Source organism: Amycolatopsis sp. cmx-8-4 (genome assembly GCF_046548675.1).
GTDB lineage: Bacteria > Actinomycetota > Actinomycetes > Mycobacteriales > Pseudonocardiaceae > Amycolatopsis.
Window position 1 is genome coordinate 56,349 of sequence record NZ_JAEBDZ010000018.1, and the last position, 57,671, is coordinate 114,019.

Below are 57,671 nucleotides of genomic sequence, written 5' to 3' on the forward strand. Positions count from 1 at the left end.
GCCGTCGCCCGCGACGGTGCTGAACCCGTGGCCGCCGAGCCTGCGCCGCTCGCACGCCGTGCGCCGGCGTCGGATGCGCACCGTGCCCTACGCCGGCCAGGCCCCGGGTGCCGGCCTGGGTGTGGCAGCCGAAGAAGCGGCCACGGATCTGCCTCACCCTGGGCACCGTGCTGCCCCGGCTCGGCCCCGGCGGGGTGGCGGAGACCGTCATCCCCCTGCTGCACGCGCTCGCCCGGCTCGACGTGGAGGTGGTGGTGGCGGCCGAGGACGAGGTCGTCGCCGGCCGGCCACCGCGGCCCGCCGTGGCGACCCACGTCGGCCGGTTGCCGCTGTCCCACGTGCTGAGGGCGTGTGACGTCGCCGTCCACCACGGCGGCCAGGGCACTTCCCTGACGGCTCTCGGGGTGGCACGCCCCAGCTGGTGCTGCCGTCGTTCGACGACCAGCTGGACAACGCCGCGGCCGTCGTGTCGGCGGGCGCCGGCCTGAGCCTGCCGCCGGGCGAGGCGGGCGGACGTGGTGGCCGACCGCTGCGCCGAACTGCTCGGGCAGCAGGCGTTCCGGCAGGCCGCGGCCGCGATCGCCACGGAGATCGCCGCGCAGCCGTCCCTGGCCGACGTGGCCGCCGACGTGGCGGCCCTGGCCGCTCCCGGGCGTCCCTTGAACGCCGCGTGACGCGCTTCCGGCGAAGAAAGCCCTTTCTCAGGTTTCGCAGCACGACCTGATCGGTTGTTTTCGTTTGCTGACAAGCGGAAAAGATGCGTCGACGGCGACCCGGGCGGGCCCGGCGCAAACGAGGAGATGCGCGACCGGGCTTCCCGAGTGCAGCCTGGAAGGGAAGTTTCCGGACGCCGGCCCGGTTTCGCGCGACTGGTGTTCTTTTTCGTCCGCTTCCTTTGGAGGATATCTTGGCCACCACGATCCCGACGCGCGAGGAAATCGTGCGCAAGGTGTCGGACCTGATCCCGTCGCTGCGCAGCCGCGCGGCGTCGGCCGAGGACAACCGGCGCCTGCCTGAGGAGACGATCGAGGCGCTGGCCGACGCCGGGGTCTTCAAGCTGCGGCGCCCCAAGCAGTTCGGCGGGTACGAAGCGGACACTCGGACGATCACCGAGGTCGCCACCGAGCTCGGCCGCGGCTGCGGTTCCACCGCCTGGGTCGCGTCGGTGTACTGGATCCCGACCTGGATGGCGAGCCAGTTCCCGGACGAGGTCCAGGAAGAGGTGTTCTCGACCCCGGACACACGTGTCTGCGGCACGCTGAGCCCGACCGCGATGGCGACGCCGGTCGACGGTGGCATCGTCGTGAACGGCAAGTGGGGCTTCATCAGCGGTGCCCACCACGCGCACTGGCAGGAGATCATCGCGATCCTCATCCCGGCGGACGGCGAGCCGTACCCGGTGACGGCGCTCGTGCCGATGTCGGACCTGCTGGTCCTGGACGACTGGGACACCGCGGGACTGCGGGGCACCGGCAGCGTCAGCACCTTCGCAAAGGACCTGTTCGTCCCGCAGGAGCGGGTGCTCCCGCTGCCGGTGGTGCTGTCCGGCCAGGGCGCGTCCAAGCGCAACGCCGACTCCCCGATCTACCGCCCCCCGCTGATGCCGGTCGCGGCGGCGACCTCGACGGGCGCGATCGTCGGCATGGCCAAGGGCGCCATGGACGTCTTCCTGGACCGCCTGCCCGAACGCAAGATCACGTACACGAACTACGACAGCCAGCGCGAGGCCCCGATCACCCACTTCCAGGTGGCCGAGGCGACGCTCAAGCTCGACCAGGCCGAGTTCCACGCCTGGCGCGCGGGCGAGCTCGTGGACCGCAAGGGCGAAGAGGGCACCGAGTGGAAGCTGGAGGAGCGGGCCCGCACGCGCGCCGACGTCGGCAGCGTGATCCAGCTGGCCAAGGAGTCCATCGGGATCCTCGCCAACGCGAGCGGCGGGTCGTCCATCTACAAGGGAATCCCGATCCAGCGCATCCACCGCGACATCCTCGCGGTCAACCAGCACGCGCTGATGCACCCGAACACGAACTTCGAGCTGTACGGCCGAGTTCTGTGCGGCCTGGAGCCCAACACGCTGTACATCTAGTCCCGGTCGAGACGGGGCCGCCGCCCGCACGTGTGGGTGGTGGCCCCGTTCCGCTTTCCTGGAGGTCCGATGTTGGTAGGCATCACGGGCGGCACGGGATACGTGGGCGCCCACTCGGCGGCGGCCGTGCTGCGGGCGGGCCACCGCGTCCGCCTCCTCGTCCGCGACGAGTTCGCAGTGGAGCGTGCGCTGACGCCCCTGGGCGTGGACGCGGGCGCGGTGGACGTCGTCACCGGCAACGTCCTGGACCGCTTCAGCGTGGACCGCCTGATCCGCGGAACGGACGCCGTGCTGCACGCGGCATCGGTGTACTCGTTCGACAGCCGCGCGCACCGCGAACTGGCCCGGACGAACGTGGCCGGCACCGAGCAGGTCCTGGAAACGGCGCGCCGGGCCGGAACCGGCCGGATCGTGTACGTGTCCAGCTTCGGAGCGCTGCTGCCGTCCCCGGACAGGGTCCTCGGCCCGGACTCCCCGGTCGGCCGTCCGCGCGAGCGGTACCTGGCGGCGAAGGCCGCGGCGGAATCGATGGCCCGCGCCTACCAGGCGGCGGGAGTCCCCGTGACGATCACCTACCCACCGGCGCTGCTGGGCCCCCACGACCCCAAGGTGGGTGACCAGGTGACGCGGCTGCGCAACACATTGCGCCACCTGATGCCGATCTGGCCGACGGGCGGTCTCCCGATGGGCGACGTCCGTGACACAGCGGCCCTCCATGCGGCCTTGATCACGGGCACCGCCCCGGCGGGCGGCCGCCACTTCGGTCCCGGGCGGTACGTGAGCACCCGTGAGTTCGTGGCCACGCTGCGGGAGGTGACGGGCCGGAAGCTGCCCGCGATCCATCTCCCGGCCCGGGCGATGCTGCCGCTGGGCGTGCTGACGGGCTGGCTCCAGCGGGCATGGCCCTGGCACATCCCGGCCGAGTACGGCGCGATCTACACGTGCGCCTGCGCGGCCCAGGTACCCGGCAGCCCGGGCCGGCCACTGGGGGAGACCCTCGTCGACACGATCCGCTGGCTGCACGGCGAGGGCCTGCTCCCAGGCCGAGCCGCAGGAGCCGCAGCGGCCGAGGGATTACGCGCGGCTTAGGGGACGTGGACCGCGCGGTCCACGCGCACCCGCACGCTCGCCTGCCGCGCCAGGGATAGCTGCTGGACTTGACCGTTTCGCGCTCGTCGGCTGCGCCAAGGGTGGCTGCTGGACTTGACCTTTTCGCGCTCGTCGGCTGCGCCAAGGGTGGCTGCTGGACTTGACCTTTTCGCGCTCGTCGGCCGCGCTGGGGAGGCCTGCTGGACTCGACCGCACCGCGCTCGCCTGGCGCACCGGGGAAGCCTGCTGGTGGACCGCACCGCGCTCACCCGCCGTGCTAGGGGGAGCGCTGCCGGACTTGACCGCTTCGCGCTCGCCTACCGCGTGCGGGAAGCCTGCCCGACTCGACTGTGCCGCCCTCGGCAGGCTCTGGCCGGTGCAAGCGGGAGACGTGACCACCGGCTCCGGTGGTCGAGTCCCCTATCCCGAACTGCCGGCCCGCGTGCCCGAAGCTGCCACCCCGGGGCGTGGCCATGGCAAGGTGCGTCCAGACGGGGCCAGTGGCCGCCGGGCACGCCTCAGGCGGCGTCCGATGTGGAGTGCGGGCCCTCTGTTGCCGGCCCGGGCGTTCGGGGGTCGGGTTCGGCGGTGGGCGGGGTGCGCTCGGCCAGGTACCGGAGCTTCGTCAGGTGGCGTCGGACCAAGCCTGCGCAGCGGGCTTCGTCGAAGGCCGTGCGGGTGATGGCGTTCTCCCTTCGCCGGCGGTGGCGGCCGCCTGGTGATTCCTGGTTCACCGTGAGCGTCTTCCTTTCTGCTTTCGCTCGATCGGTCGTCTTCGGCTTGCCCAGTGGGCGTCGGCCTGATCGCTCGGCGTGACGGTTCGGCTGCGGAAGGGCGCGAGCAACCACCGAGCCGGTCAGGTAACAAGGTTGTCTCGGATGGGTTCGGCCGGGGAGCGTTGGGCCACCTGGACGCACACGGGGTGCGACTTCCGGGCTCAGGCAACCGGGAACGAAAACGGTGACCGTCCACAGTGGGAGCACGGCCGAGAAGGGGCGGTGTGTGGCCGGTCACTTCGCGTGGTGGACGTCGTGCGCGCTCGCGCACGACGTCTTCCCTGGTGGCGCCCCCGGCAGGACTCGAACCTGCGACCTAGAGATTAGAAGGCTCTTGCTCTATCCAGCTGAGCTACGAGGGCCCGCGCCGACGGACCGCGCCGACCGTGCCGGTCGCCCGGCATCGGCAGCTTAGTCGTCGCCATCCTCTCGATCGTTCGACACCGGCGAATCGTTTCAGGTCTCGTTCGACGGAATTTCGGAGTTCGGCGGCGTCGAGGTCAAAGCGGTGCGGCGCTCCGAGGTCGCGGCCCGGTGCGTGAAGGTGGTGCGGACCTTTCCGCGCGGTGGTCGAGGATCCGCGGGTGCCACCCGGTCGGGTGAGGTCCCGACCGTGGGGCCGGGAGGGTGTGGCGGGGCATGGTTGTTCGACCCTTTCGAGGAGCGGCGCGCGAACTGCCGGTGACGCGCGGGAGTTGGCTGGTGGAGGTGCTTCGGACCGTCAGCTGGTGGTGCGGGCGATCGGCCTGGCGGGGACGGTGCGTGCCGTGAGTCGGGTGCGGTCACCGGCAGGGGATGGTTTCGGGCTTGCTCGCCCCTGGTGGCCGAGGCTTGTGGACGACTGGTGTTGCGGGTGTCTGCGGCGCCTGGGTGGTGGGCCCGTGGGCGCGCCCTGCCGCTGGGCGCGCCCACGGGTGGGGCCGCTTCGGGGCAAGCGGCCCCCCGGGGCTCGGCTGTCGCCTGGCGAGCCGGCTCGCTCCATGGAGCTGGCGGTCTGCCGGGCCCTGGTCGGGGGTTGCCGCTCCTGAGGTCGCGCGAGACGGCCGCAGGAGCGGTATGTGGTCGCGGAGGACCACGGTCGGGCGGGCGTTCGGTGGCTTCGCTTGGAAGCGCTGGTTCGTGGTCGGGCGGCCACGGCTGGACGGTTTGATGCGTCCAGGCCCTGGCCTGCGGTCGGCTTGGCCTTGGTCGCAGACCAGGGCGCCGGGGAGATCGCGCGGGGTGCGGTCCTGGGCGGGGGCTGGTGCTGCGGCCGGGTCACAGGTCACGCGCTGGGGCCCCAGGCCACGCGCCGGGGCTTTCCCCGATCGCGTGGAGTCAGGGCCTGGGGCCGGCTGGTCACAGGGGCGCGGTCGGGGGTCGCCGTCTCTGGTACTGAGCGCGGGCTGCTTGCCCGGCTCGGCGGTCGGCTGTGTGGACCGCAGCCCGTAGGGCGGTGCGGGCTACTCCCAGATCTTGATCGCGCGGACCACGAAAGGGGAGTTCGGGACGTACGTTCCCGCACCCGGATAGGTGATGAAGTCGCCCTCTGTTGTGCATTCCTCGCTTTGGTAGACCGTGACGTCGCGGCTCATCAGGTTGACGAACGACGATCCGTCGAATCCCTCGGGCAGGGGAATGCAGTCCTCCGGATTCGCGGTGCGCAGGTCGAAACGCTGGGCGTCACCCGAATAGTGGTCGGCCGACCAGATGCAAAATTCGCCCTTCTTGCAGACCGGGTCCGGCTGGGACGGGGCGGCCTGGGCGACTCCTGCGCTGGTCAGGAGGCCGATCGTGGCCAGGAGCAGCAGGTGCGGCAGGCGGGCGCGGAGGCGGCGTGAAGACATCGTGGATCCCCTCGGGAGTGCGGCCGGTGGGCCGCGGTGAATGTGTGATTCCAGGTTGACGGGTGCGCGGGGAGTTGTCAGCACGCACTTTCGAATCTGTGGACAACGAACGGAAACGAGAATGGTTGTCCACAGATCTGCGAATGGTCTTGATCAACAGCCGCGACAGTGCTAGGCGCGCACTGTGCTGATGCGGATTACCGGCTCCACCGGCACTTCGGCTCCCCTCGTCGGCCCCGGCGCAGTCCTCTTTGCCTCAGCGTGACCGAGGCGCTTCAGTCACGCTGAGGCGAGGAAGGAGGGTCCGATGCGGGATCGGGTCGCGGTGTTCACCGTGTTTGCGCTCAACGGGCTGGCCCTGGGTTCCTGGGCCTCACGCACGCCCGCGCTGTCCGCGCAGGTGCACGCCTCACCAGGGGTTTTCGGGCTCGCGCTGCTCGGCGCCAGCGTCGGCATGCTCGCCGCCGCGTCGGTCGCCGGGCGGCTCGTCGAACGGGCCGGGGCCCGGGCGGTCGTCGCCGGGAGCACCACGCTCGCCGCCGGCTCGCTGGTGCTGATCGGGTTCGCGCCGGACGTGCCGCTGCTGGCCGGCGCGCTGCTCGTGATCGGGGTCAGCGTCGGGCTGCTCGACGTCGCGATGAACGTCGCCGCGGTCGCCGTCGAACGCCGCGTCGGCAAGGCGATCATGCCGGTGTTCCACGCCGGGTTCAGCTTCGGCGCGCTCGCCGGTTCGCTGGCCGCGGGCCTCGCCGCCGGGCACGGCTGGTCGCCGGCGCGCCACCTGACCGTCGCCGCGATCGTGGCCGTCCTGGTGCTGCCGGCCGTGGTCCGTGCGGTTCCCGGCAGCCGGCCCGAGCACGCGAAAGAAGCCGCACCGGGCCGGGCGCCCATCCGCCGTCCGGTGCTGTGGCTGCTCGCCGCGGTCGCACTGTGCTCGGCCATCGCCGAGGGCGCTTCGTCGGACTGGTCCGCGCTGCTGATGACGGCCGAACGCGGGGTCGGCCAGGGGGCCGCGGCACTGGCGTTCGCCGGGTTCCAGCTTGTCATGGCCCTGTCCCGGCTCGCGGGGACGTGGGCGCAACGCCGCTTCGGCCCGACGCGCTGCCTCGTCGCGGGGTCCTCGCTCGCCGCGGTCGGGCTGCTCGCGACGGCCACCGTGCCCGTCGCCGCGGTCGGCTACCTCGGGTTCGCGCTCGCCGGGGCCGGGCTCGCCGCGTCGTTCCCGCTCGCGCTGAGCCTCGCGGGCGACGCCGGGAAGCGCGGGGACGGCACCGGCGGCGAGCGTGAGATCGGCTTCGTCACGGCCGTCGCCTACACCGGTTTCCTCGGCGGTCCGCCGGTCATCGGCGGCATCGCGCAGGGTGAGCGACTACAGCGTGGCCTTCGTGTTCGTCGCGCTCGTGGCGGCCCTGATCCTGCCCGCCGCGCTGGCCGCCCGCCGGTCGCGACGGCGCGAGGACGCGGCCGCGATCGTCGGCCGCTAGCCGTTCCCGATGCGAAATCCGTGCCGCCAACCGGGTTTCAGCCACGCCCCGGGCGTTGACAGGCTCGCGGTGCGAGAGGCAAGCTGAGCCCCGTCGGTAAACTGAAATGAATACGGCGACGTTTCCATTTCAGGTCGGCTGATCGGGGTAGGGGCCTCGGTCGCGGGAGGGACGTCGTGAGGGTTGTGCTGCTCGGCGGCGCGGGGGCGCTCGCCGGCGGGAGCGGGCGCTTCGGGCCCGGGCTCTCGCTGGTCCAGGGCGCCGTGCCGCGGCTCGTGCTGGTCCCGGTCGTGTTCCGGCTGGCGCTGTTCGTGCAGGCGGTGTGGGCGGCGGACACCGTCGCCACGCCCGTGCTCTGGTTCGGCCTGGCCGGCTACCTGGTGCCGAACCTCCTCGAGATCGCCTGGGTCTTCCGCCGCAGCACCGGCATCCGGCCGGTCCTGGCCGTCGACACGACGTACACGGTGGTCACGAGCTTGGCCGCGGCCTTGTTCGCGACGCACCCGTCCTTCGCCGACCTCCTGACCCTGACCTGGCCGAACATCATGGGCACGGTGATGATCTGGACGCTCCTGCGCGGCGCGCTCGCCGGTGGCGCCGCGATCGCCACGGCGGTGGTCCTGCGGTACGTGCTGGCCGCGCTGTCCGGCACGGCGGCGCCCGCGACGTGGATCCTGCTCGCGCTGGTCGCCGCGGCGGCGACGTCGCTGGCCATCGTGGTGCTGGTCGCCGGGTCGATGCGGTTCGCGCTCGGGCTGGGCGAGCAGCGTGGCCGGGCCGCCGAACGCGAACGGCACCGCCGCGACGTCCACGACACCGTGTTGCAGGTGATGGAGGCGCTCGCCCTGCCGTCGCCCGGCGACCTGCGCGACCCGGGCGCCAGCCTCGACCAGGTCCGCCGCACCGCCCGCGCGCACGCCCTGCGCCTGCGGCTGAGCCTCGAAGGCGACGCGCCGGCCGAGCCGGGCGGCCTGGAGCACCGGCTCGGCGCGCTGGCGGTCGAGATGACGGCCGAGGGGCTGCGGGTCGACCTCGTGGTGCTCGCGAAGGTCACCGACGTCCCCGAAAGCCTCGTGAACGCGCTTCACGACGCCGCCCGCGAAGCCCTGCGAAACACCTTGAAGCACGCGAAGACGCCTCGAGCCGTGTTGTGCCTCGAAGAGACCGGAGGCGTCGTGACGGTGTCCGTGCGCGACCACGGGACGGGCTTCGACGTCGGGGCCCGCCGCGCCGGGTTCGGCATCGAGAACTCGATCCACGCGCGGCTCGCGGAGATCGGCGGCGCGGCCCGGATCGACTCGGCGCCCGGCCACGGCACCCGCGTCGTGCTGAGCGCCCCGCTAGAGCTGCGTTTCCCCGTCGGGTGAGTCCCGCCACTGGCCGAACGGCCGGTCCAGCGTCCACTTCCCGTCGTGCTCCTCGAGCACGCGGTATTCGCAGGTCCCGGGGTTGGACAGCGATTCGAAGAGTTCGACGCTCCAGCCGAACAACCGGCGGCACAGCAGCCGCAGCGTGAGGCCGTGCGAGACGATCAGCACCGTCTCCGGGTGACGTTCGTCGCGCCGCTGCAGGTCCGAGAGGAACCCCGCGACGCGGTCGTCGACGTCGGCGCCGGACTCGCCGAAGGGCAGCCGGTAGAAGAAGTGCCCGAACTCGTCGCGCCGCGCCTTCTGGACCTCCTGGTCGGCCGGGTCCTGGAGGTTGCCCCAGTCCTGCTCGCGCAGCCGCGGCTCCTGCAGCAGCCGGTCGCACGAGGCCTCGATGTCCAGCAGCCGCAACGTCTCCCGCGTGCGCAGGTAGGGGCTGACGTACACCGCGGGCCGCGCGCCGCCGAGCAGCCGGGCGATCTCCGGCGCCACCGCGGCGGCCTGCTCCCGGCCCGCGTCGGTCAGCGGCAGGGCGTGGTCGGGGATCCGCGTGTAGGCGAGCTCGTCGACGTTGCCGAGCGACTCGGCGTGCCGCAGCAGGATCATCTTCACCCACTCCATCCTGCCCGTCACACGGACGTCACCGCGGCTGGGCATACCCTCTGGGACGTGTCCAGCGAGCCCGTGACGAAATCCGGCGTGCCCCCGCGTCGCCGGGCCAGTGTGCTGCCCCTGCTCTCGGTCGGCGTGCTGCTGGCGGCCGTCGTCGCCGTCGGGCTGATCGCGCTCACCGGCGGCGCCGGTTACGTCATCGCGGGCCTGCCCGATCCCGGGCTGGTCACCAAGTACGGCATCACCGTCGTGCGCGTGCTGTCCGAGGCCGCGTCCGTGATCTGCGTCGGTTCGCTGCTGCTGGCGGCGTTCCTGGTACCGCCGCAGAAGTCCGGCACGCTCGGTCCCGAGGGCTACGGCGCGCTGCGCGCCGCCGGGATCGCCGCCTGGGTGTGGTTCGCCGCGGCGCTGCTCTCGGTCGCCTTCACCGCCGCCGACACCGCCGGGAAGCCGTTCGGCGACGTCCTGGACCCGCAGACGCTGCTCGACCTCGTCGGCGCCATCGAGCAGCCCAAGGCGTGGCTGTGGACGGCGCTGATCGCCGTGCTGGTCGCGCTCGGCTGCCGGCTCGCGCTGTCCTGGGGCTGGACGGCGGTGCTGTTCTTCCTGGCCGTCGGCGGGCTGGTCCCGGTCGCCGTCACCGGCCACTCGGCCAGCGGCGGCTCGCACGACGTCGCCACCAACAGCCTGCTGTTCCACCTGGTCGCCGCGTCGCTGTGGGTCGGCGGGCTGATCGCGCTGCTGGCGCTGGGCTACCGGCGCGGGGCGCACCTGAGCCTGGCCGCGCAGCGGTTCTCGCGGCTGGCGCTGGTCTGCTGGATCGTGATGGCGATCTCCGGCGTGATCAACGCGCTGGTCCGGATCGGCCTGAACGACCTGTTCACCACCGACTACGGCCTCCTGGTCGTCGCCAAGACGGTCGCCCTGCTGCTGCTCGGCGTCTTCGGCCACCAGCAACGCCGCAAGGGCGTCGCGGACCTCGTCGACGGCAAGGGCGGCGGGCAGCTGCTGCGCCTGGCCGCGGTCGAGATCCTCATCATGTTCGTCACGCTCGGCATCGCCAGCGGGCTCGCCAGGACGCCACCCCCGGCCGACGCGGTCACCCAGCCGTCCACGACCGAGCTGCTGATCGGCTACAACCTCGACGGCGAGCCGACGCTGTGGCGGCTGCTCTTCGACACCCGCTTCGACCTCGTCTACGGCACCGCGGCCCTCGTCCTCGGCGTGCTGTACCTGGCCGGCGTCCGGCGGCTGCTGCGCCGCGGCGACACCTGGCCGGCCGGCCGCACGGTCGCCTGGATCGCCGGCTGCGTGGTGCTGCTGATCGCGACGTCCTCGGGCATCGGCCGCTACTCGCCCGCCATGTTCAGCGTCCACATGGGCAGCCACATGCTGCTCTCGATGGTGACGCCGGTGCTGTTCGTGCTGGGCGGCCCGGTGACGCTCGCGCTGCGCGCGCTGCCCGCCGTGGGGAAGGACGACCCGCCGGGGCCGCGCGAGTGGCTCGTGGCGTTCGTGCACTCCCCGGTGTCGCGGTTCCTGACCCACCCGGTGGTCGCGCTGGCGCTGTTCGTCGGCTCGTTCTACGCGCTGTACTTCTCGGGGCTGTTCGACAACGCCCTGAGCTACCACTGGGCGCACCTGGTGATGAACGCGCACTTCCTGCTCGCCGGGTACGTATTCTACTGGCCGGTGATCGGCGTCGACCCGGCGCCGCGGCGGCTCCCGTACCTCGTCCGGCTCGGGATGATGTTCGCCGCGATGCCGTTCCACGCGTTCTTCGGCGTGATCCTGATGAGCAAGCAGACCGTGATCGGGCAGGCGTTCTACAGCCAGCTGCACCTGCCGTGGGTCTCCGACCTGCTGACCGACCAGCGGCTCGGCGGCGGCATCGCGTGGGCGGCCGGCGAGATCCCGGTGCTGCTGGTGCTGATCGCGCTGCTGGTGCAGTGGGCGCGTCAGGACGAGCGCGAGGCGAAGCGGCGCGACCGGCGCGAAGCGGTGACCGGCGACGAGGAACTCAACGCCTACAACGCGATGCTGAAGAACATGGCCGACGGGAAGCGCGCCGAATAGTCTCGACTTCCGGTTGAGCTTGAGACTCCGGCGATCGGCCGTTCCGGTGATCTGCGGCTGACTTTCGGTAGCCCGACGGTGACCGGCGTCAGGTCGCGATCAGGTGCGCTCTACGATCGTGCGTATGGCCGAGTTCATCTACACCATGAAGAAGGTGCGCAAGACCGTCGGGGACAAGGTCATCCTCGACGACGTCAGCACCGCGTTCTACCCCGGCGCCAAGATCGGCGTGGTCGGGCCGAACGGTGCCGGTAAGTCCACCGTTCTCAAGATCATGGCGGGGATCGAGCAGGCCAGCAACGGCGAGGCGTTCATCCATCCCGGGTCGAGCGTCGGCATCCTGATGCAGGAGCCGGAGCTCAACGAGGAGAAGACGGTCCGCGGGAACGTCGAAGAGGGCCTCGGCGAGATCAAGGTCAAGCTCGACCGGTACAACGAGGTCCTCACGCTGATGGAGACCGAGTACACCGAAGAGCTGATGGAGGAGATGGGCCAGCTCCAGGAGGAGCTGGACCACGCCGACGCCTGGGAGCTCGACTCGACCGTCGAGCAGGCGATGGACGCGCTGCGCTGCCCGCCGCCCGAGGAGGCCGTCACCCACCTGTCCGGTGGTGAGCGCCGCCGCGTCGCGCTGTGCAAGCTGCTGCTCTCGGCGCCGGACCTGCTGCTGCTCGACGAGCCCACCAACCACCTGGACGCCGAAAGTGTCCTGTGGCTGGAGCAGTTCCTCTCCCGCTACGCCGGCGCCGTCCTCGCCGTCACCCACGACCGGTACTTCCTGGACAACGTGGCCGAGTGGATCATGGAGATCGACCGCGGCCGCGTCGTCGGGTACGAGGGCAACTACTCGACGTACCTGGAGAAGAAGCAGGAACGTCTCGCGGTCCAGGGCAAGAAGGACATGAAGCTCGCGAAGCGCCTGAAGACCGAGCTGGAGTGGGTCCGGTCGAACGCCAAGGCGCGCCAGACCAAGTCCCGGTCGCGGCTCGACCGCTACGAGGAGATGGCGGCGGAGGCGGACAAGCACCGCAAGCTCGACTTCGAAGAGATCCAGATCCCGCCGGGCCCCCGGCTCGGCAGCGTCGTGGTCGAGGTCGACAAGCTCAAGAAGGGCTTCGACGAGCGCGTCCTCATCGACGGCCTCTCGTTCGACCTGCCGCGCAACGGCATCGTCGGCGTGATCGGCCCGAACGGCGTCGGCAAGACCACGCTGTTCAAGACGATCGTCGGGCTCGAGGACCCGGACGACGGCATCGTCAAGATCGGCGAGACGGTCAAACTGTCCTATGTGGACCAGAACCGCGGCGGGATCGACCCGAAGAAGACCGTCTGGCAGGTCGTCTCCGACGAGCTGGACTACATCCACGTCGGCCAGACCGAAATGCCGTCGCGGGCGTACGTCTCGGCGTTCGGCTTCAAGGGCCCGGACCAGCAGAAGCCGGCGGGGGTGCTCTCCGGTGGTGAGCGCAACCGGCTCAACCTGGCGCTGACGCTCAAGCAGGGCGGGAACCTGATCCTGCTCGACGAGCCGACGAACGACCTGGACGTCGAGACCCTGGGCTCGCTGGAGAACGCGCTGGAGCAGTTCCCCGGCTGCGCCGTGGTGATCTCGCACGACCGGTGGTTCCTCGACCGGGTCGCGACGCACATCCTGGCCTGGGAAGGTACCGACGAGAACCCCGCGCAGTGGTTCTGGTTCGAGGGCAACTTCGAAGGGTACGAGAAGAACAAGGTGGAGCGGATGGGCGCCGAGGCGGCCCGCCCGCACCGTGTCACCCACCGCAAGCTGACCCGCGACTGAGGGGGCGGGTTTCCCCGTGGAAGCCAGCAAGCAGCACCGGACGGGCCCGCTCGCGCCGTCGACCGCCGCCTCCGCCGGAGGACGCGCGTCGACGGGCACCGAGAGCGGGCGCTCCGCCAATGCCGGGGGAACCCTCTCCGCCGTCGGGCGGCTCATCGAGCGGGCGGACGCGCTGCACCTGCGCGCGCCCGAGCTCGCCCTGGTCCTCGGCGAGCGCGCGGCCGCGTTGGCCGAGGCCGCCGGGGCCGACGAGCAGTGGATCCGGGCCGAGAGCCTGGTCGTGTCCGCGCGCGTCCGGCTCGGCGACCGGCCGGCCACGGTCGGGCGGGCGGTCGCGGCGTTGCGCGCGGCCGAGCACGCCGGGTACGGCGACATCGCCGCCCGGCTGCGCATCGACCTCGCCGTCTGTGCCCGCAGCCTGGGCGTGCCGCTGACCGGCCTGTCCGCGCTGCGCCCGGTGCTCACCGACCCGGTCGTCTCGCCGGTGCACCGCGCCGCCGCGCTGACGCACCTGGTCGGCTGCCTCGCGCAGATCGGCCGGAAGTCCGAGCTGGACCGGGTGCTCGTCGAAGCCGACAAGCTCGTGCTGGGCGACGACTCGCTGGGCGCCGACACCCAGCTGCTGGTGCGGGCGCTGCTGCGGGTCGGCACGGCCGCGCACCGGCGCCGGCACGGCGACCTGACCGCGGCGGCCGACGCCGCCCGCACCGGGCTGGGCTTCCTGGAGAAGCTCGACAACCCGTCCGACGACGGCGGGCTCGTCCGGATCCGCTTGGTGCTGCTGCTGGTCGGCACGCTGCTCGACCGCGGTGACGGCGAAATGGCGTACGAGATCGCCGAGCCGATGCTGGCCGAGCCCATGCGCGCCGCCGGCGTCGCGCCCGCGAGCTGGCTGCGGCTGGCCGTCGCGACCCGGATCCACCTGCCATCGGGCTCCGGCGAGGCCGCGATCGAGCTGGTCCGCGAAGCCGTCGCGAGCACCGACCGGCACGGGCTGTCCGCGGTCACCGCGCGGCTGTGGCTGGAGCTGGCGCAGCTGCACGAACGCTTCGGCCAGGCCGAGGAAGCCATCGCGTGCCTGTACCGCTCGCGCGCGGCCGAGCAGCTGTACGCGCGAGCCCGGCGGCAGGCGTGCAACGTGCTGGCCGGCGAGTTCGGCACCGGCGAACCGGCGTCGATCGACCTCGACGAGGTGCTCAAGGCGGTGCCGTCACGGCCGGTCCCGGTCGTCGCGGCCGAGCCCGCCCCGGCCCCGGCCGTCCGTGAACCGGCCGCGCCCACCGTGCCTGCTGCTCCCGCCGCCCCGCAGGCTCCGGCTTGGTCGTTCGGCAGCCGCGAGCCGGAACCCGGGACCATCCCGGCGCCCGCGTGGTCGTTCGAACGGCCCCGGACGGCACCCGACGCGGCCGAGACGACGACGTTGCTGCCGGCCGTGCGGGACGAACCGGCGCGGCCGGAGCCGGTGGTCGTCGAGCGCCGCCCGGAACGGCCCGCGACCCGGCCGGAGCCGATCGAGGTCCGCTCGGCCGAGCGTGCCCCCCAGCCCGAGACGCGCGAGCGTCTTGAGCCGGCCGAGGTTCGTTCGGCGCGGGAGCGGCGCCTGGAACCGAGCGAAGCCCGCGCGGCCGAGCCCGGCCGGCGGCCGGAGCCGAGCGAGGCCCGCCCGCCGTGGCAGCGCGCGGGGACGGGCGAGAACCGAGCCGCGGAAGCGCGGCCGCAGTCCCGGGCCGAGCGGCGGTCCGCGTCCGAGCCACGCCTGGATCCCATCGAGGTGCGCTCGGCGCCCGAACGCGGCGCGAAGCCGGAGTTCCGGTCCGAGCCGGTCGAGGTCGGCCCGGCGGAGCCCGATTCCCCGCCTGAGCGCGACGAAGCCCGGTCGAAGCCGGAGTTCGGATCGGAGTCGGCCGACTTCCGGTCCGGCCGGCGCGCCGCACCGGAACCGGAAACCGGCCGGTCGGCCGCGCCCGAGTCCAACGGCCACACGACGCAGCCCGCCGCCGAGGCGCCCGCCGGAAACGGGAAGGCCAAGTTCTCCTGGGCCGCCGTCGCCGAGGCCCGGCTGCGGGAGACCGCCGCCGAACGGGAGTCGGCACCCACGCGCGTGACGCCGGCCCTGCCCCTCGCGCCCGAACCCGCGGCCGAGCGGGAACCGGTGCGGCGCGAGCCGCAGCCCTCGACCCGGCACGACTCCGAGCACGGTTCGCCGTCGGTGCTGGACCGGCTCGGGATCTCCGCTTCGGGTGGTGGCGGGGGCCGCGGCCGCCGCCGGGCCGAGGACGCCGAAAGCCCCCGCGAGGAGCCGGCGCCCGAACCGAAGCGGCCGGAGGCCCTCGCGCCGGCACCGCGTCCCGAGGACTACAGCGACGACGCCGAGTCGTGGCTGCCGCGGCTGCGGATGCCGCCGTCGCTGGAGCCGATGGAGGACTTCGGGCACTGGACGCCCGCGACGGCGCCGTTCCCGGAGGGCTACGCGCGCGCCATCGCCGAGGACGAGCCGCCGCCGGACGCCGGTCTCGCCGACCTGCTGGCCCGCGCGCTCGCCGAGCACCAGGCGGGCACGGCCAGCGCCGCCGCGCTCGTCAAGCAGCTCGGGTCGGAGGACAACGGCCGTCGCAACGGGCACGGCCGCAACGGCCACGGCGCGGAAGTCCCGGACACCCGCCGGCACGGCTCATCCGACTGACCCGCTCCGCCGACCCGGGTGGTCCGACGTCGAACCACCGCCACTCATCGCCCAGGTGCGCGTCGGCCGCATCAGCGAACGCCGTTCATTCGGTGAGACACCATCTTTCGTCGCCGACTCGCCGGCGGCCCGTGAGAGTGGGATGCGTCGCACTTCGCTGTCGGTGACCGGCCGTCACCGCTCGCCGAGCGGCTCGGCACCGTCCGCCGCGCGGGTCTGCTGAACCGATCATGTAGCCACCGCGCTGCGCACCGGCCGGTGCGCGCGGCTGGTCAGCGCCGCGGGAAGGCCCGCAACACAACCCGTCAGTAGCTTGACCGATCACGCGAATCCGCAGGCCCATAAGGGTTTTCCGGCGCCCGGCAAGCTCCGGGTCTTCGTGTCTTCCGCCAGCCCGGCGGATTAGTGTGGGGTGGCCGGAGTTCAACGCCGAACCCGGCGCGGAGTCACCCACGCATCTTGGAGAGTTGCCTCGAATGAGCTCGACCGGAGTCTCGTCCCCACCCGGAACCGGAGCCGTCACCGAACCCGAGTTCGGTCCCCCGCGCTCCACCGTCAGCCCGGAGCAGATCAGGGACGACCTGATCGACGCCGCCGCCGGGCTGGCGCCGGAGATCGGCGAGCTCATCCGGCTCTACTACCGGCACATCCCGGCCGAGGAGATCGTCGGCGACGAGCCGGTCAACCTGGTCGGCGCGGTCCGCTCGCACTGGCAGCTGGCCCAGCAGCGGATGCCGGGCCGCCCCGCCGTGCGGCTGCTGAACCCGACCGTCGCCGAGGACGGCTGGGCCCGCGAGGCCACCGTCGTGCAGGTCGTCACCGACGACATGCCCTACCTGGTCGACTCGATCGCCGCGGAGTTCGCCCGCGACGGCGTGCAGGTGCAGCGGATCGTCCACCCGATCGTCGTCGTGACCCGCGACCTGACCGGTGAGCTGCTGGAAGTGCACCCGGACGCGGACCCGGCGAACCCGCCCGCGAACTCGGCCGCCGAGTCGTGGATGTACATCGAGATCGACTTCGTCACCGACCCGAACCGGGCCCGCGAGCTCGACAACCGGCTCTCCAGCGTGCTGGGCGACGTCCGCGAGGTCGTCGAGGACGCCGAGAAGATGGCCCAGACGGCCTGCCAGCTCGCCGGCGAGCTGGAGACCGACCCGCCGCAGCTGCCCCAGGCCGAAGTCGCCGAGGGCGCCCGCCTCCTGCGCTGGCTGGCCGACGGCCACTTCACGTTCCTCGGTTACCGCCGCTACGAGCTGGTCGAGAACCCGCATCCGGACTCGGACGAGCCGGCCCTGCGCGCGGTGCTGGCCTCCGGCCTCGGCGTGCTGCGCCAGGACAGCCTGGCCGCGCGCGGCCTCACCGCCGGCCCGGACAGCTCGACGACCGCGCTCGCGCCGTCGCTGCTGGTGCTGACGCAGGCGAGCGCGCCCTCGACCGTGCACCGGCCGGTCTACCCGTACTACGTCGGCGTGAAGACCTTCGACGCCGAGGGCACGGTCACCGGCGAACACCGCTTCCTCGGCATGTTCACCACCACCGCGCTGCACGAGAACGTCCTCGACATCCCGGTGGTCTGCGACCGCGTCCGCGAGGTCATCCACCGCGCCGGGTTCCCGATGGAGTCGTTCTCCGGCCAGCGGATGCTCGAGGTACTGCAGAACTGGCCGCGCGCGGACCTGTTCTCCGCCGACACCGACTCGCTGTACTCCACGACGACCGGCGCGATCACGTTGTCGGACCGCCGCCGGCTGCGGCTGTTCCTGCGCCGCGACCCGTACGGCCGCTTCTACTCCTGCCTCGTCTACCTCCCGCAGGACCGCTACACGACGCGCTCGCGGCTCGCGATGCAGGAAGTCCTGCTCGAAGAGCTCGAAGGCACCCAGCTCGAATACAGCGCCCGCATCGGGGAAACCGTGCTGGCGCAGGTGCACTTCATGGTCCACACCGATCCCGCGCGCGGCCAGGAGCCGGACACCCCGCGGATCCAGGACCGGCTCAACGACGCCGTCCGCAGCTGGGACGACCGGATGGTCGAGGCGGTCCTCGACGAGCGCCGGGAGCGCTCGGACGGCGGCGTGGCCGTCGGGGTCCTCGGCGAGGAGTCGGCGACCGAGCAGGGCCAGCGCTACGCGAGCGTCTTCCCCGAGGGCTACAAGGAGGACTTCTCCGCCGAAGAGGCGCTCGCCGACCTGCGCGCCCTCGACTCGCTCTCCGACGAAGGCGACCTCGCGCTGTCGTTCTACCTGCCGGGCGACGCCGAGCCCGGCGAACGGCGGTTCAAGCTCTTCCTGCGCGGTGAGGGCGTGACGCTGTCGAAGGTCCTCCCGGTGCTGCAGGCGATGGGCGTCGAGGTCGTCGACGAGCGGCCGTACGAGCTGCACCGCGAAGACGGCGGCCCGTGCTGGATCTACGACTTCGGCCTGCGCATCAGCCAGAAGATGCTGGGCCAGCAGCCGGACGACGCCGCCGTCGCCGAGCTGCGCGATCGCTTCCAGGACGCCTTCGAGGCCGCCTGGCGCGGCGACGCCGAGGTCGACGGCCTCAACGGCCTCGTCCTGCGCGGCGGGCTCACCTGGCGCCAGGCCGCCGTGCTGCGCGCGTACTCGCGGTACCTGCGCCAGGCCGGCAGCGCGTTCTCCCAGGACTACATCCAGAACACGCTGCTGTCCCACACCGAGGTCGCCACGAAGCTGCTGTGGCTGTTCGAAGCCCGCTTCGACCCATTCCTGTCGGACGCCGACCGCGAGGCCGCGACCGACGGCCTGGCCGGCGAGCTGAACGCGCTGATCGACGAGGTCACCAGCCTCGACGAGGACCGGATCCTGCGCCGGCTGATGGCCGTCATCCGGGCCACCCTGCGGACGAGTTACCACGTCACCGACGCCGAGGGCGCGCCGCGGCCGTACCTGGCGATCAAGCTCGACCCGAGCGGCGTGCCCGACCTGCCCGAGCCGCGGCCGCGGTTCGAGATCTTCGTGTACTCGCCGCGCGTCGAAGGCGTGCACCTGCGCTTCGGCGAGGTCGCGCGCGGTGGCCTGCGCTGGTCGGACCGGCGCGAGGACTTCCGCACCGAGATCCTCGGCCTGGTCAAGGCGCAGGCGGTCAAGAACGCCGTCATCGTGCCGGTCGGCGCGAAGGGCGGCTTCGTCGTGAAGCGCCCGCCGGTCCCGACCGGCGACTCCGGCATCGACCGCGACGCCCAGCTCAACGAGGGCATCGCCTGCTACCGCATGTTCATCTCCGGCCTGCTCGACCTGACCGACAACCGCGTCGAGGGCAAGACCGTGCCCGCGCCGGGCGTCGTCCGGCACGACGCCGACGACTCCTACCTGGTCGTCGCGGCCGACAAGGGCACCGCGAAGTTCTCCGACATCGCCAACGAGATGTCGGCGCAGTACGGCTTCTGGCTCGGGGACGCCTTCGCCTCCGGTGGCTCGGTCGGCTACGACCACAAGGCCATGGGCATCACGGCGAAGGGCGCCTGGGAGAGCGTCAAGCGGCACTTCCGCGAGCTGGGCAAGGACACCCAGACCGAGGACTTCACCGTCGTCGGCATCGGCGACATGATGGGTGACGTCTTCGGCAACGGCATGCTGCTGTCCGAGCACATCCGGCTGGTCGCCGCGTTCAACCACATGCACGTCTTCCTCGACCCGATCCCGGACGCGGCGGCGACCTACGCCGAGCGCCGCCGGCTGTTCGACCTGCCGCGCAGCTCGTGGGACGACTACGACCGCTCGCTGATCAGCGAGGGCGGCGGCATCTACTCCCGCTCGGCCAAGTCGATCCCGGTCAGCCCGCAGGTCCGCGAGGCGCTCGGCCTCGACGCGAGCGTCACCGCGCTGGCGCCGATGGACCTGATCCAGGCCATCCTGCTGGCGCCCGTGGAGCTGCTCTGGAACGGCGGTATCGGCACCTACGTCAAGGCGGAGACCGAAACCCACGCCCACGCCGGTGACAAGGCCAACGACGCCATCCGCGTCGACGGCAAGCAGCTGCGCGTCAAGGTGTTCGGCGAGGGCGGCAACCTGGGCCTGACCCAGCTCGGCCGGATCGAGTTCGCCCGCGAGGGCGGCAAGATCAACACCGACGCGCTGGACAACTCGGCCGGCGTCGACTGCTCCGACCACGAGGTCAACATCAAGATCCTGCTCGATCACCTGGTGCAGACCGGGAAGCTCGAGCAGGCCCAGCGCAACGCGCTGCTGGAGGAGATGACCGACGAGGTCGGCGCGCTGGTGCTGGCCGACAACTACCGGCAGAACGCGGTGCTCGGCGTCAGCCGGGCGCACGCCGGGCCGATGGTCTCGGTGCACGCGCGGCTCGTCGCGTCGCTGGTCGCCGAGGGCGCGTTCGACCGCAAGCTGGAGGCGCTGCCGAGCAACTCGGAGTTCCGCGAGCTGGAGAAGGCGGACAAGGGCCTCACCTCGCCGGAGCTGGCGACGCTGCTCGCGCACGTCAAGCTGGAGCTGAAGGACGAGCTGCTGGCCAGCGACCTGCCCGACTCGCAGGTCTTCGCCGGCCGGCTGCCGGAGTACTTCCCGAAGCCGTTGCGCGAGCGGTTCGCGCCGGCGATCGGCGAGCACCCGCTGCGCCGCCAGATCATCACCACGCTGATCGCGAACGAGGTCGTCGACGGCGGCGGCATCTCGTTCGTCTACCGGCTGATGGAGGAGATGAACGCGACGGCGACCGACGCCGTGCGCGCGTACGCCGTCGTGTCGCGGGTCTTCGACCTCCCGTCGCTGTGGAGCGCGATCGACGCGCTGGACAACGTCGTGCACACCGACGTCGCCGACGAGATGACCCTGGAGACGCGGCGGCTGCTCGACCGGGCCGCGCGCTGGTTCCTCACCAACCGGCCGCAGCCGCTGGCGCCGCTGGCGGAGATCAACCGCTTCGGCCGGGTCCTCAACGAGCTGGTGCCGAAGCTCGGCGACCTGCTGCGCGGCCGGGAAGCCGAGTCGGTGCAGGCGAAGGTGGCGGAGCTGACCGCCGGGCATGTGCCGGCCGAGCTGGCCCGCCGGATCGCCCTGCTGCTGCACACGTTCGGCCTGCTCGACGTGACCGAGGTCGCCGAGCTCGCGGAGCAGCAGATCGGCGTCGACGCGACGCACAGCCCGGCCGAGACGGCGGAGCTGTACTACGCGCTGTCGGCGCACCTGGACGTCGACAAGATGCTCACCGAGATCAGCGCGCTCGAACGCGGCAACCGCTGGCACGCCCTCGCCCGGCTTTCGCTGCGCGACGACGTCTACGGCTCGCTGCGGGCGATCACGCTCGATGCGTTGCGGCACAGCGATCCCGGGTCGTCGGCGGACGCCAAGATCGCGCAGTGGGAGAAGACCAACGCCTCCCGGCTGCAGCGGGCGCGCGTCGCGCTCGACGAGATCACCAAGTCCGGCCGCCTCGACCTGGCGACGCTTTCGGTGGCGGCCCGCCAGATCCGGAGCACGGTGCGGTGACCTACGTTTCGCTGGTCCGCCCGCGCTGGACGGACATGGACGTCTACGGACACGTCAACCACGCCAAGATGGTGACGCTGCTCGAAGAGGCCCGGATCCCGCTGCTGTTCGAGGGGGCCGTCTCGGCCGGGTTGGAGCAGCTGCCGAAGGGCATCGTCGTGGTCAAGCTCGAAGTGGGCTACAAGGCGCCGATCGTGGTGACCGGGCAGGAGCTCCGCGTCGACATCGACCTGGCCGAGCTGAAGGCGGCGAGCTTCACGCTGGCCTACCGGGTGCACAACGGGCCGGCCGAGGCGGACCCGGTGGCGGTCACCGCGCAGACGGTGCTGGCGCCGTACGACACGGTCGCGTTGCGGCCGCGTAGGCTCACCCCGGCCGAGTCGGAGTTTCTGAAGCAGGGGTTCGCGGATGCCTGAGTTGTTCGTGCCGGACGCGGCGGACCGGGAGACCCTCGGCGCCTTCGTCGCCCGCGCGGTCCGGCTGGACGGCCAGACGGCCGTCCGGCTGCGCCAGCGCGGTGACGGCGTGGTCGAGGCCTGGACGGCGACGCCGTTCGAGTGCCTGGCGACCCGCGCGGTGGCCGGTGACGTCACCCCCGGCGACGTCACGGTGTCCGGCAACGAGCTGCTCGCCGCGCTGACGGTGGCGGGCGCGCCGCGGATGGACCCGGGTCCGGCCCGCGACCTGCTCTGGCACGGCGAGCTGCCGCCGCGCGGCCCCTGGCCGCTGGTCGACGAGCTCCCGGCGCACGTCGTCGCGCAGCTGGCCGACCGGGGCGTCACGCTGGCCCGCGACAACGCGGGCCCGCACGGCAACCCGCCGGCGTCGCTGATGGACCAGGCGGTGCTCACCGTCAGCGGTGGCTCGCAGGAGGTCAAGGTCCAGATGCGCTGCCTGTTCGCGTTGTCCGGCATGGGTTTCGTGGACTCGGGCGTCGAGGGTGACGTCGTCCGCGTGACGGCGACGGACTCGTGGCTGCGCCTGGACGCGCGCTACGGCGCGATCCTGCGCCGCCGCCACGCGCTGCTGCCGCTGCTGTTCTGAAGCCTTACGGAATCCTTGCGAGCCGGGCGATCACCCGGCCGCGGTGGCACGCTGAGGCCATGGCCCCGGACGACGACCCCACAGCGGACTTCCTCGACGGTGTTCGCGCCGAGGAAACGCCGTGGCGACGCGACCGTCCGGTGGGTGAGAAAGCGCCCGAGGGCGTCGAACGACCTGAGAGGTGGGGCCGCACGCGTGCGGCGGGCCGGGCGGCTGCCCAGGCGGCGCCCTACCTCCAGGCCGCGGCCCTGGTGGCCTGGCTGGCGAGCGGAGCTTTCGACGACGGCTCGGGTTCGGGCGACCAGAGCTAGAGCAGCCAGCCGACGCGTCGGTGGGGCTTCTCGCGCCGATCTATGTTCACCCGTTTGTCGAGGTAGACACGTCTAGTCGATTGGACGCTTGCGTGTCTAGGTGGATAGACTTACTCTTGTGGTGAACAAAACGATGAAGGCATCGGCGGTGCTTCAGCTCGCTCGTGCGGCAGCTCGACGCAAGGGCCATCGCGTCGAGCATCTGCCCGGTCGGGGCAAAGGGTCGCACGTGGTCTACGTCGTGCTCGACGCTGACGACGATGTCATCGGTCGATTCACGTTGACCAATCACTCCCGTGACGTGTCCATCGGCGTGCTGCGTGCGATCGAAGACGGTTTGGCCCATCTGTTCGGCGAGAAGTGGATGGAGAAACGATGAACTATCCGACTTTCACGGTGACCGTGAGCCGCGAAGACACCCTGTGGGTCGCGGTCGTGACCAATGGCCTCGAGCGAGGGTACGTCGGTGCGGACGACTTTGAGCACTTCGCCGACATCGACCCTGGGATGCGGGAGATCATCGCGGATCTCACGGGTATTCAACCGGGTCAGTTCACCGTTTCCTGGCGGTACGAGTTCGGCGAAGAGGATGAGACGGCCCTGGTGCTGGAGTACCAGGAGGCTCATCGAATTGCTGAAGACATGGCCGAATGGCGTGATCGGGTCCGCTCCCGTTTGGTTTCCGATCTCAGCAAGAAGCTGTCTCAGCGGGCGGTCGCTGACCTTCTTGGTTTGTCCCATCAGCGCGTGAATCAGCTCTCGCATGGTCCTGTGCCCGAGCTCTCGCTGGCTCTTCCCGCCGTGGACGAACTGGCTGACGCGCTCAGGCGTTCGCTGGGAATGGACCGCGAGGGATTCTTGAAGGCGATCGCTCAGCTCAACTCGTTTGCCTCATCGTCGAATCAAAATCAAGAGGAAGGGATTGCTTCTTCAGCTTGTCGAGGTTGAGTGTGCGCAAGGCGCTGACCCACTCCGGCTAGACGAGCCAGGCCGCCGAATCGGCCGGGAGCTTCCCGTCCACCAGCGGACTGCTCGACAGCAGCACCTCGCCCGGCGGCAGCGCGATCGGGCTGGCGGACGTGTTCAGCGCGCAGACCAGCCCGCCACCCCGGCGGCGGAAGGCGAAACACCCCGCGGGCGCGCCGTACCACTCCAGCTCGTCGCCGCCGAACGCCGAGTGCGTCTTGCGCAGCTCGATCGCCTGGCGGTACAGCGAGAGCGTCGAATCGGCGTCTTCTATCTGCTTCTCGACCGTCAGCTCGGCCCACTCGCCCGGCATCGGCAGCCAGGTGCGCGGGTTGCGGGAGAAGCCGAACGGCGGCAGGTCGCCCTCCCACGGCAGCGGTACCCGGGAGACGTCGCGGCCGAACTCCGCGCCGCTCGTCTTCGCGCGCGGGTCGGCGATGGCCGAAACCGGGACGTCGACGTTGGCCAGCCCCAGCTCTTCGCCGTTGTACAGGTAGACCGCGCCGGGCAGGGCCAGCTCGACCAGCGCCATCGCCCGGGCGCGGCGGACGCCCTGCGCGCCGCCGCCGTAGCGGCTGACCTGGCGCCAGACGTCGTGGTTGCTCAGCGTCCACGTCGCCGGCGCGCCGACCTTCGCCGGCACGGTCAGGGAGCGCTGGATCGCCGTGCGCATGGCGTCGGCGTCGAAGTGGGTCAGCACCAGCCGGAAGTTGAACGCCAGGTGCAACTCGTCGGGCCGCAGGTAGCGCGAGAGGCGCTCCTCGTCGGTCACCCAGATCTCGCCGACGGCCATGGTCTCCGGGAACTCGTCGAGCACCTTGCGGATCATCTGGTGGATCTCGTGGACGCCGTCGTAGTCCCAGCGCGGGTCGTAGTAGTCGGTCGGGGTGAACCCGCCGGCCCTCGGGTCCATGTCCGGCAGGCCCGGCGGCTTCGCCATGCCGTGCGCGACATCGATGCGGAAGCCGTCCACGCCGCGTTCGAGCCAGAACCGCAGGGTGCGTTCCAGGTCGGCGGCGACCTCGGGGTCGGCCCAGTTCAGGTCCGGCTGCTGCGGCGCGAACAGGTGCAGGTACCACTGGCCGTCCGGCACGCGGGTCCACGCCGGGCCGCCGAACGCGCTGACCCAGTTGTTCGGCGGGTCCTCACCGCGCGGGCCGACGCCGTCGCGGAAGACGTACCGCTCGCGCTCCCGGCTGCCCGGCGCCGCCGCCATCGCCGACTTGAACCAGGCGTGCTGGTTGCTGGTGTGGTTCGGCACGACGTCGACGGTGACCTTGATCTTGCGCTTGTGCGCCTCGGTCAGCAGGACGTCGAAGTCGCCGAGGGTGCCGAACATCGGGTCGACGTCGCGCGGGTCGGCGATGTCGTACCCGTGGTCGGCCATGGGGGAGCGGTAGAACGGCGTCAGCCACAGCGCGTCGACGCCCAGCAGCTCCAGGTAACCGAGCCGGGACCGGATGCCCTCCAGGTCGCCGACGCCGTCGCCGTCCGAATCGGCGAACGAGCGCACGTAGACCTGGTAGAAGACGGCCTCCCGCCACCACTCCAGCGCTTTCCGGGGGCCCCGGGTGGCGGAGCCTCCGGCCCGGGGCGAAGCCCCGGATGTTTCGGCGTCCTCCGGCTCGGCTCTCATCAGACGAAGCTGTTCATCATGCTGTGCGCGGCCATCTCCAGGTAGGCCCACAGCTGCTGCCGGTAGGGCTCGTCGAGGTTCTCTTCGTCCACCGCGATCCGGATGCAGCGCAGCCAGGCGTCCCGCTCGATCGGCCCGATCTTGAACGGCGCGTGCCGCATCCGCAGCCGCGGGTGCCCGCGCTGGTCGGAGTAGGTGTGCGGGCCGCCCCAGTACTGCATCAGGAACAGCCGGAAGCGTTCCTCGGCCGGGCCGAGGTCCTCCTCCGGGTAGAGGGGACGCAGGATCTCGTCCCGCGCGACTTCCTCGTAGAACCGCCCGACGATCCGGCGGAACGTGGGTTCGCCGCCCACCGCTTCGTACAGGTTCGCCGGTTCGCTCACTGGTGACACGCCTCCCATTTTGCCCTTCCGCTCAAGGTTCCCGACGCCCGGTACCGGTGCTTCCGAACCGTCGCAAAACCGTTTCCCAGCGTAACGGCGGCGGTCCCGACGACCGGATCGCGACGACCTCCGGCCGAGGGTCGTGAGTGCGTAACAGTGTTCTAACACTGTTACGCACTCACGACCGGTGCTACTCGGACTGACGGCGGCCGTTCTCGAGCGCCGCCGCCGCCTTGGCCGGGAACAGGCGGCCGAGCGGGGGCTCGAAGCCGGCTTCCTCCAGGGCCGCCAGGAGCTGCCCGCGCAACGCCCGCTGGACCGCCCACTGCTTGCCCGGGCGGACCTTCACCGTCAGGCGCAGCTGGATGCCCTCCGGGGTGACGCTCTCCACCCCCAGCATCTCCGGTGGCTCGAGCACGTTCTCCCGCAGCAGCTCGCTCGACGTCGCCGTGGAGGCGGCCGCCATGAGCACCGTGGACGCGCGCTCGACGTCGGCCGAGTAGCCGAGCGGGACGTCGACCAGCGCGACCGCGAAGCCCTGGCTGGAGTTGCCGACGCGCAGGACCTCGCCGTTGCGGACGTACCAGACCGTGCCCTTGACGTCGCGCAGCGTGGTGATCCGCAAGCCCACGGCCTCGACGGTGCCGGTCGCCTCGCCGATGTCGACGACGTCGCCGACGCCGTACTGGTCCTCCACCATCATGAAGATGCCGGACAGGAAGTCCTTGACCAGGTTCTGGGCGCCGAACCCGATCGCGACGCCGATGATGCCGGCCGACGCGATGATCGGGCCCAGGTTGATGCCGAGCTCACCCAGCACGAGGATGAACGCGAGGCCGTAGATCAGGAACGTCGACATCGACTTCAGCACCGAGCCGATGGTCTGCGCGCGCTGGCGTCGGCGTTCGATCACGGCCGAGCCGAGCACCTCGGGGGCGCGCTCACGCAGGGGGCGCAGCAGCGCCGGCAGCTTGCCGCCGGAGCGGGGCAGCCGCGTGACGCGGTTGATCATCCGCTTGATCAGCAGGCGCACCACGAACGCGATCAAGAGGATGAACAGGATCTTCAGCGGCTTGGTGAGGAGCCAGTTCGCCGAGCCGGCCAGCCACGCGTTGTTCGTGACCTCGAACACCTGGGAACAGAAGGTGCTGGAGTCCTTGATGCATGGCGGTTCGGCGGTGAGCAAGGGGGACACGGGGGTTGATCATCCTTCCGATCTCGTCGGTTTCGCCAACTTCGAGTGGATGTTGGGTCGCGCGGATGTGACACGTCTTGTAACACACGTGCGCTGGGGGCCTGTTCTGTGGTCGACTATGCCTACGCCCCTGGAGGTGGTCGAGTGCCAGACCGACAACCCAGCCCCCGCGGTGTCTCCGGCCAAGCCATGGCCGCAGAGACGCCAGAGGTGGTCCTGCGCGCCTACCCGGGGGGAACCGCATCCGGCGGACCCGCCCCGGCCGGGCCGGGGAACCGCCCAGGGGGAGTTACCCGCCCGCCCGGTCAGCGTAGTAGAGGCCGGGACCCGGCGGCCCCGGCCTGGGGCCGGCGCCGGGTGCTCCTGCTCAACGCGACCTTCGAGCCCCTGACCGCGCTGCCTCTGCGGCGCGCTGTGGTCTTGGTCATGTGCGGCAAGGCCGAAGTGGTGCACGGCGACCCCGGCGGCACCGAGCTCCACGCCGCGACGCTGTCGCTGCCGGTGCCCTCGGTGATCCGGCTCAGCACCTACGTGCGGGTGCCCTACCGCGCCAAGGTGCCGCTGACCAGGGCCGGGCTGATGCACCGCGACCGGTACCGCTGCGCCTACTGCGGGGGGCGGGCCGAGACGATCGACCACGTCCAGCCGCGCAGCCGTGGCGGACCCCACAGCTGGACGAACTGCGTCGCCTGCTGCGCCAAGTGCAACCACCGCAAAGCGGACCGGCTGCTCTCGGAGATCGGCTGGAAGCTGCGCGTCGTCCCGCGAGCCCCGCACGGCCCGCACTGGCGCTTGCTCGCGCACTCCAAGGAGGCCGACCCGCTCTGGCGGCCTTACCTGGGTTCGGCGGCTTAACCGGGCCCTGACATGCCGGCGCCCCGGCTGCCTTGCGGCGGCCGGGGCGAGCCGGGGTGCTTGCGCGGTGCGTCCAGGAAGTGTGAAAAGGGCTCAGGCGGCGAGCGCGAACTCGCTCTGGCAGGTGACGCGGGTGCCCATGGTGACGCGCGTGCCCCGGGTGACACGGGTGCCCCGCGTGACGCGTGTGCCGCAGGTGACGCGCGTGCCGGCCGTCACCCGCGTGCCCATCGTGACCCGCGTGCCGCGGGTGACCCGGGTGCCCCGTGTCACCCGTGTGCCCGCCGTCACCCGGGTGCCGCGGGTGACTCGTGTACCCCGGGTGACCCTGGTGCCCGCCGTCACCCGCGTTCCCGGCACGAAGTCGATGTCGCTGGGTGACGAGGTGGTCTCGGTGATCGCCTGTGCGGGGGTGTGGACGCTGTTCATGGCAAGGCCTCCTGGGACCGGTGCGTGACCTGCTGGGGCTGGAGAGCGGGGCGCAAGGCCCGTACAGGTGAAAAAGCTACGAGGATTTCAAGGCAACGACAAGACGACAGCGGCGGGTGCGGCCGCCTGTACGTTGAGTTGCAACCTTTCGGCCCGACGGTCTTCGCCCCAACGTTCCAGTGCCCGCGCGCCAAGCGGCGGACGGCGCCTGCCTTACGACGAACGGTCGAGTGCGCCGCGCGCGGTGGTCGCGGAGGTCATCCGATACGCTCAGCGCCGTGAACGTTGTCGAGACGATCGTGGTCTTCGCCGTGATCCCGCTGGCCATCTACGGCTTCGCCGGGCTGCTGACGCTCCGGCGCAAGTCCGGTGGCGCCCCGCGGCACCGGCCGGGCCAGGCTTGGGAGTACCCGGCCATGTGGTGGAGCGCCAACCCCGACGGGGTCGGTGAAGGGCACGCGCACGCGGGTGCCGGGAACAGCGTGGTCGCCGCAGGCGCCACTACCGCGGCAGGGGGCGCTCGTGGCAACTGGTGAGCTGACGAAGCGCGTCGACGAGTCCGAACTGGGCTATGGCGAAGCGCTGACGTCCAGCGGCCGCGTGTCGGCCGCCAAGATGTACGAGCCCGCCGCGCCGGCCGGCCCGTTCACCACCCGCCAGCTGGCCCGCCTGGACGAGGCGCTGACGTTCGCGAGCCGGGAGACCGGCCTGGACTTCAGCCTGTACCTCGGCGAGCTGGGCGGCCAGGACAGCCGCGCGACGGCGGAGAGGCTGCACGCCACCACGGCGAACCCGGCCAACTCGGTCCTGATCGCGGTCTCGCCCGGCGAACGGCTGATCGAGATCGTCACGGGCAAGACGGCCTACAGCCGGCTGCCCGACCGCGGCGCCAAGCTGGCGATCGCGAGCATGGTGGCGTCGTTCAAGGAGGGTGACCTGGTCCGCGGCCTGGTCAACGGCCTCGCGAACGCGCTCCGCATGCTGTCCGACCAAGCGGGCCCCGCGCCCCGCTGACCCAGCCACACGAAAGGGCCCCGCACCACCCGGTGCGGGGCCCTTTTTCGCGTACGGTCCCGGTCTCAAACGCCCCAATGTGGCGTTCGGTGCATCTGACGCACCCAATGTGGCGTTCGGTGCGTCTGACGCACCCAACGCCACATTGGGGCGTATCAGGCCTGGGCGTCGAAGTCGCGGGCCGCCAGGGCCCGGACGATGCCCGCCCGGCCTTCCGAGACCAGCCGGCGCAGGGCCTGCGAGTGCTCGGTCTCCAGCCACTTGTCGGACGCCTTCACCGTCGCCGGCTCCACGGCCCACGACGGGTACAGCCCGATCGCGATCGGCTGCGCGCGCTCGCTGGAGCGCCGCTGCCACACCTCGTCGATCACCTCGAAGTACTTCCCGACGTACTCGCCGAGCAGCGCCTTCTGGCCCGGGTGTGAGAAGCCCGAGATGAGCGAGTCGCTGACGGCGTTGGTCAGCTCGTCGTCGTGGACCGCGCGCTCCCACGCGTCGGCCTTCGCCTCGGCCGCCGGACGCAGCGCGCGGCCGCGTTCGGCCTGGCGGCGCCCGGTCGCGGTGTTGTCGCGGGCCAGCTCGGCGTCGAGCTCCGCGGAGCCCGCCTTGTCGTGCGCGACCAGCGCGTGCAGCAGGCGCCAGCGCAGGTCGGTGTCGACGCTCAGACCCTCCAGCGGGGCCGAGCCGTCGAGCCAGCCGGCGAGCACCGCGAGGGTCGCCTCGTCCAGCACCGAACCGGCCAGCGAGTTCACGAACGCCAGCTGGTGGTCCGAGCCCGGCTCGGCGCCGCGGACCAGCTCCAGCAGCCGGGCGGTGAACGCCGGCCAGCCGGTCTTGGCCGCCCAGCCCTGCTCGGCGTAGGAGTTCAGCGCGGTCTGGGCCTGCAGCAGCAGCCGCTGGACGACGCCGACCTCGCTCTCGGTGTGGATGCCGCGCTGCACCAAGGTGACGAAGTCGCGGGCCTTCAGCTCGGCCTCGCGGGTCATCTCCCAGGCCGCCGACCAGCACAGGGTGCGCGGCAGCGGCTCGGTGATGTCGGCGACGCGGTCGATCAGCGTGGTCAGCGACACCGGGTCGAGCCGCATCGTGCAGTAGGTCAGGTCGTCGTCGTTGACCAGCACGAGCTTGCCCGCGGCCCGACCGACCAGGTCGGGCACCTCGGTGCGCTCGCCGTCGACGTCCAGCTCGACGCGGTGGGTGCGGACGATCTTGCCGTTGCCGTCCTCGTCGTAGATGCCCACCGCGACGCGGTGCGTGCGCAGCTCGCCGGCGCCCGGCTTGGCGCCGGACTGCACGACAGCGAACGAGGCGAACGTGCCGTCCGCGCCGATCTCGTAGCGCGGGCTCAGCGAGTTCAGGCCGGTGGTCTCCAGCCACTGCGCGCTCCACCACGACAGGTCGCGCCCGGACGCCTCTTCCAGCGCGCCGAGCAGGTCGGCCAGCGTGGCGTTGCCCCAGGCGTGCTTGCCGAAGTAGACCTTCAGGCCGTCGAGGAAGTGCTCGAGCCCGACGTAGGCGACGAGCTGCTTGAGCACGCTCGCGCCCTTGGCGTAGGTGATGCCGTCGAAGTTCACCTCGACCGCGTGCAGGTCGACGATGTCGGCGGCGATCGGGTGCGTCGAGGGCAGCTGGTCCTGGCGGTAGGCCCAGGACTTCTCGATGTTCGCGAAGCTGGTCCACGCGTTCTTGTACTCGGTGGCCTCGGCCTGGGCGAGCACGCTGGCGAAGGTCGCGAACGACTCGTTCAGCCACAGGTCGTCCCACCAGCGCATGGTGACGAGGTCGCCGAACCACATGTGCGCCATCTCGTGCAGCAGCGTCTCGGCGCGCCGCTCGTAGGCGTAGCGGGTGACGCGGCTGCGGAAGACGTAGTCCTCGAGGAAGGTGACGGCGCCGGCGTTCTCCATCGCGCCCGCGTTGAACTCCGGCACGAACAGCTGGTCGTACTTGGAGAACGGGTACGGCGTGCCGAACTTGTCGTGGTAGAAGCCGAAGCCCTGCTTGGTCTCGGTGAACAGGCGCTCGGCGTCCATGTGCTCGGCCAGCGACGCGCGGCAGTAGATGCCGAGCGGGATCGTCTTGTGGGCGTCGGTGTACTCGTCGCGCCACTCGGTGTACGGCCCGGCGATCAGCGCGACCAGGTAGGTCGAGAGCCGCTCGGACTCCTTGAAGACGGTCCGGACGGCGCCTTCCGGCGTCTCCTCGGCCGACTCGGCCAGCGTGTTGGAGACGACCTTCCAGTCCTTCGGCGTCACCACGGTGAGCCGGTAGACCGACTTCAGGTCGGGCTGGTCGAAGCAGGCGAACATCCGCTTGGCGTCGGCCGTCTCGAACTGGGTGTACAGGTAGACGCCGTCGTCGACCGGGTCGACGAACCGGTGCAGGCCTTCACCGGTGTTCATGTACCGGCAGTCGGCGGTGACCGTGAGCTCGTTCGTCTCGGCCAGGTCCGCCAGCGCGATGCCCCGGTCTTCGACATAGGCGCTGATGTCGACGTCCGCGCCGTTCAACGTGGCGGAGTGCACGCGATCGGCGACGAGGTCGACCCAGGTCTGTTCGCCGGCCTTGGCGCTCGCGAACCGGACGGTCGTCTTCGACGCGAAGGTCTTCTCCCCGGGACCGCCGTGGCCGTCGGTCAGATCGAGCTCGATGTCGTAGCCGGTGACGTCGAGCAGATCCGCGCGCAGTTTGGCGAGATCACGGGTCAGGTTGGGGGCGGGCACAGGCACCTCTGGTCGTGGGATCGGTTTCAGGCTCCCCGCATCCAATCATGGGTCCGGGGTGCCGGGCGATGAGGGAACAAGCGTGCGCTCCCGGGTGTTGGCCCGCAGTGTGGGGCCCGCCCACACGCCGACGTCGCCTTCACCGTGCACAGGAGTACCCGATGACCACTGCCGAGCAGCCCACGAAGGTCGATTTCTACTTCGACCCGATCTGCCCGTTCGCCTGGATCACCTCGCGCTGGATCCTCGAGGTGGAGAAGCACCGCAACCTGGACCTGACCTTCCGCGTGATGAGCCTCTCCTACCTGAACTCGGGCCGGGACGAGCTGCCGCAGGAGTACAAGGACCTGCTGGCGAAGGGCTGGGGCCCGGTGCGCGTGGCCGTGGCGCTGGCGGAGCTCAAGGGCGAAGAGGTGCTGCGCGACTACTACACCGAGTTCGGCACCCGCTTCCACAACCAGGGCAACAAGGACCGCGACGTGGTCATCAAGGAAGCCCTGGCCGCGATCGGCGCGCCGTCCGAGCTGTACGACGCCGCCGACTCCACGGAGTACGACGACGCGCTGAAGAGGAGCCACCACGAGGGCATGGACCCGGTCGGCATGGACGTCGGCACCCCGACGATCCACATCGACGGCGTGGCGTTCTTCGGCCCGGTGCTCAGCTCGATCCCGCGCGGCGACGACGCGCTGAAAATCTTCGACGGCGCGGTCGCGCTGTCGAGCTACCCGGACTTCTTCGAGCTCAAGCGCACCCGCACGGGCGACCTGAACTTCGACTGAGGTTCGGAGGGCGTCACTTTCATAGGGAAAGATACGTCGGAGGCCCCTTCGGACGCATCTTTCCCCACGAAAGTGACGTCTCCGGGTCAGAGCGTTTTGAGGGCGGCCGAGGTGACGTCGGCGGGGTAGCGGGACGCGGCCACCGCCGCCGCCTCGGTCGACTCGCCGCGCCCGACCGCCGCCTTCAGGGCGATCAGCTCGTGCAGGCCGTGGCGGTGGTAGCGGACGAAGTCGGCGTCGACCGGGTCGCCGTGGCCGGGGACGACGACCCGCGGTTCCAGCGCGAGCAGCGTGTCGAGGGTGTCCGGCCAGGCGGTCAGGTCCGAGTCGGCGCCGAACGAGAACGCGCTGAAGCCGTGTTCGGCGTTCTCGACGATGTCCCCGGCGAAGACCACTTCCGCGTCCGGCACGTGCACGATGACGTCGTGGTCGGTGTGGGCGCGCCCGGGGTGCAGCAGCACCGCCGTCCGGCCGCCCAGGTCGAGCTCGGTCCGGTCGCTGAACAGGTGGTCGGGCACGACGAACGTCGTCCGCGCGATGGCGTTGGCGATCGCCGCCTTGCCCTCCTCGCGGTAGTAGGCCATCCACTTCTCCCGCGCGCCCTCGGCGTACTCGGTCAGCTCGGCGCGGCAGCCCTCGTGCGCCCAGACCGCGCACGGCAGGAACCGCTCGGTGCCCCAGGTGTGGTCGAAGTGCGCGTGGGTGAACGCGACCGCCCACGGCAACGCCGTCAGCTGACGCACGGCCGCCGCCAGCTCGGCGCCCTGGTCCAGGTCGCCCCGGGTGTCGATGACCAGGCAGCGGTCGGCCCCGACGACCAGCCCGACGGTCAGGTCCAGCTCCTCGTACCGCCGCGCGTGCACGCCGTCGGCGACCTCGACCCAGCGACCGGTCATCGCAAGACTCCTTCGTGCAGGACGGGAGCGGCTTCGCTCACGTCGATCTGGGCGGCCAGCGCGACGTCGCCGCCGTGCCCGGCCTCGGTCAGCTCGCGTCCGGACACGCAGTCCGCGAGCGCCGCGACGTCCACCGAGCGCGCGGCCAGCGCCGCTTCGGGGGACAGTGTGCGCCCGAACCGGGCCAGCGCGGCGGCGATGGCGCCCGCGCCCACCTGGTCCTCGACGCACGGGCGCAGCGGCCCGAACGTGTCGCCGTGGCCGAAGATGTTCACCCCCCAGCGTTCCCCGGCCGCGATGACCCCGACGGGACCGCCCAGCTCGTGCGCCTTCGCGGCCACGGCGGAGGCGTTGCGCAGGCAGCCGGCCAGCACGTGGGCGCCGGTCGTCGCGGCGGCGTCGCACAGGGTGGCGCCGTTCGGCGAGGGGAGCGCGAGGAGCGTGCCGGGCGGGATGTCCGTCACAGACGACGGCCGCAGGGTGAACGTGCCCTCACCGGCGATGACGGCGCCCGCGGCCCGCGCGAGCGCGACCCCGCGTTCGTCGCGCCACCGCACGGGCAGCACGCGACCGCCGCGGCCGACCACGAGATCCGTGGTGGTGCTGAAGGAAAGCACGTCGACGACCACCAGCACGGCGCATTCCCGGCCGAGCGCGGCCACCCCTTCGGCGCCCCAGTCGAGCCTGACATCGTGTCCCGACTGCTCCCAGATCCCCACCCCCGGAGCATGCCGGAAACCGGCCGTGATGGCAGACTCCCAGCCGTGCGTGTCTACTTGGGATCCGACCATGCCGGCTTCGAGCTGAAGAACCACCTGGTGGCTCACCTGGAGAAGCGGGGCCACGAGGTCACCGACATCGGCCCGCGGGTCTACGACGCGGCCGACGACTACCCGGCCTACTGCGTCGAGACGGCGCTGCGCGTCGTGGCCGACGAGGGCAGCCGCGGCATCGTCGTCGGCGGCTCCGGCAACGGCGAGCAGATCGCCGCGAACAAGGTGCCCGGCGCCCGTGCCGGCCTGGCCTGGAGCGTCGAGACGGCCAAGCTGTGCCGCGAGCACAACCACGCCCAGCTGATCGGCGTCGGCGCCCGGATGCACACCGCCGAGCAGGCCACCGAGATCGTCGAGGCCTTCCTCGCGACGGAGGTCTCGCCCGAGGAGCGGCACGCTCGCCGCGTCCAGCAGCTGCTGGACTACGAGCGCACCGGCACCCCGCCGGCCCCGCCGGAGGCCTGATGCCCGAGGGGCACACGCTCCACCGGCTGGCGCGGCTGCACAAGCGCCGCTACGCCGGTGCCCCGGTCGAGGTGAGCAGCCCGCAGGGCCGCTTCGCCGCCGAAGCGTCCCGTTTGGACGGTCAGGTGCTCGTCGGCGCCGAGGCGCACGGCAAGCACCTGTTCCACGACTACGGGCCGCACGGGATCGTCCACGTCCACCTCGGCCTGATCGGCATCTTCGGCGAGGGCAAGCTGCCCGCGCCACCGCCGGTGGGCCAGGTCCGGATGCGGCTGGTCGGCCGGACACAGTGGACGGACCTGCGCGGCCCCCACACGTGCGAGCTGCTGGACCCGGCCCAGGCCGACGCGATCAAGGCGCGTCTCGGCCCCGACCCGCTGCGCCGCGACGCGAAGCCGGACAAGGCCTGGGCGCGGATCTCGAAGTCGAAGGTCTCGGTCGCCGCGCTGCTGATGGACCAGGCGGTGCTGGCCGGCGTCGGCAACGTCTACCGCGCCGAGGTCCTGTTCCGCCACGGCGTCGCTCCGCTGACGCCGGGGCGCGCACTGGACCGCGCGCTGTGGGACGACATGTGGGCCGACCTGGTGACGCTGATGCGCGACGGCGTCCGCGTCGGCCGCATCGACACGGTCCGCCCGGAGCACCTCCCGGAGGCGATGGGCCGCGCGGCCCGCGTCGACCGCCACGGCGGCGAGGTGTACGTCTACCGCCGCGCCGGCGAGCCGTGCCTGGTGTGCGGGACGCCGGTGGAGACGTCGTCGCTGGTCGGGCGGAACCTCTACTGGTGCCCGACCTGCCAGCCGGCCTGACTCAGAGGCGCTTGCCGAAGGCCTTCGCGAACGTGTGCACGTCTCCGGGCCAGCGGGCCGAGACGTAGTTGCCGTCCTCGACGACGAACGCCGGACGCTCGTCGTCGAGCCGGTCGCGGGCCCGGCCGCTCGCCTTCATTCGCTCGGTCGTGTCCAGGAAGTCCTCCGGCCGCGCCAGCGCGCGCGTGACCTCCTGCTGCACCGACATGTACCCCTCCGGCTGCCCCGGTTCCTCGAGGTAGGTGCGGTAGTAGCCCGGGTCCCAGAAGCGCGTCCGCCGCGTGAGCCGCCAGGCCGTTCGCTCCAGCTGCCAGGTCAGCGCCGTCGTCGTGCGGCCGTGCAGCACCGAGCGGCCGGTGGCCTGGTCGACGCTGCGCGCGGCGAGCAGGACGCCGTGGCAGATCGCGCCGACCGGCAGGTCGCGGCGGAAGGCGTCGGCGACCACGCCCTGCAGCACGGGGCTTTCGAGGTACTCGCGCATGCCACGGGCCCGGTGCCCGCCGGGCAGGAGGACTCCGTCGACGTCGTCGAGCTTGATGTCGTCCCAGCGGATCGGGGTGCGCCACGCGGGATCCGCGAGCAGCGCGCGGTGGGCGTCACGCGCGGCTTCGTCGGCGCGCAGCACGCGGCCGAGCGCGGTGAGCTTCTTCAGGCCCGGCACCCGGCCCCACAGGTCGAGGCCCTCGCCGGTGACCATCAGCTCGTCACAGGTGGCCTGCGTGCCGCCGGGTGTCGCGAAGACGACCGTGTGGTCCCGGCTCAGCACCGCGCGGCTGACGGCCACTTCGGACGGGTCCGAGTCCCGGGCCGGGACGGGGATCAGGACTGTCGCCACGGCATCCTCCTGAAGTCGTCCAGGAGGATGCCAGCCGGTGCTCAGAAGTCGAAACCGCCCCCGTCGAAGCCACCGCCGTCAAAGCCGCCGCCGTCGAAACCGCCGCCGCCCCAGTCACCGCCGCCGCCGTCACCGCCGCCGAAGTCGCCTCCGCCACCATCGCCGCCACCATCGCCGCCGCCGTCACCGCCGCCGGAGTCGAGCGCGTCCTGCTGGCCGGCGTCGTAGCCCGACTCCCAGGCCCCGGCGCTGGCGATGCCGCCCATGCCGGAGAACATCGCGCTGAACAGGAACATCGACCCGAGGCCCCAGGCGCCGGCGACGAGCGCGGGCTTCCACCACGGCTCGCTGTACCAGCCCTGCGGCACCGGCCGGCCGGCCACGCGGCCGCCGGGGTAGTAGTACGGCGTGTCCTGGCCGGCGTCCGGGGAGGCGGCGTAGTGCTGGCCCTCGACGTCGACGTCACGGCGCTCGGTCACCTTGCCGGCGCGCTCGCGCTCGGCCTCCTCCGGCAGCTGCGGGCCCGGGTCCATACCCATCGCGACCCGTGCGGCGCGGACGTAGTAGAGGCCTTCGACGGCGGTGTCCTTGACCAGCCGGGCCTGCTCGATGGTGCGGGCCTGCTCCATCTGCGAGCCGGCCGCGTTGTAGCGCTCGCTCGCGTCGGCCATCGCCTGCTGCGACGCGGTGTCCGTGCCGTTGAGGTTGAGGACCTGGCCGCCGAGCCGCTCGACGAGGCGCCGGGCGTCGGCCTTGGCGTCGTCGAGTTCCCGCTGCCGGGCCGCGGCGCGCTGCCGCGAGAAATACAGGCCGCCACCGACGATCACGACGACGAGCACGATCAGGAAGATCGCGGTGCCCATGGACCACTCCCAGAAGCTCGGTGCCCGGTGACCGGAAGTCACCTTGTGATTCGGACAACGCGGACGTTACGCGGAGGGTTCCCGGGTAGTGATCCGGCCCACCGTCAGGCCTGGCCGAAGAAACTAGAACACGTTATAGTTCCGCGGTATGAAGTTCACCCTGTCGATCGCGATGAACCCGCTTGATCAGCTGGGCGAGCTGGCCCGGGCCGCGGAAGAGGCCGGCTTCGCCGCCATCGCCCTGCCGGACTCGCTCTTCTACGCCGAGACGGTCTCCACAGACTATCCCTACACCCCCGACGGCAGCCGGTTCTGGACCGCCGAAACGCCCTGGGTCGACCCGCTGGTCGCGACGGCCGCGATGGGCGCGGTCACCAGCCGCATCGAGTTCTACACCTCCGTGCTGAAGCTCGGCTCGCGCAACCCGGTGCTGCTCGCGCGTCAGGTCGGCTCGGCGTCGGTGCTCACCGGCGGCCGGTTCGGGCTCGGCCTCGGCGTCGGCTGGCTGCCGCAGGAGTTCGAGTACTGCGGCGTGCCGTTCGAGCGGCGCGGCAAGCGCGTCGACGAGGCGATCGACGTGCTCCGGCTGATCCTCGACGGCGGCATGGTCGAGTACCACGGCGAGTTCTACGACTTCGACAAGCTGCAGATGAGCCCGGCGCCGCCGTCGCGGGTGCCGTTCTACATCGGCGGCCACACCGACGTCGCGCTGCGGCGCGCGGCCCGCGTCGCCGACGGCTGGTCCTCGGCGATGATGAAGCTCGAGGAGCTGCGCGACACCATCGCCCGGCTGAAGGAGCTGCTGGCCGAGCGCGGCCGCGCCGACGACCCGTTCGAGTACCAGGCCGTCTGCATCGACAAGTTCGGCCTCGACGGTTACCGCGAGCAGGCCGAGGCGGGTGTCACCGACATCATCACGATGCCGTGGGTGTTCGACGGCATCGGCTTCGACGCCCCGGTCGAGCCGAAGCTGGAGTCGATCCGCAAGTTCGGGGCCGAGATCATCGACAAGTTCGGGGAGTGACGGCGATGGGCGTGCAGGTCAGCTGGGACACGGAGAAGGAGCAGCCGCCGGCGCGGCGCGCGGCCCTGGCGTCGATGACGGCGGTGACGGCGGGGGACAAGGACGCGTGGCTGGCGCTGTTCGCCCCCGACGGCGTCGTCGAGGACCCGGTGGGGCCGTCGATGTTCGACGAGACGGGCAAGGGGCATCACGGCCACGACGGCATCAGTGCCTTCTGGGACAAGACGATCGGCAACGTCGAGCGCTTCGAGTTCGTCATCCGCGACTCCCACGCGGCGGGCGCCGAGGTGGCGAACGTCGGCACGATCACGACGTACCTGCCGGGCGGCTACCGCGTCGACACGGACGGCGTGTTCGTCTACCGCGTCGGCGACGACGGCCTGATCACGTCGATGCGCGCGTTCTGGGAGACCGAACGCGCGATGGCCACGGCCCGGCAGGTCACGGAGTAGCTTCTCCGGGACCCCGCGCCGGTCCGGTGCGGGGTCCCGGACCTGTCGGCACCTCAGCGGCGGGACCGGCTGTCGTAGGCCTCGCGGGCCGCTTCGACCTTGCCGAGGTTGCCCGACCACTCCGAAAGGCTCGCGAACAGCGGTCCGAGGCTGCGGCCCAGCTCGCTGATCTCGTACTCCACCCGCGGCGGGACCTCGGCGTGGTACGTGCGCACGACGAGGCCGTCGCGCTCCAGCTGCCGCAGCCGCTGGGTGAGCACCTTCGGCGTGATCGTGCCGATGCGGCGTTCCAGCTCGACGAACCGCTGCCGCCCGTATTCCTTAAGCGACCACAGGATCGGCGTGGTCCAGCGGCTGAAGACGATGTCGACCACCGGCGCGATCGGGCAGGCCAGCTCGGGTGTGGTTCCGGTCACGTTCGGGGCCTCCAGCCATTACTTTCCTCTAGGTACCTACTATACGTCGGAATGTAGCGTCCTCCGCATGATCACAGTCATGGGAGCGACGGGAAACGTCGGACGGCCGCTGGTGCGTGCGCTGGCCGCGGCCGGTGAACAGGTGACGGCGGTATCCCGCCGAGAGACGGCGGACGTGCCGGACGGCGTGCGCGTGGCGCCCGCCGTCGAGTCCGCTTTGGACGGTGCCGAGGCGTTGTTCCTGATGGTGCCGGGCGGTTTCGCGCCCGTGGACGGCGTGCTGGCCGCGGCGCGCGCGGCCGGTGTCGAGCGGGTGGTGCTGCTGTCGTCCCAGGGCGTCGCGACGGGCCGGCACCCGGCGGTGCTGGAGGACTCCGTCCGGGCCTCGGGTCTGAAGTGGACGATGCTGCGCCCGGGCGGGTTCGCGTCGAACGCCTTGCAGTGGGCGGAAAGCGTGCGATCGTCCCGGCAGGTGGTGGCACCGTTCGGCGACGTCGCGTTGCCGGTGGTCGACCCGGAGGACATCGCCGCGGTGGCCGCGGCGGCCTTGCTGTCCGGACGTTCCGGCGACGTCTACGAGCTGACCGGCCCGGCGCCGGTCACGCCGCGCCAGCAGGCGGCGGCGATCGGCGAGGCGTTGGGTGAGCCGGTGCGCTTCGTGCCGCGGACCCGCGAGGAAGCACGCGCGGCGCTGCTCGGCTTCATGCCGCCGGAGGTCGCCGACGTGACGCTGGGCATCCTGGGCGCGCCGACCCCGGAGGAGCAGCGCGTCAGCCCGGATGTCTCGCGGGTGCTGGGCCGCCCACCGCGTCCGTTCACCGAGTGGGCCGCGCGCAACGCGGCGGCGTTCAAGTGACGGCACTGTCCTATCAGGACTCCGGAACGGGACCTCCGCTGGTGTTCCTGCACGGCAACCCGACGTCGTCGTACCTGTGGCGCAACGTGACGCCGTTGTTGCCGGGCCGCCGTCTCGCACCGGACCTGATCGGCATGGGCGCCTCGGAGCGCCCGGATATCGGGTACACGTTCGACGACCACGCCCGCTACCTGGACGCGTGGTTCGACGCCTTGGACCTGGAAGACGTCGTCCTGATCGGCCACGACTGGGGTGGCGCCCTGGCCGCGGACTGGGCGTCGCGCCACCCGGGGCGTGTCCGCGCCTTGGCGTTCACCGAGGCGATCCTGAAGCCGATGACCTGGGAGGAGTTCCCACCGGCGGGCGCGGAGGTGTTCCGCGCGATCAAGACGTCGACGGACCTGTCGGGCTTCTTCACCGGCCTCCCGCCAGAGTACCGGACCACGCACGACGTCCCGCTGCTGCGCTGGGCGCGTTCCCTGCCCCTGGGCGGCGAGCCGGCATCGGTGGTGTCGCGCATCGAGTCGTTCGGCGCCTGGCTGGCGGCGACTCCGGAGATCCCGAAGCTCCTGATCACGTTCGAACCGGGCCACGACACGATGCTGACACCGCCGATGATCGACTGGTGCCGGGACAACTTCGCGTCGCTGGAGGTGGTGCACCACGCCGTCGTCGCCGGTCATCACACGCCGGAGCTGATCGCGGAGTCGTTGCTGGCGTGGCTGCCGGGTTAGCGGCAGGCCAGGTGGCTTCGTCGCGTAGTTTCTCCGGCCGAGTTGGTCGTCGAGGTGTCGCAAAGCTGTCCTCGACGATCGTCCTAACCGGCTCCTGTGGGCAGAGGTCGACCCACTCACAGCGGACATTGCGGCCGGGTTGGTCATCTGACCAGCGGTCGCAGGGCCGAGATCAGTGCATGGCGAAATGTACCCAAACGGTACTGCGGATGTCTTCTCAGTAACGAAGGCGGTGCCGCGGACGTTCTTGTTCGCAACCGAGGTACTTGGATCACTACACGGCGATGCCGCCCAGACGGCTGCCCTGAGAGGGTTCGCCTGGCCGGGCAGGTGGCCGTCAGTGTCCTGAGCTGACGCTTGTCGGCAAGGAGAACGCGATGCTGCACTACAGATTGTTCGTCGAGGTCGATGATCTCTCCCGGGAGTCGAAAAGAAAGCCAGTGAACAGTTGCACTCGTGGCTGCGTGGCAAGAACCTTGACGCTGACGCTCTCCGAGTTGGTGCGACAGCCACGTTGTCCTCGCAATCCACGGGTACGCTCACCCTGTCCGAGCCCGGTGACGGTTCGCGCTCCCTTCGATCTGTGATCTCAGAGAATCACGGCTCGCATGGGCATTGGACAACGCAGCTGACTGTGCACGTCCCGGGGCGTGCGCGGGACAAACCGTGGCTGTGGCTTGATCTTGACGGACCGAGCAATATCTTTGGCAAGATTCCACTGCTCGCGCGTTCGCTGCTCGACGTGTTCGACGCGAGCACACATGAGGTGCACCAGGGCTCGGCAGTAGCGCTCACCGACGTCGGGGATATCGCATCACTGGTCGAGGCGGTTTGCGATCCGCGTCGCCGCACTCTGGTCTTCGTTGCCGGGTCCGACCCGAGACTGCCCTTCGACAGGTGGCTCGAGCTCGTGCGGAACCTGCTTCGTGAGACCGTTGGTCTAGCGGGCGGTTATGTATTGTCACCAGAGGCAACCGAGGCTTTCAACAACGCCATCGGGCCGGCGCATCAGATCACGCCTTGGACTGTCCCTGGCACGGTGATGCAGCTGACCGGGCTCGCTTCGGGTGCTCGTGCGGCAGGTGGCCAGGGAAGGCGTCATCGGCCGCAGCGGCTCGTCGAGGTCACCTGACCGTGCCGCCGCCGCGGAGACTCCGGCCAGCGACCGCTCGTTCTGTTCACGGTGGACGGTGGACAGCAGGTCCGCGCGGCGGCGAAATAGCGTGTCGCCACCTTCGCCTTCGTGCATACATCGGCCACTGTCACATCTTCACGGCCTCCTGCTGTGACTGCCCGGCCATATTTCTCTTCGAGCTGGTCCGTACGTCGGTCCTCGCGCCGACCTGACAGCCGGCTCCAGCGCCGGTTCGCCGAGCAATCTTAAGATGTGGAACGTCGGCGTTCCAGACTCTTGTGCTGTGGCGGGAGCTACCTCATACTTCACGTTCGAGTTCACTGATGAGCCCGCCCCGGAGACGCCATGGCCCCCGATGACCGCCAGCAGGCCCTTGTGGCTCGGCCAACGGCGACAGCAAGCCGGGCAGGGTGGGTGCTCGCGCTGCTGTTCGCGGGGAATCTGCTCAACTTCTACGACCGTACGATCCCGGCGATCGTGGTCGAGCCGATCAAAGCCGAGTTCGGCTTGTCCGATGCTGAGATCGGCTTGATCACCGCGGCCTTCACGATCGTCTACGCCTTGTTCGGCATTCCACTCGGCAGACTGGCTGACCGCTCGTCGCGACGGGCCGTCCTGGCCATCGGACTAGCGGTGTGGAGCCTGCTCACGGCTGTCACCGGGTTCGTCGGAGGTTTCGCGACTCTCGTCATGGTCAGGTTGCTGCTCGGCGTAGGCGAGGCCAGCTTCGCACCGGCGGCGAACTCACTTGTGGCCGACCTCTATCCGCCGGACCAACGGGCTCGCGCGACCGGCCGCTGGCAGCTAGGTCTGCCGGTCGGACTGGTGCTCGCCTTCTTCACGGTCGGCGCGATCACCGACGCATTCGACAGCTGGCGAGCCGCGTTCTTTGTCGCCGCATTGCCCGGTCTGGTGGTCGCAGGACTGCTGGCGTTCATCCGCGAGCCGGCGCGGGGCGCGTCCGAGGCGGCGCCGGTGGCCACCGCGCAGGTGAACTCACCAATCCGCAGCCTGCTGCGCGTACGCACCCTGTGGTGGTTGGTACTCGCAGGTATCGGCTCGCAGATCGCTTCCTACGCGGTTGCGACGTTCAGCGTGCCATTGTTCCAGCGGCACTTCCACACCGGTCTGGCTATGGGAGCCACTTTCGCCGGCATCATGATCGCGCTGACCGGACTGGTCGGGTTGACCCTGGGTGGCCGCATCGCCGACCGCGCCAGCCGCCGCTCACCTGCCGGTCGGGTACTCACTGGCGCTTACGGTGTTCTGGCGGCCGTACCGCTGACCGCGGCGGCCTTCATTGTCGCCTCCGACATGCCCGTCCTGTTCGTCATTGTCTTTTCCGCGGGGTGGCTGCCGCAGTACCTGTATTTCACCGCTGCGTACCCGGCTGTGGCCGACGTGGTCGAACCACGACTGCGCGGAACAGCCATGGCTGTCTTCTTGGCTGCGTCATATCTGCTGGGGGGTGCTTTCGGGCCGCCGATCGCGGGAGCTCTGTCCGACCGCTTCGCCGCCTCGCAGGATCTCAGCGTTGACGCGGCGGCCGCATATGGTCTGCACCTGAGCCTGGCAATCGTCATCCCCGCAGGCTTGCTCATCGGCGCAGCCGGCCTCTTCGGTGCAGCTCGGTGCGTCACCCGAGACAGGGAAAGGATGCGCATCTCCCTGCGAGCGGCGAGATGATCATCGGGGCGCTGACTTCCAGCCGTCGACACCGTCGTTCTGCAGGAGCGCGTCAACTCGGCGATAACGCGGCAAATTGCGAAGCGACGTCCGCGGCTGCCCCTTTTGTGTGAGGTTGACCAGCAGGGGTAACTGATCTCGCGTCAATCGTATCCGGATACCCGTGGCCGACATGGGGCTGTCACGGGCTTCAGTGGAATCATGAGGCATGAGTTCCGGTGCGCTCGCCTGCATCTGGTAAAAGGTGTGTTCTGTCTCGTTGTGACAGTGACATCGACATCACCTGCATCATAGAATTACCCCTGTCCGAAAGTTTCTCACAAAACTGACGCGGCGTAAGTGTGCATGATGTGTTTGTTCCAGCTCGCATGCGGCCAATTTGTTGTGCGCGAAAAGGGGACTACAGATGTTCTCAACCCGTAACAAGTGGCCGTCAAAAGCGCTGTGGTCACGGCTTCGGTCGCTCCCTCAGCCAACATGAACGGTAATCTCGCCGACCGGACGTGCGACGGAGTCGGGACGATCTTCGGCGGCAACGGAAACCGGCGCTTGCTGATCGGCTACTCCGAGCCGCGGCGCGGCCAGATTCTGGACTACATCTCCAAGCCTGGCTACAGCGCAGCGGTCCAATCGCTGTAGCTGGAGATTTGCGGTAACCCGAGCTCAGTCGATGGTTCCGAGCCCAGCCATCCGCACGGGGCTGCGACGGCGGAGCTAACCAGAGGTGACACCCGTTACTTCCTGAACCACCGGAGGGGCCGTCGTGTCGCTTGGACCGGCGACCTCTCCGGGACCAGTACCCCCCGCACACACCGGAAGATCGGCATAACCAGTATGAAGAGTCTCAAGCAACTCGTGGCCGGGTGCGCGACACTCGTGCTCGTCGCGGCGGGCATGACGACACTTGCACCCACCGCCCAAGCGGCCGCGTTGCCCTCGCCTGACTACGTTTTCCAGGCGTGGAACGACAGTTTTCTCGTCCAGGCCAATGACGAGACCTACTACACGAACCAGCTGAAAAGCATCGGCACCCAACGTTCCGGCTCCTGGATCGCAGCCCTGAACATCCAGGTCGCGCAGGACGTCTACGAGCGCACGCACAGCGCAGCCGACCGTCAGCGGGTTCGCGACCTGATCGGCACCTTCCTCGAGTACGAGGGCACCAACTGGACCTCGTGGGCCACCTGGAATGACGATCTGGCGTGGATGATCACCACGGTCTTGCGGGGTTACCTGGCCACCGGCGACACGTCGTTGCTCAACCTCGCGGCCGACCAGTGGAACAAGACCTACGACCGGGGATGGACCGGTGACGGCGGGGGCGGTATCTGGGAGGAGATGAACTCCAAGTACAGCAAGTGCTCTCTCAGCAACAACCCGATGATCAGTACTGCGGTGTCGCTGTATCAGGTCACCGGAGAAGGCGCCTACCTGACCAAGGCGACGACGATCTACGACTGGGTCAAGAGCAAACTCGTCAACGCCACAACCGGTGTGGTCAACGAGTGCATCGCGTTTCCGAACGGGCCCGGTGGATCGACCGAGCTGCAGGCGTCCGACAACGCGTACAACGCGGGATCGTTCGTCGAAGCCGCCGACTTCCTGTACCGGGTGACCGGAAACGCCAGGTACCGGGACGACGCCCAGCGGACGGCCGACCACTTCCTGAACACGGTGCCAATCGTGTCGAACAACGCAGGCCGGGGTTCTTCCTACCAGTACTGGCTGTTCAAGGGCATCAGTGACTTCTGCACCGACACGAACACATGCAGCAGGTACGACGCCTACATGCGGGCCAACGCAGCTCAGGCCTGGAGTATGCGCAACGGGTCCAACCTCACCTGGAACGAGTGGACCAGGCCAACGAACGAGGCCAATCCGGACGCGTTCGAGATGAACGGCATGGTGGGCCTTTTCCAGGACTTGCCGACGTCCGACCCCTCGCCGTTCTCCGGTAGCTACGAACTCGAGAACGTCACCAGCGGTATGTCACTCGGAGTACAGGGTGGATCCACCGCCAACGCGGCTCCGATCGTTCAAAACCCTGACAATGGCTCCGCAAGCGCGTCGTGGACCTTCGATCTGCGCAGCAACGGCTATTACCAGATCAAGAACGCCGGAAGCGGACAGCTGCTCAATGTCGCCGGCGAGTCCGGCAAACTGGGAGCCGCGATTGTCCAGTGGCCGGCCGGCAACCTCTCGGCAGGAAACGACCTGTGGATGCCGGTGGCCAACCTGGACGGTACCTGGTCGTTCTACAACCGCAACAGCAAGCTGGCTCTGGACGACCCTGCTGGAAGCACGGCCGCCGGAACGCAGTTTGCTCAGTGGGCGCCGAACGACTCGACCAATCAGAGGTTCCGGGTGGTCTCACGGACCACCGGTGGCGGTCCCTCCAATGGCTCCGGCCCGGTGCGCTCCGGCATCGCCGGGAAATGCTTGGACGTCAACACCGGCAGCAACGCCAACGGCACGGCTGTGCAGATCTGGGGGTGCAACGGCACCGCGGCGCAGTCGTGGAAGGTGAATTCCGATGGCACGCTTCGCTCGCTGGGTAAGTGCCTCGACGTCTCCGGGTACGGTAGTGCCAACGGAACACCGGTGGGAATTTGGGACTGCACCGGCGGCAGTAACCAGCAGTGGCAGGCCTACAACGGCGGCTACCGTAACCCCATGTCCGGACGCTGCCTCGATGACCCAGCTGCGTCCACTTCGGATGGAACCCGAGTCGCGCTGTGGGACTGCAACGGCAGTCCGGCTCAGATCTGGTCTCTTCCCGGAGCCTGAACCGCAGCCACGACAATGCGACAACTACGCAGCTACAAGAAAGAAGTGAGGAGAGGTATGCTCGTGAGTCTACGAAAAATGGGCAGGATCACAGTCATCTCGTTGGCACTGGCTTCTGCGGTTTCCGTAGCCGGGACGGCGCCGATGGCCGCCGCTGCCGGAGCGTCCAGAAGCGTGGTCAAAACCGAGCCGGGACCAGGCGCCCCTTCGGTCGGCCGTCAGCTACTCGGCCGAGTGAGCGGATCCGCGTACTTCGAAGCAAGCCTGCCCGCTGCCGGTGGCTACGCCATCGAGTACGACATCACCGCCACAGCCTTCTTCGACACGTATGTCGACGAGGTCGAACTGGGTTACGTCGGCGGCCCGGCCGGCGTTTACCGGACCCGCTCGCTGACCCTGACCAAGGGGGGTCACCTGGTGCACGTCGTCGGGCCAGAAGGTTCTGGGATGGCATCGGTGTATTTGGTGCGGGTCTCTTGATGCACGTCGCCGATCCGCCGAGGCTGCAAGCCGGCTGAGCCGAAACCGACGTTCCGGGAAGTGGGCAACAGGGTGCTTGCCCTGAGGGGCGGGCAAGCACCCTGGACTGCGTCTCAATTCCGGCACTGAGATCAGTGAGTCCCGACTGGTCGCGGCAGTCGCCTCCATCATGCTGCTGGGCCGATCGGGTTCCGCGGGTTGTTCCGGGCCTGGTGAGCACGGGTGTGGCCGCCGTCGCACTGCAGCGGAAACTGGGACCACCGCTTGATGCTCGTCGTCGACCAGCTTCTAGATCGGTGCCTCACCCTCTGCGCTCGAGGCGGTGAGCTGAGCCAGGAGGGTGAGCGCCGCACGCGAGGCGGAGTCCGGTTCGGTGGTGACGATGACTATCCGCTGCCCACGTCCGTGTGGGAGCGGCATCGCCTGCTGGATGACGTCGACCGGCCCGACCAGGGGGTGGCGCATCCGGTGCGTCGCGATGTCCCAGTCCCGGACCCGGTGCTCCGACCACAGCGCGGTGAACTCCTTGCTGTGCATGACCAGCTCGCCGATCAGGGAGGCCAGTATCGGGTCGTCCGGGTACTGGCCGACGGCGAAGCGCAACTTTCCTACCACGTCGCGGGCCTTCTTCAGCCAGTCGTCGTAGAGGTCGCGGACGTGGGCGTCGAGGAACACCAGGCGCGCGGTGTTCGGACGCCGGCCCGGCTGGTCGGGACTGCGCGGGTCGAGGTGGCCGGCGAACAATGCGTGCCCCGTGCGGTTCCAAGCGAGTATGTCGCTGTAGCGGCCGAGGACGACGGCCGGGGCGTCGCCGAGCGAACTGAGCAGCTGCCGGGTGGCCGCGTCCACTCGTTCCGGTGCCGGTCGGCGCGGCCCGCCCGCGGCGCCCTTCCGTGCGGTGCCGGCGAGGTCGTGCAGATGTCGCCGCTCGGTCTCGTCCAGCCTCAGTGCACGAGCGAGCGCGTCGAGCACCTCGAGTGAAGCGTTGAGAGACTGGCCCTGTTCGAGCCGGGTGTAGTACGACTCGCTCACTCCCGCCAGCTGAGCCAGCTCGTCGCGGCGCAGTCCCGGCACCCGCCGCCGCTCGTCGTACATCGGCAGTCCGACGTCCACGGGCTGCAACTGCGCCCGGCGTGTCTGCAGGAACCGGCCGAGCTCGGACTTGGTGGTCATGAGTCAAGTATGGATCGGAACGGTGGCAGCTACCTGATCCTGCGAGTGTAGGGAAGTGCCGATCGGCCAGGACGATGCCCGCCGGGTGACATGGCCGCGGTCTCAGCAGCCGGCTCCGAGCCGCCTTCGGTCCGTCCCCTTCGTCACCTTTCGAAGCCCCAGCGTCGCACGGCGAAGCCCGGCCCGGCTTCGACGACCTCCACCGCAAGACCGCCGCCCAGGTGCGCGGGGAACACCAGTGCGTGTTGCCCGGCGGCCCGGGCGAGGAGACGCCGCCGGGTCGCTGTAGCGGTTGGAGGGTCCTCGCAGAAGCAACTGCTCAGATCCGGCGCCACGATCTGAATCGGATTGTGCAGCAGGTCACCAGCGAACATTGCGTGGTCCCGGCCGGACTCGAGAGACAGGATCGCGGAGCCCGGTGTGTGGCCGGGCGCCGCTTCGAGGCGCAATCCGTGACCCAGCTCGAAGTCGTCCTCCCACAACCGAAGCAGCCCGGCCCGCTCGACCGGGCGGATGCTGTCGTCGAAGACGCCCTTGTTGGCCGCGGCGAGACGCGGCCGGTGGCTGCCGGCCGGATGCCAGTACTCGAAGTCGGCCCGGGTCAGCAGATAGGTGGCGTTCGGGAACGTGGGTACCCAGTCGCCGTCGACGAGCCGGGTGTTCCAGCCGACGTGATCGGCGTGCAGGTGCGTGAGCACGACGGTGGTCACGTCCTCCGGGGCGACGCCGGCGGTCCGCAGCCGAATGAGGAAGTCGGTGTCGAGACGGTCGAACGCGGGGATTCCCGGCCGCGGCTTGTGGTTGCCGACGCCGGTGTCGATGAGGATCGTCTCGTCGGCGGTGCGTAGGACCCAGGTCTGAACGCAGGTCTGCAGCAGATCGGTGGCCGGGTTCCAGAAAGCCGGCGCCAACCAGTCCTGGTGCGACCGCCAGGTGGCGCGGTCGAGTCCTGGGAACATCGCCTCCGGTGGCCGGGTGGCGCCGGTGTACTCCAGGACCCGGGTGACATCGACAGATCCCAATGTCAAGGTCTGTGTCATGCGGTTGACTCTCTCGTGAAGTCCCCGGCCGCGCTCAGTAGCACCGGAGCCGTACCGAGGAAGCCGGGCGGGGTGGCGCCCGGCTTCCTCGGCGTGGCCGCCGCGGAGGTCATCCACGTGTGCTTGTCCGCATGGCCGGGCAGGCGGCGCTCGGGCTCACACCGTCGCGGTCAGGGTCACCTCGATGTTGCCCCGCGTGGCGTTGGAGTACGGGCACACCTGGTGGGTGGCGGCCACGAGCTTGTCGGCCGTGGCCTGGTCCAGTCCGGGCAGGTGCGCCGCCAGCCCGACCGCGAGCGTGAAGCCGCCGGTGTCCAAGGCGAGCAAGCTCACCGTGGACGTCACGGTCGACCCGGCGACAGCGACCTTTTCTTCGCGGGCGATCACCTGCAGTCATTGTGGAAGCACGCGGCGTACCCCGCCGCGAACAACTGCTCGGGGTTGGTCTTGTCGCCGCCGGGACCGCCCATTTCCTTGGGGATCGCGAGCACCTCGTCAAGCACGCCGTCAGCGGTGCGGACCTCGCCGTTACGGCCGTCGCCAGTCGAGACAGCTTGGGTGCTGTAAAGCGCGGACATGTTCTTCTCCTTCGGTGTTCACCAGGGACGGATTCGACTGCTGATAGCGCAGGTGCCCGTTGGAGTCGAGTATGGATCGGCGCCGCGCCGGCTGCCTGACCCTGCCAGTGTAGGGCTGTCGGACGTCGGCTGACGCAAGGTGATCCCGCCAGGGACAGGCTATCCCACGCCGGGAGACACAGAATCGGATCAGCGCACCACCTGAACCAGGGATTCACGACACACACGTTTCGTGAATCCAACGGCCACAAACGACATCAATCGCTGTGCATCGAAGGAGAAGTCACCGATGAATCCGTGTCTCGCCGCCATGAGGGGTGTCTTTACCGCCGCAGTGCTCGCTACACCATTGTTGCTGGGATCCGTCGCCTACGCCGGGCCCGCCGAACAGTTCGCGGGGAACCACCAGGCCACCCGGTGTGCGCTCACGACGATCGCCGTCGCCGCACCCGAGGTGTTCCCGCACTCCGCCGACTACGACCCCCGGACCGGAACCTTCCTGGTGGGGTCACTGAAGAAGGGTACGGTAACCGTCGTCGATCGCGACGGAAGCGCTCGTACCCTCGTCGACGACCCCGCACTGGTGTCCGTTCAGGGGATCCGTATCGACCGCGCGCGAAACCGGGTGCTGGTCACCGACGTCGACCTCGGAACCGCCGACACCACCAGGGGTGCCGGACCGCTGAAGGTCGCCGGCGTAGCCAGCTACGACCTGCGCACCGGTCGGCGGCAGTGGTACGCCGACCTGGCCGCCGTCGCGCCCAGGAACACTTCGCACCTAGCTGCCGACGTGGTGGTCGACTCCGACGGCACCGCCTACGTCGTCGACACCCAGAGCCCCACCCTGTTCCGCGTCTCCCGCACCGGCCGGGCATCGGTCCTGCTGGCCAGCACGCTGCTCGCCGGCACTCCCGGCCTCGGCGTCCCGGGCGTCCTGCCCGACATCGCCGCCAGCTCCGTCGCTCTCGTGCCCGGTGACCTGCTCATCGTCGCCAAGGGCGACGGCACCCTGGTCCGGGTGCCGATCCACCACCCCGACCAAGCCGCCGCCGTCAAGCTCGACACCAACCTGGTCCCGCTCGCGGCGTCGCTGCGGGCCCTACCGGACGGCTCGATCGCCGCAGTCAGCAGCGGACTGCTCACCCAGAAGCCTGCGGTGGTGCAACGCATTCGTCCCGACAGCTCCTGGCGCAGCGCGAAGGTCACCGTGACCGACACGGTGCCCGACCCGATCACCAGCGGCATCACCGCCGGACCGCACGGCGCCACCTACACCCTCAGCGGCGGGCTCGCGGACCTGCTCCAGCACAAACCCAACGCCGGCTTCACTCTGCGCCAGGTCCGCGTCAGCTGACCCACGCCCGCGCGCCGGCTGGGCGGGGAACCGACCCGCCCGGCCGGCGGTATGCCACATCGGATCCACAATGGAGTCTCCGTGAGCACGAGTATCTCCCCGAACACACGAGTCACCGGCGGGCTGGTGCGAGGAGCGGCCTCCCCGACCGGTGTCGTCTTCCACTCGATCCCCTACGCAGCGGCGCCCACCGGCCCACGGCGATTCGCGCCACCCACGGCCGCCGCGCCCTGGACGGGGATTCGCGACGCCTCCTTCGCCGGGCCGAGCGCTCCGGCGCCGCGCCGGGACTTCGGTAGTTTGGACCTGTCCCCGATCCTCGGCACGGGACGGCAGACCGGCGACGACTACCTCACAGCGACGGTCAGCACACCTGATCCTCATACCGGCGGCCTGCCGGTGCTGGTGTTCGTGCACGGCGGCGGGTTGACCGCCGGGACCGGATCCGCCGACGTGTACGACGGAACGTCCTTCACCCGAGACGGCGTCGTGCTGGTCACGCTGAACTACCGGCTCGGCGCGAGCGGCTGGCTCGAAGTCCCCGACGCTCCCGCCAACCGGGGACTGCTCGACGTGCTCGCCGGCCTGCGCTGGGTCGCCGAGAACATCGGATCCTTCGGCGGTGATCCAGACCGGGTGACCGTCGCGGGCCAGTCCGCCGGCGCGATGATCGTCGCCGCGCTCCTGGCCTGTCCGGCGGCCGAGGGGCTGTTCCAGCGGGCGATCAGCCAGAGCGGCACCGGAGACTGCGCGTTCGAGCCCGGCCAAGCGGCCTTGGCGACGCAGGGAATCTCGTTGCTGCTCGGCCGGGACGTTACAGCGGCGTCGTTGGGCAACCTGACCGACGTCCAGCTTGCCGAGCTGTCCACCGCGCTGCCGCCGCTCGACCACGCCGCACACGGCTTCCTCGACACCGCGGTAGGAGCCAGCCCGTTCAAACCGGTGATCGACGGCGTGCTGCTGACCGGCCAGCCGGCCGACACCCTTCGTCCCGGACTCGCCACCGACCTGCTGATCGGTAGCACGGCTGACGAGGCCAACCTCTACACCATCCCCAACGGCCTGAGCGAGACCGCCGGCGAACCCGACCTGCTTGCCGCAGCGCGACGTCGTTTTCCCGACCCGGAAGCCCGCCTGGCCGGTTACCGCGGCCTGTTCCCGGACAAGTCCCCTGGTCAGCTGCTGTCGAGGGTCATCACGGATGCGTTCACCGCCGGCAGCCGCCGGTTGGCCGCAGCACACGTCGTTCGTTCCCGAGGCAGCACGTTCTCCTACGAGTTCCGGTGGGCTTCAGGCGCCTGTGATGGTCGGCTGGGAGCGTGTCATTGCATCGAGCTTCCCTTCGTGTTCGACCAGCTCGCATTGCCGTCGTTGCGTGGACCGCGCGGTCTGCTCGGGCCCGGGGAACCGGACATCACCCTGGCGGCCGAGACTCACGGGGCGTGGGTTCGGTTCGTCAAGACCGGTCATCCTGGCTGGTCACCGAATACCTGGTACCTCTTCGGTGAATGGGACAAAACCGGGCGGTGAAAGTGGTTCGCGGGACGGCGTCTCGTGGATTCTGGCGCCTGGCCGGACAACTGATCATCGCTACCGGCCAGCGGTACCGGCGTCATCCGGGGGGCACCGCGCGGCATGCCTGGCGTCGATCGATGAGGTGGTTGACCACGGTCACCGCGGCCAACAATGTCAAGCCGATCGGCAACCCATAGCGTTGCTCGTCGACGATCCGGACTGTGGCAGCGATGGCCAGCAGGAGCCCGGCGACGATCCACGGCCATCGCTTCGGCTGCGCTGTCACCGGCGCGGCTGGGCCGCGGGCGTGATCGGAATGATCGGAATCGGTCATCTTGGTCTCCGTGACAAGTCTCGCGCGATGACTGCGGCGCTGTGGTGGACGTTGGCCTGGTGGGACCCGGCGGTCAGCCGGGTCCCACCAGGCCGATCGTGACCGCATCGGGCCGCGTCGTTCAGGATGCGCTGCCTGGCTGGGTCCATTTCTGTCCTGGGCTGCCGTTGCAGTCCCAGAGCTCGAGCTGGGTGCCGTTGGTGGCCGAGCCGCCTGGGTCGTCGACGCAGCGTCCGGAAGCGGGGTTGAGGTAACCGCCGTTGGACGGCACCCACTGCTGGTTCCGGACGCCGACGCAGTCGGACAGCTGCAGTTTCGTCCCTCCGGCGGTCCCTCCCGCAGCGCTCTCCAGGCACTTTCCGAGGGAACGCAACGAATGGTCGGAGTACACCGTCCATTGCTGGTTCGGCGCGGCGCCGGCGCAGTCCCAGATGATCACTGGTGTCCCGTTGGCTGTGTTGCCGCCCTGGACGTCTGCGCATTTGCCCGCGATCCCGGACTTGACGGCTCCGGAGCTGCCGGGTGCCGCGGTGAATCCGGGCGTCGACCACCCTTGGTTGATGCTGCCGTTGCAGTACCACAGCTGCAGCTGGACGCCGTTGGCGGTGTTGTTGCCCGGAACGTCCAGGCACCGGCCGGAGAGGGGATTGCGGTACGAGCCGTCGTAGGGCCGCCACTGCTGGTTTGCCGCGCCGGTGCAGCCCCAGAGCAGGACTTTGGTGCCGTTGGCTGTTCCGGCACCTCCGGCGTCGAGGCACTTGCCGAACGCCCGCAGCGAACCATCGGTGTAGGAGCTCCACTGCTGCGCCGCGCTCGAATTGCAGTCGTAGAGCGTGACCGGAGTTCCGTCGGCGGTGCCTGCTGCCTGAACGTCCAGGCACCTGCCGGCCAGGCCGGAGTGCACCGCCCCGGTGGCGACGACGGCTGCGGGGATGGCGCCGGCCGCCCACGGCGCGGTGATGTTCCAACTGGTGTCGCTCATGAAGTGGGCGGTGGTGTCCTGTGCGGCGGGTGACTTCCCGGCGCCGTCCTGCCCGACCCAGACGGTTCCGTTGGCGAGCCGCAAGAACTTGCTCGGCCGGGACCAGGAGAGCAGGGACGTGCCGCTGCCCGAGTTGCCGGGGATGGGGCAGAAGGTGGCGTCTCCGGCGAACGTCGACGTGCCGTCGTTGTCGGCCCTGACGACCTGCGCGTTGCTCTGGCGCAGGAAACTTCCCGGGTAATTATGGGACTCAAGTGAGATGCACGAACCGTCGGCCAGGCCGGTACGGACGGTGAACGTCGCGTCCTGCTTGTCCAGGTCTGAACTTCCGCTGGTGATGACGGAAGCAGCGGCCACGCCGTTCTGGTGCCGGACGTACCGGTCGGTGGAACCAGCGGTGGTGGCCTGGATCGACACGCTTCCGTTGACCGGCAGGGAAACACGCTGTCCGGGCAGGTTTCGTGATGCCGCGATCAGGCTCTGGTTCGCGGCCCGCACGGCCGACGGGTCGATCTTGACGACCTGCCGGTCGTAGGTGGCGAAGCCGTTGCTCTCGGTTTCGACGTCGTAGGGTTCGGTGTACACAGCGGCGTTGAGGCCTTTGTAGGCCATCAACCCGGTCAGTGATCTGGCCATGCCGAGGAACCTGTTGGTGAGCGTGGCGGCGTCCGGCTCCATTTCGTAGCCGAAGCCGCGACCTACCTGGAACTCGTGCCCGCTGACGATGAGCCCGAGCCCGCCGTATTCGCCGAGGACGTTGGCCCGGGCACCCGTCGGTGGCGGCGAGTCGGGTCCGGTGTAGGTGTGGTAGTCCCAGACGTCACCGTTGCCGCCGTCGGAAGCACCGCAGCAGTTCACCCCGCTCATGTTGTCCACGAGGCGGCTGGGGTCCCAGCTCTTGACGGTGTTCGCGACGCCGGCGGGGTCGAACGATCCCCAGCCTTCGTTCTGGTCGATCCACATGACGATCGACGGAGAGCTGAGGTGCTGGCTGACGACGTTGTGGAACTCACTCAGCCACTGGCTCTGCGCGGTCGCGCCGGGTGAGCTGGTCATCGCCGGCATGTCCTGCCACACCAGCATTCCGAGTTTGTCCGCCCAGTAGTACCAGCGCTGCGGCTCGACCTTGATGTGCTTGCGGATCAGGTTGAACCCCCAGCTCTTCTGCTGCTGGATGTCGGACCTGAGCGCGTCATCGGTCGGGGCGGTGTAGATGCCGTCGGGCCAGAACCCCTGGTCGAGCATGCCGGTCTGGAAGACGAAGTTTCCGTTCAGGACGATGCGGGCTACGCCGTCGACCGTTTTCAGGCCGATCGAACGCATGCCGAAGTACCCGCCGACCGCGTCACCGCCGCCGGCACCGGTCAACGTCACCGAGACGTTGTAGAGGAACGGGTCGTCGGGGCTCCACCAATGTGGATTCGGGATCGGCACACGGATCCTGCCGCCGATGCCTCCGGTTGCCGTAGCCACGACTGCCCCGCCGTCGGGCAGCGACGCGGCCACCCGCACGCCCTGACCGCCGATGCCGGCGCCACGCACGACGATGTCGAGAGCTTGGCCGGGAACGTCCGGGGTCATCTCCAGGCTCGTGACGTGGGCGGGAGCGACCGGCTCGAGCCACACGGTCTGCCAGATCCCCGAGGTGGCCGAGTAGAAGATCCCACCCGGGGAGGTGCGCTGCTTGCCGACCGCGCCGCTACCCGCGTCGGTGGGGTCGTAGACACCGACGATGATTTCGTTGGAGCCGGCGCGCAGGTAAGGCGTGATGTCGAACTGGAACGCGTCGTAGCCACCGGTGTGCGAACCGGCCTGACTGCCGTTGACGTATACGGTCGCCTGCTGATCGACCGCGCCGAAGTTGAGCAGCGTGCGACGTCCGTTCCAGGCGGAAGGCACGGTGAAGGACCTGCGATACCACATCCGGTCCAGATGACGCTGGATGCCCGACAGTGCCGACTCCGCCGGGTAGGGAACGTTGATCCGCTCCGGCAGTGTCTGGTTCACCGGAGGTGCCTGGCCGGCGGAGGCGGCGCTGAACTGCCATTCACCGTTGAGGCTCTGCCAATCCGCACGGGTCATCTGCGGCCGGGGGTATTCCGGCAACGGGTTGGCGATGTTGGCGGTGGCCGCGGCCGTCCACGGTGTCGTCATCGGCGCCGGTTTGACCGGCGCCGCGACGCTGGGAGGTGCCCCGGCCGTGAGGGTCACCGCCGCAGCGGTGACGACCACGCCTGCCAGCGCAGCCAGTCGGCGTAACCGCGGCCGTGCAGCTGGGAAGAGTCGCGCTCTGGCCAAGGAAAGCTCCTCTACGTGGCTGACAGTTGACGGGGCATGGTGGCGACAGCACTGAGTGCCAACCGGCCGGGGTCAGGAGGGGAGGTCCAGCGCTGGTTGGCGCCGCCGGTGCAGGCCCAGATCACCAGCTGGGTGCCGAGGGTGGTGGACGAGCCGGGATCGTCGAGGCACCGGCCCGACTGCGGGTTGAGCACCGAGCCGTCGGCGCGCGGCTGCCAGGTCTGCGCGGCGCTGCCGTTGCAGTCGTACAGCTGAACCGGGGTGCCGTCGGTCGTGCCGCCCGCCGTGACGTCCAGGCACTTGCCGAGGGCCTGGAGGGTGCCACCCTGAGCCGTCCAGCTCTGCGCGCCGCTGCCGTTGCAGGTGTAGATCTGGACTGGGGTGCCGTTGACCGTTGCGGCGGCACGGACGTCGGCGCACAAGTTCTGGTAGCCGACGATCGGCGCGGGCGCGCCGAGCGTGACGTTGCCGGTGAGCCGGATGTCGCGCGAGGACGCACCGACCAGCACCTGGAACGTGCCGGCGGTCCGGGTCCAGTAACCGCCGGTCCAAGCCTGGAAGCTGCGGGCGTCGAGCGTGGTGGTGACCCGTTGGGTCTGGCCCGGGTTCAGCGTGACCTTGCTGAAGCCCCGCAGATTCTTCGCCGGTTCGCCGGTACTCGCCGGCTGTCCGACATAGACCTGGGGGACTTCGGAGCCGGCGCGGGTGCCGGTGTTGGTGACGTCGAAGGCCACGGCGACACCGTTGGCGGCAGGGGAGCTGACGGTCAGGTTGGCGTACCGGAAGGTGGTGTAGGACAGGCCGTACCCGAACGGGAACAGTGGCGCGATGTTGTGCCGGTCGTACCAGCGGTACCCGACGTCGATGCCTTCGGAGTACTGCACGGCGCCGTTCTGCCCCGGCCACTGGGCGGCGGTGTGCGCCGGGACGTCGGCGAGGGAGGCGGGGAACGTGACCGGCAGCTTGCCGGACGGGTTGACGTCGCCGAAGAGGATCGACGCCAGTGCGTTGCCGTACTCCTGGCCGGGGTACCAGCTCTCGATGATGCCGCGGACCGAGCCGGCCCACGGCATGGTCACCGCGGAGCCGCTGTTCACCACGACGACGGTGTTCGGGTTGGCGGCCGCGACGTCGGCGACGAGCTGGTTCTGCTCGGCGGGCAGGCTGAGGTCGGGCAGGTCGCTGCCCTCGGCCTCGAACCGGCCGACGATTACGACGGCCAGGTTCGCGGCGCGGGCCGCGGCGACCGCCTGGTCGTGCGCGTTCGCGCTGCCGGTCACCCGCCAGGTCTGTGCGGGGCTGGTGTTGCAGGTGTAGAGCTGCAGCTGGACGCTGTTGGCGGGGTTGGCGGCGGGTACGTCGAGGCATTTGCCGGACGCGGGGTTGACCAGGGCACCGCCGGAGACGGTCCACTTCTGGGCGCCGGTGCCGTTGCAGTCGTACAGCTCGATCTTCGTGCCGTCGGCTGTGGCGCCGCCGGTGACGTCCAGGCACTTGCCGAGCGCCCGCACGGTGCCGTCCGCGGCGGCGGTCCAAGTCTGCGCGGAGCTGCTGTTGCAGTCGTAGAGCTGGACAGGGGT

General features: G+C 70.1%; 48 protein-coding genes, 1 tRNA gene and 3 pseudogenes (2 of these 52 cut by a window edge). 33 read left to right on the forward strand and 19 right to left on the reverse strand.

Annotation, left to right across the window (positions count from 1 at the left end; all coding sequences use genetic code 11):
- The 5 genes and pseudogenes from ACLJQZ_RS32095 to ACLJQZ_RS32115 form a co-directional block, all read left to right on the forward strand.
- Positions 1-91, forward strand: a pseudogene (locus ACLJQZ_RS32095) (hypothetical protein); its annotated part reaches 233 nt to the left of the window's first position; the annotation flags it as partial.
- A 16-nt stretch (positions 92-107) separates the two neighbouring features.
- Entirely contained in the window at positions 108-488 is a 381-nt protein-coding gene (locus ACLJQZ_RS32100; RefSeq protein WP_410623584.1) for a glycosyltransferase, read from the forward strand.
- A gap of 27 nt (positions 489-515) precedes the next feature.
- Complete coding sequence (locus tag ACLJQZ_RS32105) at positions 516-674, forward strand: hypothetical protein (protein ID WP_410623585.1); 159 nt, start codon at positions 516-518, stop codon at positions 672-674.
- A 233-nt stretch (positions 675-907) separates the two neighbouring features.
- Positions 908-2,086, forward strand: a complete 1,179-nt coding sequence (locus ACLJQZ_RS32110) for an acyl-CoA dehydrogenase family protein (protein WP_410623586.1) — start codon at positions 908-910, stop codon at positions 2,084-2,086.
- A gap of 69 nt (positions 2,087-2,155) precedes the next feature.
- Positions 2,156-3,175, forward strand: a complete 1,020-nt coding sequence (locus ACLJQZ_RS32115) for an NAD-dependent epimerase/dehydratase family protein (RefSeq protein WP_410623587.1) — start codon at positions 2,156-2,158, stop codon at positions 3,173-3,175.
- Between the two features lie 1,061 nt (positions 3,176-4,236).
- Here the strand turns inward: ACLJQZ_RS32115 and ACLJQZ_RS32120 are convergent.
- A tRNA-Arg gene (locus tag ACLJQZ_RS32120) sits at positions 4,237-4,313 on the reverse strand.
- Positions 4,314-5,393: 1,080 nt separating this feature from the next.
- Positions 5,394-5,777 (reverse strand): peptidase inhibitor family I36 protein, encoded by a 384-nt coding sequence (locus tag ACLJQZ_RS32125; RefSeq protein ID WP_247055474.1) that lies wholly within the window; start codon positions 5,775-5,777, stop codon positions 5,394-5,396.
- Between the two features lie 307 nt (positions 5,778-6,084).
- On the opposite strand from ACLJQZ_RS32125, the pseudogene ACLJQZ_RS32130 reads away from it, so the two are divergent.
- A pseudogene (locus ACLJQZ_RS32130) lies at positions 6,085-7,261 on the forward strand (MFS transporter).
- A 185-nt stretch (positions 7,262-7,446) separates the two neighbouring features.
- Entirely contained in the window at positions 7,447-8,628 is a 1,182-nt protein-coding gene (locus ACLJQZ_RS32135) for a sensor histidine kinase (protein WP_410623690.1), read from the forward strand.
- Here the strand turns inward: ACLJQZ_RS32135 and ACLJQZ_RS32140 are convergent.
- Positions 8,602-9,240 (reverse strand): phosphoglycerate mutase family protein, encoded by a 639-nt coding sequence (locus tag ACLJQZ_RS32140; protein WP_410623588.1) that lies wholly within the window; start codon positions 9,238-9,240, stop codon positions 8,602-8,604. The genes ACLJQZ_RS32135 and ACLJQZ_RS32140 overlap by 27 nt on opposite strands.
- Positions 9,241-9,297: 57 nt before the next feature.
- On the opposite strand from ACLJQZ_RS32140, the gene ACLJQZ_RS32145 reads away from it, so the two are divergent.
- The 9 genes from ACLJQZ_RS32145 to ACLJQZ_RS32185 all read left to right on the forward strand — a co-directional run bounded on the left by ACLJQZ_RS32145 (position 9,298) and on the right by ACLJQZ_RS32185 (position 23,571).
- Positions 9,298-11,316 carry a cytochrome c oxidase assembly protein gene (locus ACLJQZ_RS32145; RefSeq protein WP_410623589.1) on the forward strand — a complete coding sequence of 673 codons (2,019 nt, stop codon included), beginning with the start codon at positions 9,298-9,300 and terminating at the stop codon, positions 11,314-11,316.
- 124 nt (positions 11,317-11,440) lie between these two features.
- On the forward strand, positions 11,441-13,117 hold the full coding sequence (ettA, locus tag ACLJQZ_RS32150) for an energy-dependent translational throttle protein EttA (RefSeq protein ID WP_410623590.1): 1,677 nt from the start codon (positions 11,441-11,443) through the stop codon (positions 13,115-13,117).
- A gap of 16 nt (positions 13,118-13,133) precedes the next feature.
- Positions 13,134-15,800: a hypothetical protein gene (locus ACLJQZ_RS32155; protein WP_410623591.1), complete on the forward strand. Its 2,667-nt coding sequence runs from the start codon at positions 13,134-13,136 to the stop codon at positions 15,798-15,800.
- 476 nt (positions 15,801-16,276) lie between these two features.
- Positions 16,277-21,268, forward strand: a complete 4,992-nt coding sequence (locus ACLJQZ_RS32160) for an NAD-glutamate dehydrogenase (RefSeq protein WP_410623592.1) — start codon at positions 16,277-16,279, stop codon at positions 21,266-21,268.
- A complete protein-coding gene (locus ACLJQZ_RS32165) occupies positions 21,265-21,684 on the forward strand; it encodes a thioesterase family protein (protein WP_326943449.1) in 420 nt (139 codons plus the stop codon). The genes ACLJQZ_RS32160 and ACLJQZ_RS32165 overlap by 4 nt, the downstream gene beginning before the upstream one ends.
- Positions 21,677-22,312, forward strand: a complete 636-nt coding sequence (locus tag ACLJQZ_RS32170) for a hypothetical protein (protein ID WP_410623593.1) — start codon at positions 21,677-21,679, stop codon at positions 22,310-22,312. The genes ACLJQZ_RS32165 and ACLJQZ_RS32170 overlap by 8 nt, the downstream gene beginning before the upstream one ends.
- A 59-nt stretch (positions 22,313-22,371) precedes the next feature.
- Positions 22,372-22,623 (forward strand): hypothetical protein, encoded by a 252-nt coding sequence (locus ACLJQZ_RS32175; RefSeq protein WP_410623594.1) that lies wholly within the window; start codon positions 22,372-22,374, stop codon positions 22,621-22,623.
- A gap of 118 nt (positions 22,624-22,741) precedes the next feature.
- Positions 22,742-23,002, forward strand: a complete 261-nt coding sequence (locus tag ACLJQZ_RS32180) for a hypothetical protein (RefSeq protein ID WP_410623595.1) — start codon at positions 22,742-22,744, stop codon at positions 23,000-23,002.
- Entirely contained in the window at positions 22,999-23,571 is a 573-nt protein-coding gene (locus tag ACLJQZ_RS32185) for a hypothetical protein (protein ID WP_410623596.1), read from the forward strand. The genes ACLJQZ_RS32180 and ACLJQZ_RS32185 overlap by 4 nt, the downstream gene beginning before the upstream one ends.
- A 28-nt stretch (positions 23,572-23,599) precedes the next feature.
- On the opposite strand, the gene ACLJQZ_RS32190 is transcribed toward ACLJQZ_RS32185, so the two are convergent.
- The 3 genes from ACLJQZ_RS32190 to ACLJQZ_RS32200 form a co-directional block, all read right to left on the reverse strand.
- Complete coding sequence (locus ACLJQZ_RS32190) at positions 23,600-25,225, reverse strand: glycoside hydrolase family 13 protein (RefSeq protein ID WP_410623597.1); 1,626 nt, start codon at positions 25,223-25,225, stop codon at positions 23,600-23,602.
- Positions 25,225-25,608: a globin gene (locus ACLJQZ_RS32195; protein WP_326960134.1), complete on the reverse strand. Its 384-nt coding sequence runs from the start codon at positions 25,606-25,608 to the stop codon at positions 25,225-25,227. Before ACLJQZ_RS32195 ends, ACLJQZ_RS32190 begins: the two co-directional genes overlap by 1 nt.
- A 190-nt stretch (positions 25,609-25,798) precedes the next feature.
- Positions 25,799-26,803 carry a mechanosensitive ion channel family protein gene (locus ACLJQZ_RS32200; RefSeq protein WP_410623598.1) on the reverse strand — a complete coding sequence of 335 codons (1,005 nt, stop codon included), beginning with the start codon at positions 26,801-26,803 and terminating at the stop codon, positions 25,799-25,801.
- A gap of 357 nt (positions 26,804-27,160) precedes the next feature.
- Here ACLJQZ_RS32200 and ACLJQZ_RS32205 point away from each other — a divergent pair, with 357 nt between their 5' ends.
- On the forward strand, positions 27,161-27,658 hold the full coding sequence (locus ACLJQZ_RS32205; RefSeq protein ID WP_410623599.1) for an HNH endonuclease: 498 nt from the start codon (positions 27,161-27,163) through the stop codon (positions 27,656-27,658).
- Positions 27,659-27,751: 93 nt separating this feature from the next.
- On the opposite strand, the gene ACLJQZ_RS32210 is transcribed toward ACLJQZ_RS32205, so the two are convergent.
- Positions 27,752-28,087: a hypothetical protein gene (locus ACLJQZ_RS32210; RefSeq protein WP_410623600.1), complete on the reverse strand. Its 336-nt coding sequence runs from the start codon at positions 28,085-28,087 to the stop codon at positions 27,752-27,754.
- A gap of 278 nt (positions 28,088-28,365) precedes the next feature.
- Here ACLJQZ_RS32210 and ACLJQZ_RS32215 point away from each other — a divergent pair, with 278 nt between their 5' ends.
- Positions 28,366-28,623: a hypothetical protein gene (locus tag ACLJQZ_RS32215; RefSeq protein WP_326943442.1), complete on the forward strand. Its 258-nt coding sequence runs from the start codon at positions 28,366-28,368 to the stop codon at positions 28,621-28,623.
- A complete protein-coding gene (locus ACLJQZ_RS32220; protein ID WP_247055441.1) occupies positions 28,610-29,101 on the forward strand; it encodes a DUF5130 family protein in 492 nt (163 codons plus the stop codon). Before ACLJQZ_RS32215 ends, ACLJQZ_RS32220 begins: the two co-directional genes overlap by 14 nt.
- 155 nt (positions 29,102-29,256) lie before the next feature.
- Here the strand turns inward: ACLJQZ_RS32220 and pepN are convergent, their stop codons facing one another.
- Positions 29,257-31,824 (reverse strand): aminopeptidase N, encoded by a 2,568-nt coding sequence (pepN, locus tag ACLJQZ_RS32225; protein ID WP_410623601.1) that lies wholly within the window; start codon positions 31,822-31,824, stop codon positions 29,257-29,259.
- Between the two features lie 161 nt (positions 31,825-31,985).
- Here pepN and ACLJQZ_RS32230 point away from each other — a divergent pair, with 161 nt between their 5' ends.
- Positions 31,986-32,606 carry a DsbA family protein gene (locus tag ACLJQZ_RS32230; RefSeq protein WP_410623602.1) on the forward strand — a complete coding sequence of 207 codons (621 nt, stop codon included), beginning with the start codon at positions 31,986-31,988 and terminating at the stop codon, positions 32,604-32,606.
- 86 nt (positions 32,607-32,692) lie between these two features.
- Here the strand turns inward: ACLJQZ_RS32230 and ACLJQZ_RS32235 are convergent, their stop codons facing one another.
- Positions 32,693-33,502: an MBL fold metallo-hydrolase gene (locus ACLJQZ_RS32235; protein ID WP_326943438.1), complete on the reverse strand. Its 810-nt coding sequence runs from the start codon at positions 33,500-33,502 to the stop codon at positions 32,693-32,695.
- Positions 33,499-34,221, reverse strand: a complete 723-nt coding sequence (locus ACLJQZ_RS32240; RefSeq protein ID WP_410623603.1) for a 2-phosphosulfolactate phosphatase — start codon at positions 34,219-34,221, stop codon at positions 33,499-33,501. Before ACLJQZ_RS32240 ends, ACLJQZ_RS32235 begins: the two co-directional genes overlap by 4 nt.
- A gap of 45 nt (positions 34,222-34,266) precedes the next feature.
- Between ACLJQZ_RS32240 and ACLJQZ_RS32245 the strand changes: the two genes are divergently transcribed.
- Positions 34,267-34,740 (forward strand): ribose-5-phosphate isomerase, encoded by a 474-nt coding sequence (locus ACLJQZ_RS32245; RefSeq protein WP_410623604.1) that lies wholly within the window; start codon positions 34,267-34,269, stop codon positions 34,738-34,740.
- Positions 34,740-35,549, forward strand: a complete 810-nt coding sequence (locus ACLJQZ_RS32250; RefSeq protein ID WP_410623605.1) for an Fpg/Nei family DNA glycosylase — start codon at positions 34,740-34,742, stop codon at positions 35,547-35,549. The genes ACLJQZ_RS32245 and ACLJQZ_RS32250 overlap by 1 nt, the downstream gene beginning before the upstream one ends.
- Position 35,550: 1 nt before the next feature.
- Here ACLJQZ_RS32250 and ACLJQZ_RS32255 read toward each other — a convergent pair whose 3' ends face one another.
- On the reverse strand, positions 35,551-36,384 hold the full coding sequence (locus ACLJQZ_RS32255) for a DJ-1/PfpI family protein (protein WP_410623606.1): 834 nt from the start codon (positions 36,382-36,384) through the stop codon (positions 35,551-35,553).
- Positions 36,385-36,425: 41 nt separating this feature from the next.
- The gene (locus tag ACLJQZ_RS32260; protein WP_410623607.1) at positions 36,426-37,247 is read right to left on the reverse strand and encodes a hypothetical protein; all 822 of its coding nucleotides are present in this window, start codon (positions 37,245-37,247) and stop codon (positions 36,426-36,428) included.
- Positions 37,248-37,395: 148 nt separating this feature from the next.
- On the opposite strand from ACLJQZ_RS32260, the gene ACLJQZ_RS32265 reads away from it, so the two are divergent.
- On the forward strand, positions 37,396-38,271 hold the full coding sequence (locus ACLJQZ_RS32265) for a TIGR03619 family F420-dependent LLM class oxidoreductase (protein ID WP_410623608.1): 876 nt from the start codon (positions 37,396-37,398) through the stop codon (positions 38,269-38,271).
- Positions 38,272-38,276: 5 nt separating this feature from the next.
- Entirely contained in the window at positions 38,277-38,723 is a 447-nt protein-coding gene (locus tag ACLJQZ_RS32270; protein WP_410623609.1) for a nuclear transport factor 2 family protein, read from the forward strand.
- Positions 38,724-38,776: 53 nt separating this feature from the next.
- Here the strand turns inward: ACLJQZ_RS32270 and ACLJQZ_RS32275 are convergent, their stop codons facing one another.
- On the reverse strand, positions 38,777-39,139 hold the full coding sequence (locus tag ACLJQZ_RS32275) for a winged helix-turn-helix transcriptional regulator (protein ID WP_247055416.1): 363 nt from the start codon (positions 39,137-39,139) through the stop codon (positions 38,777-38,779).
- Positions 39,140-39,206: 67 nt separating this feature from the next.
- Between ACLJQZ_RS32275 and ACLJQZ_RS32280 the strand changes: the two genes are divergently transcribed.
- The 7 genes from ACLJQZ_RS32280 (at position 39,207) to ACLJQZ_RS32310 (ending at position 46,817) form a co-directional block, all read left to right on the forward strand.
- Positions 39,207-39,995 (forward strand): NAD(P)H-binding protein, encoded by a 789-nt coding sequence (locus ACLJQZ_RS32280; protein ID WP_410623610.1) that lies wholly within the window; start codon positions 39,207-39,209, stop codon positions 39,993-39,995.
- Positions 39,992-40,729: an alpha/beta fold hydrolase gene (locus ACLJQZ_RS32285; RefSeq protein WP_410623611.1), complete on the forward strand. Its 738-nt coding sequence runs from the start codon at positions 39,992-39,994 to the stop codon at positions 40,727-40,729. The genes ACLJQZ_RS32280 and ACLJQZ_RS32285 overlap by 4 nt, the downstream gene beginning before the upstream one ends.
- 634 nt (positions 40,730-41,363) lie before the next feature.
- A complete protein-coding gene (locus ACLJQZ_RS32290; RefSeq protein ID WP_410623612.1) occupies positions 41,364-41,861 on the forward strand; it encodes a hypothetical protein in 498 nt (165 codons plus the stop codon).
- A 417-nt stretch (positions 41,862-42,278) separates the two neighbouring features.
- Complete coding sequence (locus ACLJQZ_RS32295) at positions 42,279-43,550, forward strand: spinster family MFS transporter (RefSeq protein ID WP_410623613.1); 1,272 nt, start codon at positions 42,279-42,281, stop codon at positions 43,548-43,550.
- A 426-nt stretch (positions 43,551-43,976) separates the two neighbouring features.
- A complete protein-coding gene (locus tag ACLJQZ_RS32300) occupies positions 43,977-44,189 on the forward strand; it encodes a hypothetical protein (protein WP_410623614.1) in 213 nt (70 codons plus the stop codon).
- 195 nt (positions 44,190-44,384) lie between these two features.
- A complete protein-coding gene (locus ACLJQZ_RS32305) occupies positions 44,385-46,337 on the forward strand; it encodes an RICIN domain-containing protein (RefSeq protein ID WP_410623615.1) in 1,953 nt (650 codons plus the stop codon).
- Positions 46,338-46,394: 57 nt separating this feature from the next.
- Positions 46,395-46,817 carry a hypothetical protein gene (locus ACLJQZ_RS32310; RefSeq protein WP_410623616.1) on the forward strand — a complete coding sequence of 141 codons (423 nt, stop codon included), beginning with the start codon at positions 46,395-46,397 and terminating at the stop codon, positions 46,815-46,817.
- 288 nt (positions 46,818-47,105) lie between these two features.
- Here ACLJQZ_RS32310 and ACLJQZ_RS32315 read toward each other — a convergent pair whose 3' ends face one another.
- The 3 genes and pseudogenes from ACLJQZ_RS32315 to ACLJQZ_RS32325 all read right to left on the reverse strand — a co-directional run bounded on the left by ACLJQZ_RS32315 (position 47,106) and on the right by ACLJQZ_RS32325 (position 49,608).
- Positions 47,106-47,990 carry a helix-turn-helix domain-containing protein gene (locus ACLJQZ_RS32315; protein WP_410623617.1) on the reverse strand — a complete coding sequence of 295 codons (885 nt, stop codon included), beginning with the start codon at positions 47,988-47,990 and terminating at the stop codon, positions 47,106-47,108.
- A 143-nt stretch (positions 47,991-48,133) separates the two neighbouring features.
- Complete coding sequence (locus tag ACLJQZ_RS32320) at positions 48,134-49,030, reverse strand: MBL fold metallo-hydrolase (protein ID WP_410623618.1); 897 nt, start codon at positions 49,028-49,030, stop codon at positions 48,134-48,136.
- Between the two features lie 156 nt (positions 49,031-49,186).
- Positions 49,187-49,608 (reverse strand): annotated as a pseudogene (locus tag ACLJQZ_RS32325) (organic hydroperoxide resistance protein).
- 349 nt (positions 49,609-49,957) lie between these two features.
- Between ACLJQZ_RS32325 and ACLJQZ_RS32330 the strand changes: the two are divergent.
- Positions 49,958-50,962 carry a hypothetical protein gene (locus ACLJQZ_RS32330; RefSeq protein WP_410623619.1) on the forward strand — a complete coding sequence of 335 codons (1,005 nt, stop codon included), beginning with the start codon at positions 49,958-49,960 and terminating at the stop codon, positions 50,960-50,962.
- 51 nt (positions 50,963-51,013) lie between these two features.
- The gene (locus tag ACLJQZ_RS32335; RefSeq protein ID WP_410623620.1) at positions 51,014-52,492 is read left to right on the forward strand and encodes a carboxylesterase/lipase family protein; all 1,479 of its coding nucleotides are present in this window, start codon (positions 51,014-51,016) and stop codon (positions 52,490-52,492) included.
- Between the two features lie 82 nt (positions 52,493-52,574).
- On the opposite strand, the gene ACLJQZ_RS32340 is transcribed toward ACLJQZ_RS32335, so the two are convergent.
- From ACLJQZ_RS32340 to ACLJQZ_RS32350, 3 genes are all read right to left on the reverse strand, one after another.
- Positions 52,575-52,811, reverse strand: a complete 237-nt coding sequence (locus ACLJQZ_RS32340; protein WP_410623621.1) for a hypothetical protein — start codon at positions 52,809-52,811, stop codon at positions 52,575-52,577.
- A gap of 121 nt (positions 52,812-52,932) precedes the next feature.
- On the reverse strand, positions 52,933-56,025 hold the full coding sequence (locus ACLJQZ_RS32345; protein WP_410623622.1) for a ricin-type beta-trefoil lectin domain protein: 3,093 nt from the start codon (positions 56,023-56,025) through the stop codon (positions 52,933-52,935).
- 77 nt (positions 56,026-56,102) lie between these two features.
- A protein-coding gene (locus ACLJQZ_RS32350) for a glycoside hydrolase family 3 C-terminal domain-containing protein (protein WP_410623623.1) crosses the window boundary here: on the reverse strand, positions 56,103-57,671 show its 3' portion. The gene runs 1,344 nt beyond the window's last position; only the last 1,569 of its 2,913 coding nucleotides appear in the window; the start codon falls outside the window, past its right edge — the gene reads right to left on this strand; the stop codon is at positions 56,103-56,105.

Coding starts and splice junctions, on each gene's coding strand:
- ACLJQZ_RS32115 (WP_410623587.1), top strand. CDS start 2,156: ATGTTGGTAGGCATCACGGGCGGCACGGGATACGTGGGCGCCCACTCG.
- ACLJQZ_RS32125 (WP_247055474.1), bottom strand. CDS start 5,777: ATGTCTTCACGCCGCCTCCGCGCCCGCCTGCCGCACCTGCTGCTCCTG.
- ettA (WP_410623590.1), top strand. CDS start 11,441: ATGGCCGAGTTCATCTACACCATGAAGAAGGTGCGCAAGACCGTCGGG.
- ACLJQZ_RS32160 (WP_410623592.1), top strand. CDS start 16,277: ATGAGCTCGACCGGAGTCTCGTCCCCACCCGGAACCGGAGCCGTCACC.
- ACLJQZ_RS32170 (WP_410623593.1), top strand. CDS start 21,677: ATGCCTGAGTTGTTCGTGCCGGACGCGGCGGACCGGGAGACCCTCGGC.
- ACLJQZ_RS32175 (WP_410623594.1), top strand. CDS start 22,372: ATGGCCCCGGACGACGACCCCACAGCGGACTTCCTCGACGGTGTTCGC.
- ACLJQZ_RS32185 (WP_410623596.1), top strand. CDS start 22,999: ATGAACTATCCGACTTTCACGGTGACCGTGAGCCGCGAAGACACCCTG.
- ACLJQZ_RS32190 (WP_410623597.1), bottom strand. CDS start 25,225: ATGAGAGCCGAGCCGGAGGACGCCGAAACATCCGGGGCTTCGCCCCGG.
- ACLJQZ_RS32210 (WP_410623600.1), bottom strand. CDS start 28,087: ATGAACAGCGTCCACACCCCCGCACAGGCGATCACCGAGACCACCTCG.
- ACLJQZ_RS32230 (WP_410623602.1), top strand. CDS start 31,986: ATGACCACTGCCGAGCAGCCCACGAAGGTCGATTTCTACTTCGACCCG.
- ACLJQZ_RS32235 (WP_326943438.1), bottom strand. CDS start 33,502: ATGACCGGTCGCTGGGTCGAGGTCGCCGACGGCGTGCACGCGCGGCGG.
- ACLJQZ_RS32250 (WP_410623605.1), top strand. CDS start 34,740: ATGCCCGAGGGGCACACGCTCCACCGGCTGGCGCGGCTGCACAAGCGC.
- ACLJQZ_RS32260 (WP_410623607.1), bottom strand. CDS start 37,247: ATGGGCACCGCGATCTTCCTGATCGTGCTCGTCGTCGTGATCGTCGGT.
- ACLJQZ_RS32265 (WP_410623608.1), top strand. CDS start 37,396: ATGAAGTTCACCCTGTCGATCGCGATGAACCCGCTTGATCAGCTGGGC.
- ACLJQZ_RS32270 (WP_410623609.1), top strand. CDS start 38,277: ATGGGCGTGCAGGTCAGCTGGGACACGGAGAAGGAGCAGCCGCCGGCG.
- ACLJQZ_RS32280 (WP_410623610.1), top strand. CDS start 39,207: ATGATCACAGTCATGGGAGCGACGGGAAACGTCGGACGGCCGCTGGTG.
- ACLJQZ_RS32305 (WP_410623615.1), top strand. CDS start 44,385: ATGAAGAGTCTCAAGCAACTCGTGGCCGGGTGCGCGACACTCGTGCTC.
- ACLJQZ_RS32310 (WP_410623616.1), top strand. CDS start 46,395: ATGCTCGTGAGTCTACGAAAAATGGGCAGGATCACAGTCATCTCGTTG.
- ACLJQZ_RS32315 (WP_410623617.1), bottom strand. CDS start 47,990: ATGACCACCAAGTCCGAGCTCGGCCGGTTCCTGCAGACACGCCGGGCG.
- ACLJQZ_RS32320 (WP_410623618.1), bottom strand. CDS start 49,030: ATGACACAGACCTTGACATTGGGATCTGTCGATGTCACCCGGGTCCTG.
- ACLJQZ_RS32335 (WP_410623620.1), top strand. CDS start 51,014: ATGCCACATCGGATCCACAATGGAGTCTCCGTGAGCACGAGTATCTCC.
- ACLJQZ_RS32340 (WP_410623621.1), bottom strand. CDS start 52,811: ATGACCGATTCCGATCATTCCGATCACGCCCGCGGCCCAGCCGCGCCG.